This is a genomic window from Cupriavidus sp. a3, from assembly GCF_051015765.1.
Classification (GTDB): Bacteria; Pseudomonadota; Gammaproteobacteria; order Burkholderiales; family Burkholderiaceae; genus Cupriavidus; species Cupriavidus oxalaticus_A.
In genome coordinates this window covers 334,309-391,979 of sequence record NZ_CP170644.1, presented here as the reverse complement: position 1 = coordinate 391,979, position 57,671 = coordinate 334,309, and the positions used below count along the sequence as shown (strand labels likewise).

Genomic DNA, 57,671 nt, shown 5'->3' with positions numbered 1-57,671 from the left:
CGTCGTTCAGAAAATCCGCAAGCCTCGCCGTAGCCGCACAGGCCGTGCCGCCGTGCCGGCAACGCTGCCGACACGGCCATATTTTGCTAAGCCAATTTGGAGTCCACTTTGTTTCAGCACCGTGGCAATGGCCTGGCAAGCCGTGTCGGCCCGCACGTCGTCTTGAGCCGGCAGCGGCTGTCCCGCCGGTATTGCGAACCGGATAAGGGCGATAAAAGCAGGATTAGAAGCCTGTCATCAAATCAAGTTTCTAGGACTTTTGCAGACCATGTATTAAGATTCCTCGGCACAACTAAATTTCGCACGCTTTCGCAATGCGCCACGCGGCGCTCGCAGGAAGCGGCCCGGCAGCCCGCAGCCACCGTGAAGAGAACCGGTGTGCGGTCCCTACACTGCCGGCAAATATCAGGCCTGAAGGATCGAGGAGTCACTGCGCCAATTTGTCGACGCAAGTCGGAAATGTGGAGTCGTGCATGGCCATCCAAAGAGTCCTGTCCGGACGGCGCGGACCGATCCGGTCTGCCGCGCCGAGTGTGACGGGCGCCATTTTCCAAGCTGGCTTTGCAGTATGGGCGTCAGATTGCCGCCCCGTCGGATAAGCACGTTTCATGCTTTGCCGCGCGCTCCATTGCGCGCGGTGCTGTACGCATCGGACAGACAAGAAATCAAAAAAAAGAATCATGCATCGGGAGAAGTCAGAATGCGTCACGTCAGCACCAAGCTATTACATGTCTTCGTCCTGGTGATGGAGTATCGCGACCTCAACGCGGTCGCCGCCTGTACCCAGGGACGCGTGCCCACCGTCGCTTATAGCCTGACGCGCTTGCGCGAAATCACGGGCGATCCGCTGTTCGTCAAGCGCAATGGCATGCTCGAACCGACGCCCCACGCCTTGCGCCTGGAGCAGACCGCGCGCCAGATCCTGGCCAAGTGGAACCAGCTGGTGCGCCCGGGCGAAGCGGGCATAAGCCAGCGCCGCGCGGACGGCAGGCGGATTTCCATTGGCTTCTCGTCTTCGATCGGCGACCCGGTCATTACGGAAATCCTGACCACGCTGTGCGAGCAGTTCCCGCAGGACAGCTTCATCACGCGCCCCGTGATCGCCGATGCCGCGCTGGCCAGCCATCTCGATAGCGGCCAACTGGATTGCGCGTTTGTCGTAGACGGCGGCCACGACCCCGAGCGCGTGCAGCAACAGAACATCATGGCCACGCCGCGCCGCCTCGTCAGTGCCGCCCGCGAAGGCAGCCACGACGAGGGTGAAACGGACTGGATCCTGCTGCAGGAAGATTGCGAAGCCGGCAGCCCGCTGCGCGCCTTCCTGAGCCGGCAGGCCGGCACGCCCGGGCATCGCGAGACCGTGGTGCCTTCCTGGCACACGCAGATCACGCTGCTGCATGCCGCGGGAGGCATCTGCCCGGTGCTGGACTTCAACGTGCCGCTGGTCACGCGCGAGCGCAAGACACGGCTGCTGGCACCGCCGAGCAGTTTTCCCGAATGGGCCGCCCTGCATTTCTGGGCGCCGGAGCGCAGCCACGACAAGGCGGTGCTGCGCGACATCATGGAAGTCGGCAGCGCGGTGCTGCGCGATCCGCTCAAGGCCATCGACGGCCGCCGCAGCGGGCGGCCCGCGATGGCACAGGCCGAGGCGCTCGCCTGACTCGCGCAATGGCGCCGGCGCGCTAGTCGCCGATCCGTCAACGCATTCGATGCGCCGCGAGGCGCTGGCCCCTGCCGGGGCCAGCGCTTTTTTTTTTGCTGCGACACGGTGGCGACAGCGCTTTGCGAATTCTCCTACTTTCGCGCCGGGGCATAGCCAGTATCCTGCCCATGCATCGCAGCGCGCCGGCCGTCTCCCGTTTGGCCCGTCCTGCGGCGATGCATGCAGTTGTCTGGCGTCACTTGTCTGGCGCCGCCATTTCGCCGCACGTCGGCCGACGTGCGGCGTTTTCTTGAGCGCGGCGCGGCATGACGGCCGGCACGAATCTGGACCGAGGAGACCCGATGGCATTGAGGATCCTGCTTGCCGATGACCATCCGGTGGTCAGCGCGGCCGTTGCCGACCGCCTGCACACCCAGACCGGATGGGAAATCTGCGGCACAGTGACCAGCGCAACGGCACTGCTGAACAGCGTCGCGACCCTGCGGCCCGATGTCGTCGTCACCGACTATCACATGCCCTCGCAGCAGGAAGGCAGCGGGGACGGTTTGCGCATGTTGGGCGCACTGCGCCGGCGCCATCCGTCGCTGGCCGTGACCGTTCTGACCATGATCACCAACCCTCTGGTGCTGCGCTCCATCCTCGATACGCAGGTGCATGGCCTGCTGCTGAAAGACGCCCCGCTGTCGGAGCTGGTCACCATGATCAGCCGCATCCAGCGCGGCTTCCGCTACATCGGCAAGTCGGCCATGGAGATCCTGTCACAGGCCGATCCCGGCAACCCGGCGGCAAGCCATGGTGGCGCCGAGCGGCTGTCGGCGCGTGAAATGGAAGTGCTGCGGATGTACCTGGCCGGGCGCTCCGTCAGCGAGATTGCGGCCCTGCTATGCCGCAGCGTCAAGACCATCAGCCGCCAGAAGAACTGTGCCATGCACAAGCTCGGTGTCACCAACGACCGCGAGCTGTTCGAATTCGCCGCCCTCAACGGCATGCTGCTTTCCGGCTGCTGAATGGCGGGCGCCGGCACCGGCCCAGCACTCAGGCCACGGCGTCAGGCTGCTCCAGCCGCGCCAGCGCATGCGCAATGCCGGTCTCCAGCTGCGCCAGCCCGCGCGACAGGTCTTGCATGGTCGAGGCCGAAACCTCGGTCAGCACATCCTCCAGGAAGGCGGAGCGCAGCGGCATCAGGCGCGCCACCAGTTGCTGCCCGGCGTGCGACAGCGTGACATGGGTCACGCGGTTGTCGCGCTCCGATGTGGTCCGCTCGACCCAGCCAAGCTCCTGCATGGCCTTGAGCTGGCGCGTCAGCGCGCCCGGATCCATGCCGACGCGGTCGGCCAGTGCCCGCTGCGCAATGGCATCCTCCTGCAGGTGCAGTACATGCAGGATCCGCCAGCGCGCCAGCGGCAGGCCGATGCACTGCTCGAATGCGGCCGCATACGCGCGGTAGGTGCGTCCGAACTGCTGCAGTACGGCTACGCTTTGTCGCTCCAGTTCCATCCGTTCTCCTCAGGGGTACACAAGCGCCATCACAGGCGCCGCAGGCGCTCACTCCGCCGCCATCGCAGGCCCCGCGGTGCGCACCAGTCTGACCGGCGGCACCCGGTGCGCGCACCAGACGCCCACCGCAGCGGCAATCCCGGCGGCCAGCAGGCCCAGGTGGATCGCGCTGACCAGCGACATGCGCGCCTGCTCCAGCAGCAAGGCGCCATTGTGCCCGGCCTGGCCCAGCTCGCCGAGCAGCGCCAGTTGCGAGGCCTTGTCGATCAGCACCTGCGGGTCTCCCATGCGCGCTGCCCACTGGCTGGCGCCGGCGGCAGCCATGGCGTGGTCGACGCCGCCGGTATAGCTGCGCGTGACCAGCGTGCCGACGATCGCCGTACCGACCATGCCGCCCACCATGCGCAGCGATTGCAGCATCGCCGTGGCAATGCCAAGGTGCTCGCGCCCGGCGGTCTGCTGCGCGAACACCGTCAGGTTGGGCATGATGAAGCCCAGCCCGAGTCCGCCCACCAGCATGATGGCGAGCAGCATCCCGTGCGGCATGGCGCGCGTGGCCTGCGACAGGGCCAGCGTGGCCAGCGCCAGCATGCCAAACCCGGCATAGAGCATCGCGTTGGGCCGGCGGATGCGGGTGATGACGCGGCCGTTGACGATGCTGCCAACCGTGATGCAGACCACCAGCGGCGTGATCAGCAAGCCCGCTTCCTTCGGCGACAGGCCAAAGCCGCCCTGGAACAGCAACGGCGCATACAGCAGCAGCGCGAACATCGTGAAGCCGGCGAACACCGACAGCTGGAACAGCGGCGCCAGTCCGGGATTGCGGAACATCTCCACCGGCAGGATCGGGTTGGCGCAGCGCCGCTCCCAGTGCCACAGCGCCACCATCGCGAGGGCCGACAGCAACAGCAAGCCACCGGTATAGGCATCGAAGCCGCGCCCGGGCAGCAGTTCGACGCTCATCTGCATGGCGCCCAGGCCAAGGGCGATCAGCAAGGCCCCGACCCAGTCCACGCGCACCGGCCCGCTGTGCGCCTGCTGGCGCAGGTGCGGCAGGTAGCGCCAGGCAAACCACAGGCCCAGCACGCCGACCGGCAGGTTGACATAGAACACCGCGCGCCAGCCGTACCACTCGGTCAGCACGCCGCCCAGCGACGGTCCGATGGCATTGGCGATACCGAATGCCGCACTCAGCATCACCTGCCAGCGCAGCCGCACATGCGAGTCGGGAAACAGGTCGGCAATGCAGGCGAAAGCCGTGCCCACCAGCATGCCGCCGCCGATGCCCTGCAGCGCTCGCGCCAGCACCAGGAACGGCATGCTGCTCGCGAGCCCGCACAATGCCGACGCGACGGTGAACACCACGATCGACGCCAGCACGAAGGGCTTGCGTCCGTAATAGTCGCCCAGCCGGCCGAAGATCGGCACGGTGATGACGGACGTCAGCAGGTACGCCGTCGCCACCCAGGCGTAGTACTCGAAGCCTTGCAGTTCCGCCACGACGGTCGGCAGCGCGGTGCCGACCACGGTCTGGTCCAGCGCCACCAGCATCACCACGAAGGACACGCCCAGCATGGCCAGCAAAGACTTGCGGAATGGCAGGACCTGGCCGGTGGCCTCACCGCTTTGTGGCTGGGGCGTCATGTGATTGCTCAATCAATCGTTGCGATGTCAATGATTATAGGACACACATCGGAGTCCGCCAGCCCTCAATACGATTATTCCGCGCCGAGATACCAGTGGCGGAACATCTCCCGTGCCGGCGCCAGGTAACTGCCGATAGGCTCCTGCCGGCCATTGGCATACCAGTGGCAGTAACAGCCATGGAATACCGCCAGCAGCGCGCGCGCCATTTCCGGTGGCAGCGGGCGCTCCGGCGTGCCAAGGGCCTCCACCAGAACCCGCACATGGCCGTTCCACCCTTCACGGATATGCTCGCGCACGCTTTGCGGCGCATTGCCTGAAAACAACAGCGCCAGCACGATCCCCTTGGTTTCCGGGTTGCGCGTGAAGTAATCGGCTACCCGCTCGAACAACTCATCCACCCGCTGCGACACGGTCAGGCCTTGCAGGTCAGCCGGGTCGAACTGCACCTCGATTTCCTGGAACAGGCTGATCGCGGCTTCCGCCAGCAGCATTTCCTTGCTGCCGAAATGCCACAGCAAGCTGCTTTTTGCCACGCCGGCGTGTGTGGAGACCTGGTCCAGCGTGACTTCGCCATAGCCGTGCTCGGCGATCAATCCCTTGGTCAGGTCAATGACGCGCTGGCGCGTTTCCAGGCCGCGGCGGTATTTGGTCGCGCCGGTTCCGCGTGCCGGCGGTGCTTTCGGTGCGGTGTCGTGGGGGCGGTCGGTGCCTGGGGCACCTTCTTCTGATGAATGCATGGCTGCGTCGGCACTGGGCCGGGGAAATGTTGAGCGCCGGCCATTTTCCCTCTCGGGATTTGCCCTAGAGGCGGCATGCTGTCCTTGACAGGCTACCACCGCCTTCACCAAACTTGAAATTGTACCGACTGTTCAGAATAAATTTAGGGGATTATGATTATGGTGAATGCAGCACAACCAACACGCCTGGAGGCGCTGCTGGCAATGCAGCAGTCAGCCTTCATGGCGTCGCCCTTCCCCTCGCTGGCGCAACGCAGAAGCGCACTGCAGCGGCTGCGCCGGGCGATTCGCGGCCATGCCCACCGGCTCGCCGCCGCCGCGGCGCGCGACTTCAGCGCGCGCGCCGACGCCGAGACTCTGATGGTCGACGTACTACCGTCGGTGCTGCATATCAACCACCTGCTGCGCGGCCTGCGGCGCTGGATGAAGCCGTCGCGCCGGCACACCGAGCTGCTATTCCTCGGCAACGGCGCGCGCGTGATGGTCCAGCCCAAGGGCGTGGTCGGCATCGTGGTGCCGTGGAATTTCCCGGTCTACCTCGCGCTGGGCCCGCTGGCGACCGCGCTGGCCGCCGGCAACCGCTGCATGGTGAAGACCTCCGAATACGCGCCGCACACCTCGGCCGCGCTGCGCGCGCTGCTGGCCGAAGCCTTCGATGAAGACGAGGTGGCCGTGGTCGAGGGCGATGCCGCGGTGGCACGCGCCTTCACCAGCCTGCCGTTCGACCATATCGTCTTCACCGGCTCGCCCGAGGTGGGCCGCCACGTCATGCGAGCCGCCGCCGACAACCTGACCCCCGTGACGCTGGAACTGGGCGGCAAGTCGCCGGCAATCGTTTCCCGCAGCGCGGCGCTGGCGACGGCGGCCACGCGCATCGCCCATGGCAAGACCCTGAACGGCGGCCAGATCTGCGTCGCGCCCGACTACGCGCTGGTGCCGGAAGAGCTTGCCGGCGCTTTCGCCGAAGCAGTGCTCGCCGCCGCGGCCCGCATGCATCCACAGGGCAGCGACGACTACACCGCCGTCATCCACGACGACGCGCTGGCCCGCCAGCGGGCGCTGCTCGACGATGCCCGCGCGCACGGCGCGCGGATCCTCGCCGCGGCGATGCCGGCGGACGGACGGCGCCTGCCCCTGCACGTGGTGCTTGGGGTCACGCCGCAGATGCGCCTGGCGCGAGAGGAAATCTTCGGGCCGATCCTGCCGGTCATGACCTACCGCACCTTCGACGAGGCCATCGTCTGCGTGCAGCGCGGCACGCGGCCACTGGCGCTGTACTACTTCGGCCATGACAAGGCCGAGACCGGTCCGCTGCTGGAGCGCACCCACGCCGGCGGCGTCACGCTCAACGACTGGGGCTGGCATGTGGTCAACCACGACCTGCCCTTCGGCGGCACCGGCACCTCCGGCATGGGCAACTACCACGGCGCCGAAGGCTTCCGCGAGCTGTCGCACGCCAAGGCGGTGTTCAGCGAGCGCCGCTGGTTCCCGATCACGCTGTTCCACCCGCCATACGGCGGCCGGATCCAGCGGCTCGCTCTGCGCCTGTTTCTCGGCAAGCCGCATTCGTCCGCCGCGGATGCTCCCCTGCCTTCCGGCACGAAGGCGGTTCCGCCGGCCACGCCCCGCTGAGCCACACGCCCGCCGGCCATCATCGATACGCCGGCGACGGCTGCCTGCTTCCCCGACAACGACCCTACCAAGCAACACTGGAGACTTTATGCTTCGCAAGTCCGCCGCTTCCGCGATCTCCATCGCGTGCGCCCTGCTGCTGCCGCTGCCCGCCGTCGCCGGCGAAGCGCCGGTAGCTCCGGGCGATGCCACCGCGGCCACGCGCCAGGCCAACGCCGAGGTGCTGAAGCACCTGCCCTTCGCCAACCGGCAGGATTTCGAGGACGCGCGCCGCGGCTTTATCGGCACTATCGAGCGCGGCGAGATCCGCGACGCCAGCGGCCGCGTCGTCTGGAACCTAGACGCCTACGCCTTCCTGAAGGACGACGCCGCGCCGGCCTCGGTCAATCCGAGCCTGTGGCGCCAGGCGCAGCTCAACCTGCACCATGGCCTGTACCGCGTGACCGAGCGCATCTACCAGGTGCGCGGCTTCGACCTGTCCAACATGACCGTGGTGGAAGGCGACACCGGCCTCATCATCATCGACCCGCTGCTCACCGCCGAAACCGCGCGCGCCGCGCTCGACCTGTACTACAAGCACCGCCCGAAGACGCCGGTCGTCGCGGTGATCTATACCCACAGCCACGCCGACCACTTCGGCGGCGTCAAGGGCGTGGTCAGCGAAGACGACGTCAAGGCCGGCCGCGTCAGGATTATTGCCCCCGAAGGCTTCATGGAAGAAGCCGTCAGCGAGAACATCTACGCCGGCAACGCCATGAGCCGGCGCGCGCAGTACATGTATGGGCCGCTGCTGCCTAAGGGGCCGCGCGGGCAGGTCGACGCGGGGCTGGGCAAGACGGTGTCGCTCGGCACCGTCACGCTGATCCCGCCCACCGACCTGGTCGGCAAGACCGGCGAGACCCGCACCATCGACGGCGTGCAGATCGAATTCCAGATGGCTCCCGGCACCGAGGCGCCGGCCGAGATGCTGATGTACTTCCCGCAGTTGAAGGCCCTGTGCGCTGCAGAGGACGCCACCCACACGCTGCATAACCTCTACACCATCCGCGGCGCGCAGGTGCGCGACGCCAACCAGTGGTGGCGCGCGCTGGACGAGACCGCAGACCGCTACGGGCATCGCACCGAAGTGGTCTTTGCCCAGCATCACTGGCCGATGTGGGGCCAGCAGAACATCCTCGCGTACCTGGGCAAGCAGCGCGACGGCTACAAGTACATCCATGACCAGTCGCTGCGGCTGGCCAACCAGGGCTACACCATGACCGAGATCGCGGAAATGGTGAAGCTGCCGCCGTCGCTGGCCAGCCAGTGGGACCTGCGCGACTACTACGGCACCGTGAACCACAATGCCAAGGCCATCTACCAGCGCTATCTCGGCTGGTACAGCGGCAATCCGGCCGACCTGCACCCGCTGCCGCCCGAGCAGTCCGCGCAGCGCTACGTGCGATTCATGGGCGGCGCCGACAAGGCGCTGGAGCAGGCGCGCGCCTCGTACGCGCAAGGCGACTACCGCTGGGTGGCCGAGGTGGTCAAGCATGTGGTCTTCGCCGATCCGAAGAACCAGGCGGCACGCAAGCTGCTGGCCGACGCGCTCGAGCAGATGGGCTACCAGGCCGAATCCGCAGCCTGGCGCAGCGCCTACCTGGTGGGCGCCTACGAGCTGCGCAACGGCGTGCCGAAGACGCAGTCCACGCAGACCGCCAGTCCCGACATGGTCCGCGCGATGACCGACACCATGTTCCTGGACTTCCTCGCCGTGCGCCTGAACAGCGAACGCGCGGCCGGCAAGCTGGTGAAGATCAACTGGGTCCAGCCCGACACCGGCAAGCGATACGCCCTGTCCGTCGACAACTCGGTCTTCATGTATCGCGCGGAACGCCAGCACGCCGACGCACAGGTCACGCTGACCGCGCCGCGCGCAGTGCTGGTCGGCGCGCTGCTTGGCCAGACCACGCTGCAGGCGGCAACGGCTGCCGGGCAAGCAAAGCTTGACGGCGATCCCGCCGCGCTGCAGACGCTGTTCGGCATGCTCGACAAGTTCGACCCGCAATTCGAGATCGTGGCGCCGTGATACCCGCCGACGGCGCGCGACTTTCTCCGCTTTCAAACCCTGCTTGACCAAGGCACCATGACCACGAAACCCTGGCTCGCCAGCTATGGCGACATCCCCGCCGAGATCGATGCGGACACGCCCCGTTCTCTGACAGCACTGCTGGATACCGCGCTGCGCCAGCATGCCGACCGGCCCGCCTTCACCTGCCTCGGGCAGACCGTCAGCTACGCCGGTCTCGACGCGCAGTCGCGCGACTTCGCCGCCTATCTGCAGTCCGAACTCGGCGTGCGCAAGGGGGACCGCATCGGCGTGATGCTGCCCAACCTCATCGCCTTCCCGATCGCCCTGATCGCGATCGCGCGCATCGGTGCGGTGCAGGTCAACATCAACCCGATGTACACGGCGCGCGAGCTCGAGCATCAGCTCAACGACGCGGGGGTCGAGATCCTGGTGGCCTACAGCGGCATCAGTGCCACCGTCGCAGAAGTGATGGCGCGGACCCCGCTCAGGACCATCGTCACCGCCGGACCCGGCGACGGCACCGGGGCGGCGTTGCCGTCGCCGCCGGTCGATCCCCGGCTGGCGCAGGCAATCGCCTTCGACGCAGCCGTCGCCCAGGGTCGTGCGCTGCCGCTGCAGGCCGTGGAAATCGAAGGCAACGACCTGATCTTCCTGCAATACACCGGCGGCACCACCGGCGTGTCAAAGGGCGCGGCGCTGTCGCACCGCAACCTCGTCGCCAACGTGGCGCAGTTCAAGGCGATGGTGACGGACAACCTGGTCGACGGCAAGGAAGTGGTCGTGACCGCGATCCCGCTGTATCACATCTTCGCGCTGATGGTGAACTTCATCACCTTCTTCACGGTCGGGGCGCGCAACTGGCTGGTGCCGAACCCGCGCGACATGGATGCCTTCATCGACGTGCTCAAGGCCTCGCGCTGCACCGTGCTGACCGGGGTCAACACGCTCTACGCCGGCCTGGTTGCGCACCCGCGCATCGGCGAGGTCGACTTCTCGTCGCTGCGCCTGGCCGCGGGCGGCGGCGCGGCCATCGTGCCGGCCACCTCGCAGCGGTGGAAGGCGCTGACGGGTGTCTTCATCCGCGAGGGCTATGGCCTGTCAGAGACTAGCCCGATCGTCAGCTTCAATCCACCGACGGCCGAAGCCTTCAACGGCACCACCGGCCTGCCGCTGCCGTCCACCGATATCCGGCTGCTGGGCGACGACGACCGTGACGTGCCGCCCGGCGCGGCGGGCGAAGTCTGCGTCAAGGGGCCGCAGGTCATGCGCGGCTACTGGAACAAGCCAGGCGCCAACGCCGATGCGTTCACCGCCGATGGCTACTTCCGTACCGGCGACATCGGCATGCTGACCGAACAGGGCTACCTGAAGATCGTCGACCGCAAGAAGGACATGGTGATCGTCTCCGGATTCAACGTGTTCCCCAACGAGATCGAGGCCGTGGTCAGCGACTGTCCCGGCGTGATCGAATGCGCGTGCGTGGGTATCAGCGACGGCCACTCCGGCGAAGCACTGAAAGTCTACGTGGTGATGGCCGCCGGCGCGACGCTGGATGCAGCGGCATTGCAGGCGCATTGCCGCGGGCAACTGACCGGATACAAGGTGCCGAAATCCTTCGAATTCGTCGAGGCACTGCCGAAGTCGACAGTAGGCAAGGTGTTGCGACGGGAGCTGCGGCCCCGGGCGTGAAGCCAGTTTGCAAGCAACGCCAACCGCGTCAGGTACCAGAACCCTTCCACCGCCGGCTCGCCTCCGGGAAAGGACGGCCCGCCCAACCTCGGGCGGGCCGTCCATGACCACGCGCTGTCGACGGGATCGAGCCAGGCTAGACGTTCAGGCACATCGCCGGCAGATCGCCATACAACGCCATCAACGCACTGGCAACGCCGTTGGTCCAGCCGAACCCGTCCTGCAGCGGATACTCGCCGCCTCCGCCACCCCTGGCACGCTCGCCGGTGGCCTCGATCCGGTATTTCTCCACCAGCTTGCATTCCCGGGCATAGACACCGGCGATCGTGGCGAGCCAGCGCTGCGCGATGTCGCGCGCCAAGCCTTCATGGCCGTAGCGCGTCAGTCCGCGCACCGCGAGCCATTGCAATGGCGCCCAGCCGTTGGGATGGTCCCACTGCTGGCCGGAGGTGAGTTCGGTGGTGGCCAGTCCTCCTGAATCCATCAGGCGTGCAGCCACAGCACTGGCAACGCCGCCGGCTTCTTCCGTCCGTGCAAGGCCGAGGTATAGCGGCATCATCGTCGCCGCTGTCAGGCATGGTCGCGGCGATCCGCAGCACCAGTCGTAGTCGACGAAGATGCCGGCTGCGTCGTCCCACATGTATTGGCGGATGGCGGCTTCGCGCCGGCGCGCGGCGGCAAGGAAGCGGTCGGCATCGGCATCGCCGGCCTGGTCGCACAATTCGGCCAGGCGCGTTTCTAGGTGCCACAACAACGCGTTGAGGTCGACCGGCAGGACCGCTGTAGTGCGAATAGTGGCGAGATCGGCGGGTTGCCCCGCAAGCGGCAGCTCGAGCCAGCGGGAGCTGAAATCCCAGCCCGATTCGGCGGCGGCGCGCAGGTCGCGAAACACCAGGTGGTGCGGCCGGCCGCTGCGCTCGGCGGTCTGCACGTCTTCCAGGAAAGCTTCCTCGCGCGGGCAAGGCCGGTCGTCCCAGTAGCGGTTAAGCACGGCGCCGTCGGGCAGGCACAGCGCGCGCCGGTGTGCGCAGCCCGGACGCAGGGCCTGGGCGCCGTCCATCCAGAAGTCGTACTCGCGCCGAAGCTGCGGCACGAAGTCGCGCGCGCTGGCGACCTGTTCGCGCTCGAGCAGGTCGACCATCAGCGCGAATACGGGCGGCTGCGAGCGGCTCAGATAATAGTTGCGCGTACCGTTTGGCACCAGCCCGTAGGTGTCGATCAGGTAGGCGAAATTGCGCGCCATTTCCAGCAGCAGGTCGCCGCGCCCGCTTGCCGACAGCCCCACCATGGTGAAATAGGAATCCCAGTAGTACAGCTCGCCGAAGCGCCCGCCAGGCACCACGTAGCGATGCGGCAGCGGCAGCAGCGACGACAGCGGCGGATGCGCGCCCGGCTCGCGCGTCAGCACCGGCCACAGGCCGTCGATATGTTCGCGCAGCGTATTGGCGGGATCGGAGACATAGTGGCTGTCCGGCACGATCGCGCGGGTGAAGTGGGCCTGCACGAAGTCGGCCAGGCAGAAGCCAGGCTCGACGCGTGTCTGGCGATAGCGCGCGACGATCCACTCGGGGTCGCAGCCGGGAATGCAATCAGGAAAGGTCTTGCTGTCGGCGAACAGGCCGCTGTGCTGGACATCGACGAACAGTTCGCCGTAGCGCACCGCCGGCGACAGCGTGTCGGCCTGCGGACAGCTCGCCAGGGCATGTGGCTGCGGGCATTCGCGATGCGCGGCCAGCGGCGGATGAGCCACCGCGTGGACCTTGGCCGGCGCGGCGACGGCGCCGGAGACCGCCCCGGCGCCATCGGGCGTGGCCGGGTCAGTGCGCGGCACCGTGTAGGCGCCCGCGCTTGCGGCGCGGCGGTCGTCATTGTTGTGCATAGGTCCAGTGCAGGCTGCCGGTCACTGACGTATTCATGACGGCCGAAGCCTTGGCGCCTTCTCGCGTTGATGCCGGCATCCTGTACGCCGCCGGCGCATGATGGCAGGAGCGGCCAGGCGCAGCGAAGTTCGCCCGTCAAGGTGTGGATTCAGTGTAGTGCGGCGAGGTCGGCAACTGCGTCTTCCGGTGCCTGCACGACATGGCACGGCAGACAGATCCGCACCGCGAGGCCATGCGGTGCAGCATTGTGCGCGGTGACGGCACCGCCATGCGCGGCGATCGCCGCCTGCGCGATGCTCAACCCCAGTCCCGCGCCAGCCGGATGCCCGGCGCCGCTGCGTACGCGGAAAAAGGGCTCGAACAGGCTCGGCAGTGCATCGTCAGGCACGCCGCGGCCGCCGTTGAACCACTCCACCGCGGCGGTCAGCGCCATGCCGATGCCGACAATGGCAGCCACGCCCAGCCAGAACGTCAGAAAATTGCGCCAGAACAGCGGCAGCGGGAACAGCGCACGCACGCGGCGCCACGGAGTCATGGCGACTGCACCAGCATGTAGCCGCGGCCGCGCAGGTTGCGGATCAGCAGCGGCGGGGCCGTGCCGTCGATCGCCAGCTTGCGCCTCAGTGCGCTGATATGGGTGTCGATGCTGCGGTCGAAGCGCTCGGGCGCGCGGCCCAGCGCAAACTGGCCAATCTCTGCGCGCTCGACCACGCGGCCCGCGGAGCGCAGCAGGATTTCGAGCACGCGCTGTTCTGCTCCGGTCAGCATCGCCTGGATGTTGCCGTGCATGGCAACGCCCGTAGCCAGATTCAGACGCAGCGTGCCGGCCTGCAGCCAGGTGTCCTGCTCCGGCTGCGCAGCCTCCACGCCCGTGCGGAAACGGCGCAGCACGGCGTGGATGCGCGCCTTCAGCTCGCGCGGGCTGAATGGCTTGCTTAGGTAGTCGTCGGCGCCGAGCTCCAGGCCCAGCACGCGGTCGGTTTCATCGCCATGCGCGGTGAACATGATCACCGGCCGCTGCGAGCGGCTGCGGTGCTGCCTGAGCAGGTCCAGCCCGTTGCCGTCCGGCAGCATCAGGTCGAGCAGCGCCACGTCATGGTCGTTGCGCGCGAGCAGGACTTCGCCCTGCTCGCGGGTGTGCGCCAGCGTGACCGTGCAGTGATCGGGTTCGAGGTATTCGCGCAGCATCTGCGCAAGCTCGATGTCGTCGTCGATCAGCAGCACGCGCGCGGCGCCCATGTTGAAGCACATCTGTATCCAGCCTTCCCGGTGACGGCGTTTGATGCTGCCGCGCGCCCGGGTTCCGTCAAGAAACGTCAAGAAAACAAAACCTATCCAAAGTGGCTGGTAAGCACTTTGTATCGCGAATTCTAATATGAGAATGATTGTTATTCACATTGCGCAGGGAAAATAATGAAGGACAGGCAAGCCATGGGGCACACCGTGGCGGCAAACACGGCGGCCGGTACGTCGGCAGGTTCGACGGCAATGAGCGCAGGATCGTGGGGCCGGATCGTGGCGGCGCTTTGCGCGGCTTCCGGCATGACGGGAATGACAGGAGCCTGGGCGCAGTCAGGCCAGCCGGACGCCGAAGCGAAGAACCTGCCCACGGTGGTGGTCACCGCCGCCGGCAGCGCGCAGGACATCCGCGACGCACCCGCGTCGATCAGCGTGGTCACGCGCGATGAGCTTGAAAACAAGGCCTATCGCGACCTCAACGACGCGCTCGTGGAAGTGCCCGGCGTCATCATCAGCGGCGGCGGCGACACCACCGACATCAGCCTGCGCGGCATGGGTCCCAAGTACACCCAGATCCTGATCGACGGCAAGCGCCAGAGCTCGCGCGAGACGCGCACCAACTCCGACTCGTCCGGGGTTGAAAGCAGCTGGACGCCACCGCTGTCGGCGATCGAACGCGTCGAGGTGGTGCGCGGGCCGATGTCGTCGCTGTATGGCTCGGATGCCATGGGCGGCGTAGTCAACATCATCACGCGCAAGGTACCCAGGACATGGACCGGCGAACTGCGCGGCGACGCCACGCTGCAGCAGAACAGCGACTCCGGCGACATCTACCAGGGCAATTTCTACCTCGCCGGCCCGCTCAAGAACGACCTGCTCGGCCTGCAACTGTACGGCCAGAGCTACCATCGCCAGGAAGACGATATTGACAACGGCTTTCGCGGCCGCCGCGCCGAGAGCCTGACCGCCAAGCTGGCGCTCACGCCCACGCGCGACCACGACATCGTGCTGGAAGCCACCACCATGCGCCAGCTGCGCAACGAGACCGTCGGCAAGACCGTGCCGCCGCTCGCGCCCGGCGCCAGCTGTCCGCGCACCGGCTGCCCGACCTCGTCCGAGGCCGACTACCGCAGCGAGAAGTTCGCGCTGTCGCATACCGGCCGCTGGGGCTTCGGCGTCTCCAACAGCTATATCCAGCAGGAGGAGTTCGACAACCGCAGCCGCCAGATGAAGATCAGGAACCTGGACCTGCGCACCAGCTGGGCCATGCCGCTGGGCAACCACATGCTGTCGGTCGGCGCCGAGTACCTGAGCCAGCGCCTGCACGACCAGACCGGCAACCAGATCGCCAACGGCCCGGAAAAGGTTGACCGCTACCAGTGGGCGCTTTTCGCCGAGGACGAATGGCGCCTGTCGCAAAGCTTCGCGCTGACCGGCGGCGCGCGCATGGACTATGACGAGAACTTCGGCCAGCACTACAGCCCGCGCCTGTACGGCGTGTGGCAGCCGGCCGAGCGCTGGACCGTCAAGGGCGGCGTTTCCACCGGCTTCCGCGCGCCGGACCTGCGCCAGACCGTGGCCGGCTGGGGCCAGACCAGCCGCGGCGGCAATATGTATGGCAATCCGGACCTGAAGCCCGAGACCATGCTGTCGCAGGAACTCGGCCTGCTGTATGACCAGGGCAATGGCCTGCAGGCCGGCGTGACACTGTTCAACAATGACTTCAAGGACAAGATCACGCGCGTCGCCTGCCCGAACACGCAGTGCACCGATGGCGCGAACCGGTTCGGCGCCAACCCGACCACGTACATGAACGTGGACAGCGCCTACTCGCGCGGCGTGGAAGCCAGCCTGCGCTGGCCGATCGCGCGCACCTTGTCGCTGACCGGCAGCTACACGTACACCAAGTCGGAACAGAAGAGCGGACAGTACGCCGGCCAGCCGCTGAACCAGCTGCCGATGCACCTGTTCGTCGCCACGCTGAACTGGCGCCCGACCGGGAAGCTCAACGGCTGGGCGCGCGTCAACTATCGCGGCAAGGAAAGCCAGCCGATCACCGGGCCGTCGTCCAGCACCGTGGTGGCGCCGTCGTACACGTTCGTCGACCTTGGGGCGACTTACGCGGTGACCAAGCACGTGTCGGTGTTCGCCGGCATCTACAACCTTTTCGACAAGCAGGTGAACTACACCGATTACGGCTATGTCGAGGATGGCCGGCGCTACTGGATGAGCGTATCGGTCAAGTTCTGATCTTTCGGCTTGTCAACGGCCCGGTGGTCCTGGTTGCAGGATCCCGGGCGTTGCTGTGCATTCAACCAGGGACTCTGATGAACCGATTCCAACCGGGCAGGCGCCGCCTGCTCGCCGCCGGTGCCGCGGCCCTGCTCGCCCCCGCCTTGCCTGCGCTGGCAATGACGGTGAAGCATGCTAAAGGCACCACTGAAGTACCCGACCATCCCGCGCGCATTGCCGTCTTCGACATGGCCACGCTCGACACGCTGCGTGTGCTGCAGGTCCCGGTCGCCGGCGTGCCCGAAGGCCAGTTCCCCGGCAAGCTCACGATGTACCAGGATGCGCGCTACGCCCGGCTGGGCCCGGTGAGTGAGCCCGACCTGGCGGCGATCCGCGCCCTGGCCCCGCAGCTGATCGTGGTCGGTGGCCGCTCCGCCGCCAGGTACGACGCGCTGGCGCAGCTGGCACCGACGCTCGACCTGTCGCCGGGCCGCGACGACCTCGTCGGCAGCGTCCCAGCACATGCAGAACTGCTGGCCCGCCTGACCCGAGGCCGGCTCCCAACGCCGGTCCTCCAACTGCCCTCACACCTCCTTCTCCCCATGCCTGACCGGCAACGCCGGCGCCGCCTCCTGCCTCCCCAGCTGCATGAAGATCCACGCCGACGCACAAGTGATCAGCCCCATGCAGACAAAGGTGGCATGAAACGCCGGCAACACCGCAGCCGTGTCCCCGCCAAACCGATTCTGGAACGTCGCCAGCAACGCGCCCGCCGACGTCACCGCCAGGCTCATCGACAGCATCTGCACCATCGACAGCATGCTGTTGCCGCTGCTGGCGCCGGCGCCGCTCAGGTCCTTGAGCGTCACGGTATTCATCGCCGTGAACTGGATCGAATTGACCATGCCGAACACGGCCAGCAAGGGGATCAGCAGCCATAGCGGCAGTTGCGGCGTGATCAGCGCGAAGGCGGCCATCACCAGGCCGACCACGAAAGTATTGGAGACCAGCACGCGGCGATAGCCGTGGCGCTGGATCAGCCGCGTGGCGAGCCGCTTGGAGGCCATGCCGGCGGCGGTGACGGGCAGCATCATCAGGCCTGCGTCGAAAGGGGAATAGCCCAGGCTGACCTGAAGCGTCAGGGGGATCAGGAACGGCATCGAGCCATTGCCGATGCGGGCGAACAGGTTGCCCAGCAGGCCGACGCTGAAGCTGTGGATGCGGAACAGGCGCAGCGGGAACAGCGGCTGCTTGCGGCGGTTGGCATGCAGGCCGTAGGCGGTCAGCGCGGCCATGCTGGCGATCAGCAGCAACAGCACGGTGGCGTGCTGGAAGCCGAGGCCGGCCAGGCCGTCGAGGGAAAATGACAGCGCCAGCATGGCGATGGCCAGCAGCAGGTAGCCAGCGATGTCGAAGCGGCCGATGCCGGACAGCTTTGCGTTCGGCATATACCGGATCGTGGCGATCGCGCCGAGCAGGCCGACGGGCACGTTGATCAGGAAGATCCAGTGCCACGACAGCGCCTGCGTCAGCCAGCCGCCCAGCGTGGGTCCGATCAGCGGACCGATCATGCCCGGGATGGCAACGAAGCTCAGCGCCTGCAGGTACTGTTCGCGCGGGAAGGTGCGCAGCACCGAGAGCCGTCCGACCGGCAGCAGCATGGCGCCCCCCACGCCCTGTACCACGCGTGCGCCGACCAGGAAGTTGAGCGTGGGCGCGTACGCGCACAGCAGCGAGCCGGCCACGAACAGGCCGATCGCGGTCTGGAAGATGGTGCGCGTGCCGAAGCGGTCGGCGAGCCAGCCCGAGGCCGGGATGATCACCGCCATGGTCAGCGAGTAGGCGATCACCACGGACTGCATCCGCAGCGGGCTCTCGCCGAGGCTGCGCGCCATCGACGGCAAGGCGGTGTTGACGATGGTCGAGTCCAGCGTCTGCATGAAGAAGCCGACCGCCACGACCCACAGCATGATGCGGCGGGTACGGTCGTCCGGCGACGGCACGACGGGAAGGTCTGGCATGGGCGCGGTCATTACGCAAACTCCGTTCTGGCGCGCGCTGCCGCCGGCAATGACTGGTTGGGCATGCAGGCGGACGCAGCCAAAGCCAACACCTTAAAGGGCAATGGCGCAACAGGCAATCAACAGGCAATCAACAGGCAGTCAGCGAAACCGGGGCGCGACCGCCCGAAGCGTGCCGAGCCTACAAGGCCGCGCGCAGCCCGATGAAGAAGCGCCGGCCCGGTGCCGGCTCGAAGTAACGCCCGTTGGCCTCGTTGACGATCACCGAGCCGATATAGCGCCGGTCGGTCACGTTGTCGATGCGGCCGAACAGGTAGGCGCGAGTCGGGCCGATGCGGAACTCATAGCCCGCGCGCAGGTTGAAGACCGCGTAGCCGGGCGCGGCCTGCGTGTTGAGATCGTCGGCATAGACGCGGCTGTCGACGCGCATCTCGGCGCCGAGCGTGAGCGGCGCCAGCGGCCGCCAGGCCACCTCTGCGCTGAGGCTGTGGCGCGCGATGCCGGGCAGCCGGTTGCCCGCGGCCACGGTCTGGCCCTGCGCGTTGACGAAGGCATCGCCGAAATAGGCATCGAGCCAGGTATAGGCCAGCCCGGCCTCGACGCGGCTGCCGCCGCCCTGCCCCGGCGTGCCGACCTGCCCCAGGAAGCCGCCGCGCCAGCCCAGCTCGAAGCCGCGCCGGCGCACACCGTTGACGTTCTGGTAGACGGTGCGGCCCGCGTTGTTCGATTGCGGCACCACTTCGTCGTGGCTGTCGGCATCGAACAGCGCGGCCTCCAGCCGCTGCCCGTCAGCCTGCCACTTGATGCCGATCTCGCCCTGGCGGCTGGTCGAGGCGCGCAGGCCAAGGTTGCTGCCGACCCCGCCGGGGCCATAGGCGATCTCGGTCAGCGTCGGCGTCTCGAAACCGCGCCCGAGGTTGGCGTAGACGTTCAGGGTATCGAGCGCATGCCACACCAGTCCCAGCACCGGGCTGACGTTGCTGTAGGTGGCGGTGCCGCTGTCGTCCGGGCTGGCCGCGGTGATGAACTGGTCGTCGATGCCGAGCCGCACGCGGCTGGCACGCACGCCGCCGACCACCTGCCAGGCGGGGTGGAAGGTCCAGTCGACCTGCGCGAAGGCGCCCAGGTCGGTCGCGGTATTGGTCTCGTCGCGCCGCAGCGCGCCCTGGCTGCCATCCTGGTTGACATAGCCGTTGCGGCCGTCGCGCATGCCGTTGGCTTCCACCCCGGCAGTCCACCGCAGCGGCAGGCCGTTGGCGGTAGTGCGCCGGCTCCAGGACAGCGCACCGCCGCCAAAGATGCGATCCAGGTCGACGATGCCGCCAGACGACGTCGGCGCGGCGCCGCTGAAGCCGAGCCGCTGGTACAGGTTGCGGGTGCCGCCGTAGAGACGCCCGGAGAGGCTGTCGAGGTCGGTCAGCTGGTGCTCCGCCACCACGCCCGCCTGCGCCTGCTCGACGTTCTTGCCGGTGTCAAACTGGGTCGCCGCCGGCACCGCCTGGCGCGGGTTGGCATCGGCCTGCGCGCGCGTCAGCCCGAGCGGATCCTGCGCCAGCGGCTGGTTGAAGTAGTTGAACTGGCCGGTCACGCGCGTGCCGCTGGCCGGCTGCGCCACCACGCGTGCATTGAGCTGGTAGCGGCGCGCCGCCGAATGGTCGCGGTAGCCGTCGGTCTGGTAGGTCCAGGCATCGAGCGAGCCGCCCAGGCGCTCGTTGCCGCCGGCCAGCGCCACCCCGGCCTGCCACTGGCCGTCCGAGCCGAAGCCGGTCGACGCGCGCGCGGTAAAGCCGTCCTTGGGCGGGTCGGGCGTAAACACCTGCACCACGCCGCCCGAGGCATTGCCGTACATCTGCGCAAACGGGCCGCGCAGCACCTCGACCCGGCCGGCGTTGGGCAGGTCGGCGGTGGAGGCCTGGCCCTGCCCGTCCGGCATGGTCGCGGGGATGCCGTCGACATAGAGCCGAACGCCGCGCACGCCGAATGTGGAACGCGTGCCGAAGCCGCGCACCGCCAGTTGCAGGTCCTGCGAATAGTTCTGCCGGTCGCGCACGGCCACGCCCGGCACACCCGCCAGCACTTCGGACAGATTGACCAGCGGCGTGGCGCTGCGCAGCGGATCGACCGGCACGCTGTCTACCGCGGCGGGCGCGTCGAAGCGGCGCTGCTCGCTGCGGGTGGCGGTGACCACGATGTCGGAGAGGGTTTCGCCGGTGGCGGCGGCCACCGCGCTGTCCGGCGGATCTGCGGCGCGCACGCCGGCGCATGTGAGCAGCAAGGCTGCCAGCGCCAATGCCCTGGGCACCAGCACGCGGAGGCAGGGACGGCGCTGATGCAAGACCGACGAAGGCTGCGTGCCGCCTGGTCTCATGATGGTCGGGGGCGTGGGCCACAAGTGGTGGTGCCGCAACTTTATCGCGTCCCGGGGCGCTTTTCCATGGCCGCCGCTGCGGGGAAAACCCGGGATAGCGCTGCGTGGACGATCGTCCAGCGCGGCACGATCGAAACTTCAAAATATTTCAATAATTTGTTTAATGAATGGCCTCACGCAGGGGTAACCGCGTGCCTAAACTCTCTTCACCGGCCGACACAACGCGCGATACTAAAAGGCAGACACGCCACAGCGCAGCGCAGCAAACGGTCATTCAGATTTTTAAAATCAAGGGACTAGACACCATGCATACCCAACCTACCCGCGTCGCCATCGTCTACCACAGCGGCTACGGCCACACCGCCAAGCAGGCCCAGGCCGTCGCCCGCGGCGCCGGCAGCGTGGCGGGTGCCGAAAGCCTGCTGATTCCGGTGGAAGACATCGACCAGCACTGGGACACGCTGGAGCAGGTCGACGCCATCATCTTCGGTGCGCCGACCTACATGGGCAGCGCCTCGGCGCAGTTCAAGGGCTTCATGGACGCCACCTCGCGCAACGTCTTCGCCAAGGGCGGCAAGTGGGCCAACAAGGTCGCGGCCGGCTTCACCAACGCCGCCTCGCGTTCGGGCGACAAGCTGGCAACGCTGCAGCAGATCGCCATTTTCGCGGCACAGCACGGCATGCACTGGGTCAACCTGGGCCTGCCCCCGGGCCACAACAACTCCAAGTCGACCGAGGACTCGCTGAACCGCCATGGCTTCTTCCTCGGCGCCGCCGCGCAGTCCAACGCCGATGAAAGCGCCGACGTGGTGCCGCCGCTGGCGGACCTGCGCACCGCCGAGCACCTCGGTGCGCGCGTCGCTGAAGTGGCGCAACAACTGGTGGCAGGCCGGCGCGCGCTGGCGGAACTGAAGCAGGCCGCCTGACCCCTCACCACGCCTCGCGCGTGAACTGCCTGCCGGCCCTTCGGGGCCGGTTTGCGTTTTGGGAGACGTGCGTTGCACCGCAGCGGGAATGCCCCGCCCGGAAATATGGCTTTGCGCGCGCGCAAGCGCTGCCCCAGCCAGCCAGGCGCCGGTTATGTCGGTTGACAGCCGTCAACCTAGACGCAGAACACATGACTCCGGCAGCTCATGACCACTATATGTAGTGCTAACCTGTGCGTCACACACTACATAAAGGGGTAAACATGCGCGACGCACAGCAAGCCGGCACGCTGCCGCCGGCCCAGCCCGGCGGCCAGGTCGACGTGGCCAGCGCCATGGAGGAATACCTGGCCCAGCGCGACTGGCGCGTGCGCGCCAACGCCAACCAGGGCTATAGCCTGGGCGGACTGATCCTCAACGTCGCCGGCAAGGTCACGGCCAACTACTGGCTGTCGCAAATCTTCAGCCCTGAATCCGGGCAGGCGCACCGCGACGGCGACCTGCATATCCATGACCTCGACATGCTGTCCGGCTACTGCGCCGGCTGGTCGCTGCGCCAGTTGCTGGCGGAAGGCTTCAACGGCGTGCCGGGCAAGGTCGAGGCCAACCCGCCCAGGCATATGTCGGCCGCCGTCGGCCAGATCGTCAACTTCCTCGGCACGCTGCAGAACGAGTGGGCCGGCGCGCAGGCATTTTCCAGCTTCGATACCTACATGGCGCCGTTCGTGCGGCACGACCGCATGGACTACCGCGCGGTACGCCAGGCGATGCAGGAGCTTGTATTCAACCTGAACGTGCCAAGCCGCTGGGGCACGCAGACGCCGTTCACCAACCTCACCTTCGACTGGACCTGCCCGCAGGACCTGGCCGGCCAGGTGCCGTATATCGCCGGCGAGGAAATGCCGTTCACCTACGGCGACCTGCAGCCGGAGATGGACATGATCAACCGCGCCTACATCGAGGTGATGATGCAGGGCGATGCGCGCGGGCGCGCCTTCACTTTCCCGATCCCCACCTACAACATCACGCCGGACTTCGATTGGGACCATGCCAATGCCGAGCCGCTGTTCGAGATGACGGCGCGCTACGGGCTGCCCTACTTCCAGAATTTCATCAATTCCGACCTGGAGCCGCACATGGTCCGCTCCATGTGCTGCCGCCTGCAGCTGGACCTGCGCGAACTGCTCAAGCGCGGCAACGGCCTGTTCGGCTCGGCCGAGCAGACCGGCTCGGTCGGCGTGGTCACCGTCAACTGCGCGCGCCTGGGCTACCTGCACGCGGGCGACGAGGCCGGGCTGACGGCAGCACTGGACCGCCTGCTGGCGCTGGGCCGAGACGTGCTCGAAGACAAGCGCCGCGTGGTGCAGCACTACATCGACGCGGGGCTGTATCCCTATACGCGCCGCTACCTCGGCACGCTGCGCAACCACTTCAGCACGCTCGGCGTCAACGGCATCAACGAAATGATCCGGAATTTCTCCGGCGACGCCGACGACATCACGACGCCGGGCGGGCATGCCATGGCATTGCGGCTGCTCGATCATGTGCGCGCGCGCATCGGCGAGTTCCAGGAGGCGACCGGCCACCTTTACAACCTGGAGGCAACGCCGGCCGAAGGCACCACCTACCGCTTTGCGCGTGAAGACCGCAAGCGCTGGCCCGACATCCTGCAGGCCGGCACCGCCGAGCAGCCCTACTACACCAATTCCAGCCAGTTGCCGGCCGGCTATACCGACGATCCGTTCACCGCGCTGTCGATGCAGGAGGCGCTGCAAGGCAAGTACACCGGCGGCACCGTGCTGCACCTGTACATGAACGAAGCCCTGTCCGGCGCACAGGCCTGCAAGGCGCTGGTCCGGCGCGCGCTGTCGCGCTTCCGCGTGCCGTACCTCACCGTCACGCCCACGTTCTCGATCTGCCCGAAGCACGGCTACCTGAGCGGGCGCCACGAGTTCTGTCCCCGGTGCGATGCCGAGTTGCTGGCACGCGCCCCAGCCGCGGCGAGCGCGCCGCAAACCCAACCTGAAGAGGAGCTCTCATGAATACCGAATCGCGCCAGCCAGCCACGCCGGCCCTCGATCCCGCCCTGCGTACCCGCTGCGAGGTCTGGACCCGGGTGATGGGCTATCACCGGCCCGTGACGTCCTTCAACACCGGCAAGCAGGGGGAGTTCAATGAGCGGCTTTTCTTCACCGAAAGCGCCTGTCGCTGACAGCCCCTGCCTCACGGCCATACCGGTGCCCGCGCCGGCGGCCACCGCGTCATTGCGGGGCGGGCCGGCGCTCGCCGGCCTGGTGCCATTCTCCAGCGTGGACTGGCCCGGCCAGCTGGCGGCGGTGCTGTTTATCGCCGGCTGCCCGTGGCGCTGCGGCTATTGCCACAACGCCCACCTGCAGCGGCGCCATGCGGCCTATGCCTGGCCTGCAGTGCTGGACTGGCTGAAGACCCGCGCCGGGCTGCTCGACGGCGTAGTGTTTTCCGGCGGCGAGCCGCTCAGCGAAGCGCGCCTGCCGGACCTGGCCGCGGCGGTGCGCGCGCTCGGTTTCAAGGTGGGGCTACATACCGCCGGCATCTACCCGCGCCGTCTCGCCGCACTGTTGCCACTGCTGGACTGGGTCGGGCTGGATATCAAGGCGGACGCCGCCGGCCACGATGCGCTGGTTGGACGGCCCGGCGGCCTGGCGCGCGTGCAGGCCAGCCTGGCGCTGCTGATCGGCGCCGGCGTCCCGTTCGAATGCCGGACAACGTGGGATCCCGCCTGCCTCAGCGAGCCGCGCTTGCTGGCGCTGGCACGCTCGCTGGCCGCGCATGGCGTGCGCCACTATGCCGTGCAGGCCTGCCGGACGGGCACGGTGGCGGTGCCTGGCGCATCGTTGAGCGCGCCGGGGCGCGCGGCGCTGGCGTCGTCGTTCGAGACGTTCTGCTACCGCGAAGGGTGAGCCGTGCCGCCCGGCGGTGCCTTTGGCCCCCGTCCGCAAAAAATTCCCTAAAGCCCCGCCTTCCGCCGTCGATAACAGTAGGTTGAGGCGTCAAGCGTGCGTGCCGGCGAACCGGCACCGGCGAGGCGCCATGACAGCCGACTTGGACAGCGGGGGAACGGAGGAGACATGCAGAACCTGGGAATACGGATGAAGCTCGGCGCGGCGTTCGGCGCCATGTGGGCACTGGCGGCGGTCGGCATCGCGATCGCACTGCCGCGCATGCAGGGCGCCGCCGACGGCAACGCGCGCAACCTGCTGGTGGCGCTTGGCGTGGCCGGATTGGGCGTGGCGGTGGCGGCCACCTGGGCCCTGGCGCGCAGCATCGAGGCGCCGCTGGCCGAAGCGGTCTACATCGCCGAGACAGTGGCCGCCGGCGACCTGAGCCAGGACTTCGAGACCGAGCGCGGCGGCGAATTCGGCCGGCTGCTGGGCGGGCTGGGCGAGATGGAAGACATGCTCACCGACCTGGTGACGCGCATCAAGGCCGCCACCGATTCCATCGGCGCGGCCTCGCACCAGATCGCCGCCGGCAATACCGACCTGTCGCAGCGCACCGAGGAACAGGCCGCCTCGCTGCAGCAGACCGCGGCCAGCATGGGCGAGCTGACGGCGATGGTGCGCCAGAACACCGAACGCGCACGCGCGGCCAACGGCCTCGCGGAAGCCGCATCCGGCATCGCCGAGCGCGGCGGCGAGGTGGTCGGCCACGTGGTCCAGACCATGTCGGCGATCAGCGCCAGTTCGCGCAAGGTCACCGACATCATCGAAGTGATCGAAGGCATTGCCTTCCAGACCAACATCCTCGCGCTAAACGCCGCGGTGGAAGCCGCGCGCGCCGGCGAGCAGGGCCGCGGCTTCGCCGTGGTGGCGGGCGAGGTGCGCACGCTGGCGCAACGCAGCGCCGCGGCGGCCAAGGAGATCAAGCAGCTGATCGACGCCTCGGTGCAGCAGGTGGACAGCGGCTCGGCGCTGGTCGGGCAGGCGGGCGAGACCATGCATGAAATCGTGCAGTCAGTCAGCCGCGTCACGGCGCTGCTGGGCGAGATCACCGTGGCGTCGGAACAGCAGAGCGCGGGGATCGCGCAGGTGAATGAAGCGGTGGCGCAGATGGACAGCGTGACGCAGCAGAACGCCGCACTGGTGGAGCAGGCGGCCAGTGCTTCGAGTGCGCTGGCGGGGCAGGCTACGGAGTTGCAGCAGGTGGTGGGGGAGTTCAAGCTGGAGGCTTGAGCGGGGCTGCGACAACGCATCCCTACCGATGGTTTGCTCCCCTCTCCCACTTCGCGGGAGAGGGGAGCCTTCGCCAGCGGTGGAGGCTTGCGTATTAGCGCGCCGGCGCACCACCGCACTTGATGGCGAGGCAGCGCTCGCGCGCCCACGCCCTACACTGCAGCAACCACCCCCGCCGGCAGCACAGCCCGCACCGCCGCTGCAAAGCGCCCCACGATATTGTCGATATCCTGCTCCGTACTGATAAACGGCGGCGCAAACAACACGTGGTCGCCACGCACGCCGTCCACCGTGCCACCCATCGGATAGACCAGCAACCCGTTCTGCATCGCCGCAGACTTGAGTCGCGCATGCGTCTTCAGCGCGGGATCGAGCGTCGCCTTGCTGTCGCGGTCCGCGACAAACTCCACGCCGACAAATAGCCCGCGTCCGCGCACGTCGCCCAGGTTGGGATGGTCGCCCAGTGCTTCGCGCAGCCGCGCGCGCAATTGCTCGCCGCGGGCCAGCACATTGGCCAGCAGCCTGTCTTCGGCAATCGTGCGCTGCACCGCCAGCGCCGCTGCACAGGCAGTGGCATGCCCGATGTAGGTATGGCCGTGCTGGAAGAAGCCGCTGCCGCCGACGATGGCGTCATAGATGCGGCGCGTCGACAGCATCGCCCCGATCGGCTGGTAGCCGGCCCCGAGGCCCTTGGCAATGGTGACGATATCCGGCACCACGCCATCCTCTTCGCACGCGAACAGGTGGCCGGTGCGGCCCATGCCGGACATCACTTCGTCCAGGATCAGCAGCACGCCGTACTTGTCGCACACGGCGCGGATGCGCTTCAGGTAGTCGCCCACCGGCGGCACCGCGCCGGCGGTGGCGCCGACCACCGTCTCGGCGACGAAAGCGGCGACGGTGTCCGGCCCCAGTTCCAGGATCTTCGCTTCGAGCTCGTCGGCGAGCCGCTGTGCGTACTGCGCGTCGGTCTCGCCAGCCTGCTGGTCGCGATAGGCGTAGCACGGCGAGACGTGATGCGCCGGCACCAGCAGCGGCAAGAACGGCTCGCGCCGCCAGGCATTGCCGCCGATCGCCAGCGCGCCGAGCGTGTTGCCGTGGTAGCTCTGACGGCGCGCGATGAAATGGCGGCGGCCCGGTTGGCCCACCTCGACGAAATACTGGCGCGCCAGCTTCAGCGCCGATTCCACGGCTTCGGAGCCGCCCGAGACGAAATACACATGGTCGAGATCTCCGGGCGCGGCGTGCGCCAGCGTTTCGGCCAGCGTTTCCGACACCTCGGTGGTGAAGAACGAGGTATGCGCGTAGGCAATGGTGTCGAGCTGCGACTTGATCGCCTCGATCACACGCGGGTGCGCGTGCCCGAGGCACGATACGGCGGCGCCGCCGGAGGCATCGAGGTAGCGCTTGCCTTCGCTGTCGATCAGTTCGATCCCCTGCCCGGCAACGGCGACGGGCAGTTTCTGACGCGGATTGCGATGGAATACGTGGGTCATGATGGCGTGGTGGTGGCAATGGCCGGACGCTACGGCTGCGCGGCACGGGCGACACGCATCGTGGCGCGGTGCGAAACAGTATAAGGACTTGGCGGGGATTTGCGCAACATTTGTTGCATTTACGATTTCCCATGCAATCAAGACGTTTTCACCGAAAAGTACGCCGGCATCACCCGAAAGCCACCCGGTGCGAAACGATTGTTTCACCACAGCGCGTAGCGTCGCACCTGACGGATGCCCCTCAACGCCTGCTCTTCGCCGCTTTCGGCCCCTCCGTGCCACCCTCCCCCTCTGCCAACGCCTCCACCAACGCGGCCTTGACGCGCTTCTGCTCGGTCACGTCCTGCGACGCGCCCACCATGGTCAGCGCATTGCCGTGCTCGTCCAGCGTGACCTCGCCTTCCTCGTGGATGTCGCGGAGGCTGCCGTCGGGCAGCGTGATGCGGTAGTCCACGCGGTACGGCGCCTTGTCGACGGTGGCCGCGCGGATGGCGGCCTGCACGCGCGGGCGATCCTCCTCGACGATCGAGGCCAGGTAGCGGTCCATCGTCACCTTGAACGCCTGCGGCGCCCACCCGAAGATGCGATAGGCCTCGTCGGTCCAGGCGCAGTCGTCGGTCTGGATGTTCCAGTACCAGCCGCCCAGGTGCGCGATCTCCTGCGCCTTGGCCAGCAGCGCCTCGTTCTGGCGCAGCGCGGCCTCGGCGCGGCGGCGTTCGGTGATGTCCAGGCTGACGCCGATCATCTTCACCGGGCGCTGGTCGAAATCGCGCACCAGCGTGGCCCGCGACGAGATCCAGCGCGTGGTGCCCTCGTGCACCACGCGGAATTCCCACTCGTGCATTTCCTGCGCGCCCAGCGTGCGCGCCAGCACTTCCTTGAGCCGCGCCACGTCGGCCGGATGCACGCAGGCCCAGAAGTCGTCCATGTTGCGGATATGCCGGCCGAACAGCGTGACGTCGTTGGATGAGTACGTCAGGCCGTCGGTCAGCACGTTCCATTCCCACGTGACGATGCCCGAGACCTCCTGCGCGAACTTCATACGCGCCTCGCTTTCCATGATCTCGGCCAGGTGCTTCTGGCGCAGTTCCTTGATGTGCGGATCGGACGCGCTGCTTGCCTCCAGGTCGGCGATGGCCTGCTCGCCATATCGCAGCCACAGCCAGTTCACGCCCAGGAAGCGCGCCAGCGCCAGCAGGCGCTCATATTCGATCTCGCCGCCGCGGGTCCACTTGTGTACCGCCGATGGCGAGACCGACAGGGCCTCGGCCACCTGCTTGAGCATGATCCTTTTGCCCTCCAGCACGCCTTTCAGGCGGGTGGCAAAAGTGTCTTCGGTCATGGCATCCCCTCTACTTTTTTTCAACCGATGGTGAATTGAGTAACTCGAACCTTACACCATCGGGGTAAATCGCGTGACTTGATAGCTTGGATCAATTGTGTATGTGTTATCGATCGCTTTTACCATATTGCGCCGCTCCCGCTCTCGTCACTAGACTTCATTCCACATCACTGGTGGTAATTTAATTTACTTTCAGTGAATCGACAAGTCACCGCACAGACCGAGACAAACGAGGAGACACCCCCATGCAAGAGACCACCGCCGCCGCCTGCAGCACCACCCCGCTGGCCTACACGCTGCCGGCCCACTACTACACCTCGCCGGAGATCTTCGAGCACGAAAAGAAGACGATCTTCGCGCGCAGCTGGGTCTGCGTGATGCACAAGAGCCAGGTCGCCGAGAACAACCAGTACGCCACCGCCAAGGTGGCGGGCGAGAACGTGTTCGTGGTGCGCGGCCGCGACGGCGTGCTGCGCGCGTTCTACAACGTGTGCCCGCACCGCGCGCACGAGCTGTTCGCCGATGGCGCCGGCAAGGCAAAGAACGTGATCACCTGCCCGTACCACGCGTGGTCGTTCGGCCTGGACGGCAAGCTGATCCATGTGCGCAACGCCGAAAACGTGCCGGGCTTCTGCAAGGACAACGCCGGGCTGACGCCGGTGCGCGTGGAAGAGTTCTGCGGCCTGATTTTCGTCAACCTGGACATGGATGCGAAGCCGCTGTCGGAACTGGCCGCCGGCCTGAACGACGAGATCCGCGCGCGCTGCCCTGACGTCGACAAGCTGGTACCGGCGCACAAGCTCACCTACGAAATGAAGGCCAACTGGAAGGTGGTGGTCGACAACTACCTGGAGTGCCTGCACTGCCAGACCGCGCACCCGGCGCTGGTCGAGTCGATCAGGATGGAGACCTACAAGCACGAAGTGCGCGGCCTCTACACCAGCCAGGTCGGACAGACCCGCTCCGGCAGCGACGCCTTCACGTATGACAGCGATGCGCCCAATACCGACTTCGCCGCGTACTGGCTGTGGCCCAACGTCACGCTGAACGTGCTGCCGGGCGACGGCAACTATGGCGTGTTCTACATGTTCCCGGTGGATGCCGACACCACCATCCAGCACTTCGAGTTCTACTTCCGCGACAGCACGCCCACGGCCGAGCAGGAACAGCTGATCGAGTACTACAAGAACGTGCTCAAGCCGGAAGACCTCAGCATCGTCGAATCGGTGCAGCGCGGCCTGAAGTCGCGCGGCTACCGCAACGGGCAAGGTCCGCTGCTGGTCACCGACGACAAGACCTCCGCCATCGGCGAGCACGGCGTGCAGCACTTCCAGCAGATGGTGCTCGACGCGCTGGCCGCCTGAACCAACAAGATAACGAGGAACCGCAGCAATGATCCAGACCCAGCTCTATATCGACGGCCAGTGGCAGTCGCCCGTCGACCACGGCACGCGCGCCATCGTGAGCCCGGCCGACGAATCCGTGATCGCCCAGGCCGCCGAAGCCACCCGCGCCGACGCGCGCCTGGCCATCGCAGCTGCGCGCAAGGCCTTCGACGGCCCGTGGCGCCAGACGACGATCCGTGACCGCGCCAGACTGCTGAACAAGATCGCCGGATTGATCGACCGCGATGCCGAGAAGCTCGCCCACCTGGAGTCGCTCAACACCGGCAAGACGCTGGCCGAGAGCCGCACCGACATGGGCGATATCGCCGCCACCTTCCGCTACTTTGCCGGGCTGGTGGCGTCGGAATCGGGCGCCGTCAACGAAGCGCCGCACCACGTCATCAGCCGCACGCTGCGCGAGCCGGTCGGCGTGTGCGGCCTGATCACGCCGTGGAACTACCCGCTGCTGCAGGCCGCATGGAAGATCGCGCCGGCGCTGGGTGCGGGCAACACCGTGGTGATCAAGCCCAGCAACCTGACGCCGCTGACCACGCACCACTTCACGCAGCTGGTGGCCGAGCTGGACCTGCCGCCAGGCGTGTTCAACCTGGTGACCGGCGGCGCCGAAGTCGGGGCCGAACTGGCCGAGAGCCTGGATGTGGACCTGGTGTCCTTCACCGGCGGCGCCTTTGCCGGCGAGAGCATCATGAAGGCCGCCACCGGCAACTTCAAGCGCATCGGTCTGGAGCTGGGCGGCAAGAACCCCAACATCGTCTTTGCCGATGCCGACCTGGATGCCGCGGTGGACTACGCGCTCAACGCCGCGTTCTTCCACGCCGGCCAGGTCTGCTCCGCCGGCTCGCGCCTGATGATCGAGGACAGCATCTATGATGCATTCATCAGCCGGCTGGCCGAACGCCTGCCGCGCATCGTGATCGGCAACGGCTTTCATGGCGAAACGCAAATGGGCCCGGTGCAGTCGGCGCAACAGCACGAGAAGATCCTTGGCATGGTGCAGGCCGGCATTGCGGAAGGCGCGCGCCTGGTCCACGGCGGCAAGCGGCCGGCCGGCGACGTGTACAAGAAGGGCTACTGGCTGGAGCCGACGCTGCTGGCCGACGTGACGGCAGACATGAAGATTGCGAAGGAGGAGATTTTTGGGCCGGTGATCACGGCCGAGCGTTTCCGCTCCGAAGAAGAAGCACTGCGTGCCGCCAACGACACGCCGTACGGCCTGGCCGCCGCGGTCTGGACCCGCGACCTGGACAAGGCCAACCGCATGTCGCGCGCGCTGCGCTTCGGCACGGTGTGGGTCAACGACTACCACCCGTACTTCCCGGAAGCGCCGTGGGGCGGCTACAAGGCGAGCGGCATCGGCCGCGAGCTGGCCCGCATCGGCCTGGACGAGTACACCGAGCTCAAGCACAGCTATATCAACCTGGCCCCCAAGGCGATGGGCTGGTTTGGCGCCTGAGCGCAGCTGACTTCGCAATCGCGTGCGCGGCGGTACCGTCCCCGGGCTGCCACGCACGGCGTCAAGCACACAAGGAGATTGCACCATGCAGGCAATCCAAGAGTACGACTACATCATCGTCGGCGCAGGTTCCGCGGGCTGCGTGCTGGCGGCGCGGCTGACCGAGGACGCCGGTGTCTCGGTGCTGCTGCTGGAAGCCGGCGGCCCAGACTGGCGCCTGGACTGGCGCACGCAGATGCCTGCGGCGCTGGCGTATCCGCTGCAGGGCACCACCTATAACTGGGCCTATGTGACCGAGCCCGAGCCGCACATGAACAACCGCCGCATGACGCAGGGCCGCGGCAAGGGACTGGGCGGGTCGTCGCTGATCAACGGCATGGTCTATATCCGCGGCAACGCGATGGACTATGACGGCTGGGCGGAGAACCGGTCGCTGGAGGACTGGAGCTACGCCGACTGCCTGCCCTACTTCCGCAAGGCCGAGACCTACGACAAGGGCGCCAACGACTACCACGGCGGCAACGGCCCGCTGCATGTGACCACCCCGAAGGCGAACATCAGCCCGCTGTTCGACGCCTTTATCAAGGCCGGCGAGCAGGCTGGCTATGGCAAGACCGACGACCTGAACGGCTACAGGCAGGAAGGCTTCGGTCCGATGGACCGCACCACCACCGCGCGCGGCCGCCGCTGCAGCACGTCGCTGGCCTACCTCGACCAGGCGAAGGACCGGCCCAACCTGACCGTGCACACCCGTGCGCTCGCGGACCGCGTCCTGTTCTCCGGGCAGCGCGCCATCGGCGTGTCATACATCCAGGGCGATCACGTGCGTGAAGCGCGCGCGCGCCGCGAAGTGATCGTCAGCAATGGCGCGGTGGCCTCGCCGCAACTGCTGCTGCGCTCCGGCGTGGGCAATGCCGATGAGCTGCGCGCGTTCGGCATCGATCCCGTCGCGGACCTGAAAGGCGTCGGCGAAAACCTGCAGGACCACCTGGAGATGTACCTGCAGTACGAATGCATTAAGCCCGTGTCGCTGTACCCCGCGCTGAAGTGGTGGAACAAGCCGGCCATCGGCATCGAGTGGTACCTGCGCGGCACGGGCATCGCGTCGTCGAACCACTTCGAAGCGGGCGGCTTTATCCGCAGCAGCGACGAGTTTGCGTGGCCCAACCTGCAGTACCACTTCATCCCGCTGGCGATGAACTACGACGGCAGCAACCCGGTGCAGTCGCACGGCTTCCAGTGCCATGTGGGCTCGATGCGCTCGCCCAGCACCGGCTTCGTCAAGCTGGCCAGCCGCGACCCGCGCGTCAAGCCGCGCCTGCTGTTCAACTACATGGCGCATGACGTGGACTGGCGCGAGTTCCGCGCCGCGGTGCGCCTGACGCGCGAGATCATCGGCCAGCAGGCGATGGGCCAGTTCCGCGGCCGCGAGATCAAGCCCGGCATGATGATACAGAGCGATGCCGAGATCGATGCCTTCGTACGCGAGCATGCCGAGACCGCCCTGCACCCGTCGTGCACGTGCAAGATGGGCGACGCGTCCGACCCGATGGCCGTGGTCGACAACCAGGGCCGCGTGCATGGCCTGTCTGGCCTGCGCGTGGTCGATGCCTCGATCATGCCGAGGATCGTCACCGGCAACCTGAACGCGCCCACGATCATGATGGCCGAGAAGCTGGCCGACGTGATCCGCGGTCGCGCCCCGCTGCAGCGCTCGACGGCGCCTTACTACAAGGCGGCGCCGGCGCGCAGGCAGGCGAGTGCGGAGCGAGCGCAGCCACCCACCGCGCGCGTCCCCGTGCCGATGCCTGCCTGACCCGAGCGGCGCGACTCGCGGGCCTACCGCCCGAACCCCAGACTGCGGCACATGTGCTGCCGGGACCAAGGTCCCGGTGGGCAGCGTGCGCCCGGTCGGACGCGTCGCGCCTCCCACACCACCAAAAGCCGGCGACCCATCAACAAACCCAGACCGGCTGCAAGGAGGAGACAACTTCCATGCTGCGCAAATGCTTTCCCGCAAGACGGGCCCTGCAAGGCGCCCTGCCCCTGTTGCTGTGCCAGGCGCTGCCGGCGCTGGCTCAAGCCGACGGCGACACCACGCTGGCGGTCGCGCCGGTGCCGCAGGTCACCGCGACCGTGCCGCCGGCAGAAGCCGCTGCGGTAGCGTCGCCGTGGAGCGCCAACATGACGCTGACCTCGCAGTACGTCTCGCGCGGCTTCCGCCAGACCTGGGGCAAGCCTGCCGTACAGGGCGGCATCGACTACGCCCATCCGAGCGGCTTTTCCGCGGGCACCTGGATGTCGAGCATCAGCGACAAGTTCATCGAGGGCGGCACGGTCGAATGGGACTTGTATGCCGGCTACACCGGCACAGTCGGCGACTTCGTCTACGCCGGACAGGTTTACTACTACCTGTATCCGGGCGCGAAACTGCAGTACGCACAGACCAGATACAACTATGGCGAGGCAGTCGCCTCGCTGACCTACAAGTGGTTCAACGTCAAGTACTGGCTGACCTATACGCCCGACTACTTCGGCTATAACAGCGCCTCGCTGTTGACCGGCAACAACCTGCACAGCCGCGGCTCGGGCTACCTCGACATCAACGGCACCTTCGACCTCGGCCACGGCGTTTCGCTACTGCTGCACTACGGTCAGGAGCGCGTGCGCAATTTTGCCGCCTACAGCTTCCGCGACGTGCGCGTCGCGGTTTCCAAGGCGTTCGAAGGCGGCTGGACCCTGACGGGCGCCTACACCCGCGGCTGGGGCCGCACCAACGTCTACGACAACTACACCACCGGCGCGCTGGATTCCTCCGGCAACCCGGCGGTGTCCAACCCGCTGAAAAGCACGTTCCTGGTCTCGCTGACCAAGACGTTCTGACGGCATTCACCAACCGCTGTACCACTGCCTTACGAAGCACACCACCATGGCCTCCCTGGGTCTTACCGATGCGACCGGACTTGTCGGCGTAGCCGCCTACGTCGCCGCGCACTTTGCCGTGCAGGTCCTGCACAAATCCCCGACCGGCCGGCTGGCGGTCGTCCTCAACGTGATCGGGCCGAGCTGCATCCTGATCTCGCTGACCGGCGCCTTCAACCTGGCCTCGTTCCTGACCCAGTGCTTCTGGCTGGGGCTGACGCTGTTGGGATGGTGGCGCAACCGGCGGACCGGGCGCGCGGTGGTTGAAACGTTGGGTGGCCCGCGTCCGGGGCAGCCCGTGCAGCAGTAACCCACGGCGCGGCCGGTGCCGATTGCAACGCGATACAAAACTTCCGTTGCCATGGCACAGCGCCGTTCCTATACTCATTCGAAACACCATTAGTGCTGTAATTTACTTTTGGTGAATTGATAAGACACCGGAAGTCGCGAGACCTGCATTCGGGGATCGCGGCAACCCCGGGATGACAACAGGAGACAAGGATGAGAAACGCCCCCAAAATTCCCGCCACAGATTCCCGACCGTCGTAACGACCGGCAGGCAGTACCCAAGTACCTACCCACCGCAGACGGCAGACCGTGACGGAGCTAGCGCTCCAGACAAACGGCACCGGGAAGCAAGGAGACATTTCGTGTATTCGCAAAAAGACGTGCTGTCGATCGGCGCGCAGGCGCCGCTCGCCCCTGCGCAGCAACAGACCCAGCCAACCCAATCCCATGAACTGCAGCGCACCCTGACCTGGAAGGACGCCTTCTGGGTCACCAGCGGCGTGCCCGCCGGCGTGCTCTTCACCATCGGCGGCGTGTCCGCCACCATCGGCAACCCGGCGTGGGTGATCTGGATCCTGGCCATCCTGATCGGCTTTGCGCAGTGCTTCGTCTACGCCGAGATCTCGGGCCTGTATCCGCACAAGTCGGGCGGCGCCTCGGTGTACGGCGCGCTCGGCTGGGTGCGCTACAGCAAGTTCGTCGCGCCGGTCTCGGTGTGGTGCAACTGGGTGGCGTGGTCGCCGATGCTGGCGCTGGGCACCAGCCTGGCCGCCGGCTACATGCTGAGCGCGCTGTTCCCGCCCGATTCGGTCATCAACACGTGGCAGCTGACGCTGGTCGACCTGGGCTTCGTCAGCAAAGGCCTGACGCTGCGGGTGAACTCCACCTTCCTGCTGGCGACGGCATTCCTGCTGATCACCTTCAAGCTGCAGCACAGCGGCGCCTCGGCCGCGGCTACCACGCAGCGCATCCTGGGCATCGCTTCGCTGACGCCGCTGGTGGTGATCGCGCTGGTGCCGCTGTTCACCGGCGACATGCCCTCGACCAACTTCCTGCCGCTGCTGCCGCTGACGCATGACGCCACCGGCGCCGCGGTGCTGGGCGGCTGGAACGCGGCCGGCATCAGCACGGCGATGGGCGCGATGTTCCTGGCCTGCTGGTCGACCTTCGGCTTCGAGACCGCGGTCTGCTACACCCGCGAGTTCAAGGACCCGCAGAAGGACACCTTCAAGGCGATCTTCTGGTCCGGCGTGCTGTGCCTGTTCATGTTCATCGCGGTGCCGATCGCCTTCCAGGGCTCGCTCGGGCTGCAGGGCATGCTGGCGCCCGACATCGTCGACGGCTCCGGCGTGGGCGCGGCAATGGCCAAGTTCGTCGGCGGCGGCGCGGTGGTGTTCAACGTGATCGTGGTGATGCTGGTGCTGGCGATCCTGCTGATCGTGATGACCTCGATGATGGGTTCGTCGCGCACGCTGTACCAGGCCTCGCTCGACGGCTGGCTGCCGCGCTACCTTTCGCACGTCAACGAGCACGGCTCCCCGACGCGCGCGATGTGGACGGACCTGCTGTTCAACCTGTTCCTGCTGCTGATGTCGAACTACATGGCGGTGCTGTCGATCAGCAATGTCTGCTACATGATCTTCGTGTTCCTGAACCTGCAGGCCGGCTGGATCCACCGCATGGACCGCGCGGACTGGGCCCGCCCGTACAAGTGCAAGAACTGGCTGCTGGCACTGGGCGCGTTCTGCGGCTTCTTCGACCTGGCTTTTGTCGGCGCCGGCGCCAACTTCCAGGGCGAGAACACGCTGCGCAATGGCCTGATCGCCGCGCTGCTGATCGTGCCGGTCTTCGTCTACCGCCACTACGTCCAGGACAAGGGCCAGTTCCCCGAGTCGATGCGCCGCGACATGGAACTGCCGCATGCGCGTGCCGGCAAGCTGCCCTACGTGGCGCTGATCGCCGGCGCGGCGGTGGTGTGGATCGCCGCGCGGCTGACCGTGATCTCCTGATCTGGCGAGGCAGGCGGCGCCTGGCTCGCCTGCCCTCTCTCTTCCCGACATTCCCTGCATTCCGAGGTATTGCCATGACTGACACGCTCCGCGTACGCGTCGGCCGCGTCGAGCCGCTGGCCGCCGGCATCAAGCGCTTCACCCTGCAACCCTGCGACGGCGGCGCGCTGCCCGCTTTCTCCAGCGGCAGCCACGTCGTGGTCCATATGGACAGCGGCCGGCTGCGCAACGCTTACTCGCTGACCAGCGCGCTGGACAACCCGGCCCACTACCAGATCGCAGTGCGGCTGGAAGAAGCCTCGCGCGGCGGCTCGCGCTACATGCATGAGCAGGTGCAAGAGGGTGATGAACTGCACATCGGCGCGCCGGGCAACCTGTTCGGCCTGGACCACGGCGCCGGCCGCCACCTGCTGATCGCCGGCGGCATCGGCATCACGCCGTTCATGACGCATATCCAGGCGCTGCGGGCGCGCCACGCCGCGTTCGAGCTGCACTACTGCTTCCGCAACGCGCAGTCCGCGGCGTTCCTCGACGTACTGCCGGCCACGCTGCAGCCGGGCCAGTTGCACCTGTACGAGAGCGATACCGGCACCATGCTCGACATCGCCGCGCTGCTCGCCGCGCAGCCCGCCGATACCCATGTCTATGTGTGCGGCCCCGGCCCGCTGAACGATGCCGTGGTCAACGCCGCGCGCGCCGCCGGCTGGGATGCCGGCCGTATCCACTTCGAGCAGTTCCGCAACGAGGTCGACACCACCGGCGGCGCCTTCGAGGCCGTGCTGCAAAAGAGCGGGCTGACGCTGCAGGTGGGCGCAGAGGAATCGCTGCTGCGCGCGATCGAGAAAGCCGGCGTCCAGGTGGATTGCATGTGCCGCGAGGGAATCTGCGGCTCGTGCGAAACCGCGATCCTGGAGGGCGAAGCGGACCATCGTGACCAGTACCTGTCCGATGCGGAGAAGACGGCGCAGAAGACGATGATGCTGTGCGTGTCGCGGTGCAAGGGGCAGCGGCTGGTACTGGATCTCTGATCGCCATTCGCAACTTTTTGGTTGCATTTCCCTCCCCGGTCTCCTAACATGCAACCACACCGTTGCATATCAACCCCCCGAACCAGGAGACCGGACATGCCCTCAGAAACCGACCGCATCGAGCGCAGCATCCTGATAGAAGCCCCCGTGGCGCGCGTGTGGCACGCGCTGGCCGATGCCGATACCTTCGGCAGCTGGTTCGGCGTCAAGTTCGACGGCGCCACCTTCACGCCCGGCCGGCGCGCCATCGGCAGCATCACCCACCCCGGCTACGAGTACCTGAGATTCGATGTGCAGGTGGAACGCATCGAGCCCGAAAGGCTGCTGTCCTGGCGCTGGCACCCCGCTCCGGTGGAACGCGGGCGCGACTATTCCGGCGAACCCAGCACGCTGGTGGAATTCACCCTGCGCGAAGTCGACGGCGGCACCATGCTGACGGTGGTCGAGTCTGGCTTCGACCAGATCCCGCCCGAACGACGCATGGAAGCGTTCCGCCTCAACAGCGGCGGCTGGGACGCACAGATGAACAATGTCCGCAAGCATGTCACCGGCGCCTGAAGCGCTGGATCTGAAACAGTCGGCCGCGGTCTTTGCCGCGCTGGGCGACGAGACCCGGCTGCGGCTGGTGGCGGCGCTGTGCGCGGGCGGCGCGATGTCGATCGCGCAGCTGACCGCCGGCAGCGCGATGACGCGGCAGGCGGTGACCAAGCACCTGCAGGTGTTGTCGCAGGCCGGGCTGGTGCGCGACAGCAAGGCCGGGCGCGAGCGGCTGTGGATGTTCGAGCCCGGGCAGGTCGAGGCGGCGCGGCACTCGCTGGAGGCGATTGGAAGGCAGTGGGAGTTTGCGCTGGGCAAGCTGAAGCTGGCGGTAGAGACGAATCACTAGCCAAACCGACGTCTCGCACGTCACCTGTTTGCTCCCCTACCCCGCAAGCGGGAGAGGGAGCACACATTTGTAGACGACACCGCAACATGTAATCCCCCGCGCACCCCGCTATACTGGGAAGCCCCCCGCCTCACCACCACGGCAACGCAGGCCGCGCCCGCGCCAGGCCTGCCGGAGGAAGCGCGCAATTGGCTGACCACGACCTGTCCAGGCTGAAAATCGACCGCAGCGCCACCGCCGCGACCGGCGCCCGCGTCCGCCCCCGGCGCAGATGGCTGCGCTATGCGGTCATCGCGCTGATCCTGCTGGCCGTGCTCGGCATCGCTGTCAGGCTCGCCGGCCCGAAGTCGGTGCAGACCACAACGGTTACCTCGGCCTACCCCACGCAGAATTTCACGCTGCTCAACGCCACCGGCTATGTCGTGCCGCAGCGCAAGGCGGCGGTCGCATCCAAGGCGCAGGGCCGGCTCGAATGGCTGGGCGTGCTGGAAGGCTCGCGCGTGAAGAAGGACGAGGTCATCGCGCGGCTGGAAAGCAAGGACGTGTCCGCGTCCTTCGCCCAGGCGCAGGCGCAGGTCAAGGTGGCACAGGCCAACCTGGCCCTGCAGCAGGCGGAGCTGAAGGACGCAGAAGTCAACCTGCGCCGCTCGCAGATCCTGATCGGGCCGAACGCGATCTCGCGCACCCAGTACGACGCCGATGTTGCGCGCTACAACAAGGCCAGGGCCTCGGTCAGCAGCTCGCAGGCGTCGATCGCGTCGGCGCAGGCCAATGCGCGCGCGGCCGAGGTGGCGGTGGAACAGACCGTGGTGCGCGCGCCGTTCGACGGCGTGGTACTGGTCAAGCATGCCAACGTCGGCGACAACATCACGCCGTTCTCGGCCGCCGCCGACACCAAGGGCGCGATCGTGACCATTGCCGACATGGAGACGCTGGAGGTCGAGGCCGACGTCGCCGAATCCAATATCGCCAGGATCCGCGCCGGCCAGCCGTGCGAATTGCTGCTCGATGCGTTGCCGGGCGTGCGCCTGGCCGGACAGGTGTCGCGCATCGTGCCGACGGTGGACCGCTCCAAGGCCACGGTGCTGGTCAAGGTGCGCTTTGTCGACCGCGACGCGCGCGTGCTGCCGGACATGAGCGCCAAGATCGCCTTTTTGTCGCGCGCGGCCACGGCGCGCGACCGCCAGCCGATGGTGGCGGTGCAGCCCGCCGCGGTGGTCATGCGCGATGGCCGGCAGGTGGTCTACGTGGTGCGGGACGGCAAGGCGCACGAGACCCAGGTCAAGACCGGCGACAAGCTCGGCGAGCTGGTCGCGGTACAGGGCGTCAAGACCGGCGACGTGCTGGTGCTGTCCCCCGGCGACAAACTCGGCGACGGCGACCGCGTCACGCCGGCCAAGCCTTGAAGTAACCACATGAGGGTGAGCGCATGAGCACCGCGCCGCTGGTCCGCATCAGCCACGTCGCCAAGTCCTACCGGCGCGGCATGCAGACCGTGCCCGTGCTGACCGATATCTCGCTCGATATCGGCGAGGGCGACTTCGTCGCGCTGATGGGCCCGTCCGGCTCCGGCAAGAGCACGCTGCTGAACCTGATCGCCGGCATCGACCGCCCCGACAGCGGCACGCTGCAGGTGGGCGGGCTCGATATCACGCAGCTGCCCGAGGCCGCGCTGGCGGACTGGCGCGCGGCCAACGTCGGCTTTATCTTCCAGTTCTACAACCTGATGCCGGTGCTGACCGCGTTCGAGAACGTGGAGCTGCCGCTGATGCTGACCAGCCTGCCGCGCGCGGAACGGCGCGCGCGCGTGGAGCTGGTGCTGGACATGGTCAACCTGGCCGACCGCATGAGCCACTACCCGTCCGAGCTGTCGGGCGGGCAGCAGCAGCGCGTGGCGATCGCGCGGGCGCTGATCACCGACCCGTCGCTGATCGTCGCCGACGAGCCCACCGGAGACCTCGACCGCACCTCTGCCGCGGAAATCCTGGCGATGATGCAGCGCCTGAACGCGGAACTCGGCAAGACCATCATCATGGTCACGCACGATGCCCATGCCGCGGCCGCGGCGGGCTCGCTGGTGCACCTCGATAAGGGCGAGCTGATCCGCGGCGAGGTGGCCTGATCCGTCATGTACGCGCTCAAGCTGATCACTCGCAACGCACTGCGGCACAAGCTGCGCACCGCGCTGACCGTGCTGGGGCTGGTGATCGCGGTGCTGGCGTTCGGGCTGCTGCAGACCGTGATCGATGCGTGGTACGCCGGCGCGTCGGCCGCGTCCAGCGCGCGGCTGGTGACGCGCAATGCGATCTCGCTGGTGTTCCCGCTGCCGCTCAGCTACGAGGGCCGCATCCGCGGCGTTGACGGCGTGACCGCGGTGGCGCGCTCCAACTGGTTCGGCGGCGTCTATCGCGACCGCAAGAATTTCTTCGCGCAGTTCGCAGTGTCGGACAACTATCTCGATCTCTACCCGGAATTCATCGTTCCCGAACAGCAGCGTGCCGAATACCAGCGCGACCGCAAAGGGGCGCTGGTCGGCCGCCAGCTGGCCGACCAGTTCGGCTTCAGGATCGGCGACGTGATCCCGATCAAGGGCACCATCTACCCCGGCACCTGGGAGTTCGTGGTGCGCGGCATCATGGACGGCCGCGACGAAAGCATCATCACGAAGCAGATGGTGTTCCACTGGGAATACCTGAACGAGACCATCCGCAAGAAGTCGCCGCGGCAGGCCGACCAGGTCGGGGTCTATGTGCTGGGCGTCGACAATCCCGACAACACCGCGGCGATCTCGCGCAATGTCGATGCCGTGTTCCGCAACTCGCTGGCCGAGACGCTGACCGAGACCGAGCAGGCGTTCCAGCTCGGCTTCGTCGCCATGTCGAACCAGATCATCGCGGCGATCCGCGTGGTCTCCTACGTGGTGATCGTGATCATCATGGCGGTGATGGCCAATGCGATGGCGATGAGTGCGCGCGAGCGCACCGCGGAATACGCCACGCTCAAGGCGCTGGGCTTCGGACCAGGATTCCTGGCGCTGCTGGTGTTCGGCGAGTCGCTAGCGATCTGCGTGGCGGGCGGCGCGCTCGGCATGCTGGCTACGCCGCCGATGGCGGCGGCGTTCAAGCAGGCGGTGGGCGGCGTATTCCCGGTGTTCACAGTGTCGCAGGAAACGATGCGCGCGCAGGCCGCGTGCGCGCTGGCGGTCGGCATCGCCGCCGGCATCGTGCCTGCGGTACAGGCCGCGCGGGTGCGCATCGTCGAAGGCCTGCGGGCAATCGGCTGACGCGTTCGACCATGGCGATCCCGCTCACCTATATCGCGCGCAACCTGTGGGCCCGGCGGCTGACCACCGCGCTGACCGCGGGCGGGCTGGCTTTGGTGGTCTTTGTCTTCGCCACCATGCTGATGCTGGATGCCGGCCTGAAGAAGACGCTGGTCACCACCGGCGAGCGCGACAACGTGGTAGTGATCCGCAAAGGCGCCGAGACCGAAATCCAGAGCGCCGTCGAGCGCGGCCAGGCCGGCATCATGGAAATGCACCCGGCGGTGGCCATGACCGGCGCCGGCCAGCCGATGGCCTCGCGCGAGGCCGTGGTGCTGATCTCGCTGACCAAGTCCAGCACCGGGCAGCCCTCCAACGTGGTGATCCGCGGCATCTCGCCGCTGGGCATGGACCTGCGTCCGCAGGTCAGGCTCGTGGCGGGGCGCATGTTCCGTCCGGGCTCGGCTGAAATCATTGTCGGCAGCAGCATTGCCGACGGCTTTGCCGGCGTGCAGATCGGCGAACACCTGCGCTTCGCCCAGCGCGAGTGGACTGTGGTGGGCCACTTCGACGCCGGCGGCAGCGGTTTCGACTCGGAGATCTGGGGCGATGTCGACCAGCTGATGCAGTCGTTCCGGCGCAATGCGTATTCGTCGATGGTGGTGCGGCTGGCCAACCCCACGCTGTTCGAGCGCTTCCGCGCCGATATCGACGTGGATCCACGCCTTGCCGACGAGGCCAAGCGCGAGCAGGTCTTCTATAGCGACCAGTCCAGGGCGCTGTCCAAATTTATCAATATCCTGGGCTTTACGCTGTCCACGATTTTTTCGATTGCGGCAATGATCGGCGCCATGATCACCATGTACGCGTCGGTGGCCAACCGCGTGGCCGAGATCGGCACGCTGCGCGCGCTGGGATTCAAGCGTGCCAACGTGCTGGTGGCTTTCCTGATCGAGGCGGCGTTGCTCGGACTGGTGGGTGGCGTGGCCGGGCTGGCGTTTGCGGCGCTGATGCAATTCGCGTCGTTCTCGACGACCAATTTCCAGACGTTTGCCGATCTGTCGTTCCGCTTCATCCTGACGCCTGGCATTGCGCTGCAGACGCTCGGGTTCGCGATGGCGATGGGGCTGGTGGGCGGCTTCCTGCCGGCGGTGCGGGCGGCGAGGATGAATATCGTGGATGCGCTGCGGGCGCGTTGAGCGGCTCGCTCGCTGCCGGTTTGCTCCCCTCTCCCAATGAGGGGAGAGGGAGAACACCTTGCTTAGCCCGGCTCGGGCGGCTTGGGTGCACCCAACGCCGTTGGCTTCGCTACAGGTCTCCAAGAGCCCCGATCCTTTCCTTGCCTTCTCCCCACTGTCCGTCTACAACCCGTAGTGATGCATGCTACTCGCCAGGCCTCGCTGGCGGCCAGTGCGCACCGGCACGGCCAGCGGCGCCCCACCGCAGGACTTACCGCCAGGACGCCCCCGATGAATCTCGACCTGCTGGCTTCATTGCTGACTGCCGTGGTGGTGCTGCTGATCGGCACCCTGGTCAACCGCAGCGTCGGCATCCTGTCGCGCTACAACATCCCCGACCCCGTCACCGGCGGGCTGCTGTTCGCCATCGTCGCGTCGGTGGCAGCGGCGGCGGCGAATTTCCGCGTGGTCATCGATCCCGGCATGAAGCCGGTGCTGCTGCTGATGTTCTTCGGCGGCGTCGGCCTTGGCGCCGACCTGCGCATGCTCAAGCGGGGCGGCAGGGCGCTGGTGATCTTCCTGATCATCCTGCTGCCCTATATCGTGGTGCAGAACGCCGTCGGCGTGGCCATGGCCAGGACACTCGACCTGCACCCGATCTTCGGGCTGGTGAGCGGCTCCATCACGCTGGTGGGCGGCCATGGCACCGGGGCCGCCTATGCCGAGCGCTTCGCCGAGGTCAACAACCTGCAGGCGGTGATGGACCTGTCGATGACGGTGGCGACCATCGGCCTGGTCGTCGGCGGCATCATCGGCGGTCCCGTGGCGCAGTACCTGATCTCGCGCTACAAGCTGCGCTCGACCGCGCGCGAGGTCGGCGACACCGAGGAGGAAGCCGCCGCCGCGTCGCCGATCACCACGGTCGGCGCGCTCGCCGCGCTGGCCGGCATGCTGGCCGCCGTGATCGGCGGGCGCTGGATCGCGGCGCAGATGCCGGCGGGCCCGATCACCATCCCCGGCTTCCTGTGGTGCATGATGCTCGGCATCGCGATCCGCAACCTGCTGCCATTCATCGGCCTGCGCTTCGACGACCGCGCCACCGACCTGATCACCAACGTCTGCCTGTCGCTGTTCCTGGTGATGACCATGATGGCGCTGGACCTGGCCGAGGTGGCGCTGTCGGCCGGCCCGTTCCTGCTGATCATCGCGATGCAGGTCGTGTTCATCATCCTCTACGTGGTGTTCGTCTGCTTCCGCTTCATGGGCGGCGACTACGAGGCGGCGGTCACCTCGGCCGCGTTCATCGGCTTCAACATGGGTTCCACGGCGACCGCCATGGCCAACATGCGCGCGATCACCGCGCGCTACGGGCCGGCGCCCACCAGCTACCTGATCACGCCGCTGGCCGGCGCGTTCTTTGTCGACCTGATGAACGCGTTCGTGCTGACCATGTTGCTGGCCTTGCCGCTGATCGGAGGCTGACATGCGCCGCGCCTGCCTTGCCTTCCTCTTTGCGCTGCTGGCCAGCCTGTGGCTGGGCGGCTGCGGCGGCGGCCCGAACGCCGACGGCATCCGCGCCAATCTCAACGAGCGCCTGGCGCAGGCGCTGCCGCCGGGCACCGTGCAGCTGGTCGACGTCGACCGGCGCGGCTCGCAGTCCGATACCAAGGCACCGGCCGGCGAAACCCGGCGCGTGGTGTACTTCGATGCGGAACTGAAGCTGCTGCGCGACTACGACTTCGGCGCGTGGGATTCGCCCGGCGTGGCCGGGCTGATCTCGGCGCTGGGCGCGGGGCCGCGCGGGATCACCGGGATCACCAGCGGCGGCAACAAGGCGGGCGACGTGCTGCGCGCGCACGGCACCGCACTGTACCGGCGCGACGGCGAGCGCTGGGTCAGCGTGCAGCCCGCCGGCTATCGCCCCGCCGAGGCGCCGGCCGTGGCCACCAACGCGCCCACTGGTCCGGCGGCGATCCTGGATGCGATGCGCAAGGTGGTCGAGGCGGTGCAGAAGGACGCCTCGCCGGCGCAGCGCGCGGTGATCGAGCAGGAACTGACCACCGCGCACGCCAATATCCGCGCCCGGCTGGCACGCGTGGACGAGGGCTACGCCATTGCCGCCGGCGCCGAGCATGGCCAGTACCTGCGCTTCGTGCGCGCGCTGGTGGACGGCGCGCGTGTGCGCGCCATCGCGCTGGTCACTCGCGGCGGCGAAGAGAACCTGCGCCTGCTGCGCGCCGGCAAGGTCTCGGCGGCCATGGCGCAGGGCGATGCCGCGCTCGATGCCTACGAGGGCAAGGGCGCCTTTGCCGAAGACGGGCCGCACGCGTCGCTGCGCGCCGTCGGCAGCCTGTACCCGGAACCGGTGCACGTGCTGGTGCGCGATGGCGATCCGGCACGCTCGGTGTCCGACCTGCGCGGCAAGCGCATTGCGGTGGGCGAAAGCGGCTCGGCCTCGCGCGGCACGGTGCTGCGCGTGCTGGCCGCACACGGGCTGGCCGAGAAGGATTTCAAGGCCGAGGAAGTGGGCCTGGGCGCGGCGCTGGTGGCACTGCGCCAGAACCAGGTGGATGCCGTGATGCAGGTGATCGGCGTGCCGTCCGACAGCATCCGCGATGCGCTGAGCGAACTGCCGTTGCGACTGCTGCCACTGGACGAGCGCGCTATCGCGGCGATGGTCGGGCAGAAGGCGGGGTATTTCCGCGCCAGCATCGCACCCGGCACGTACCCCGGCCTGCGCGAGCCGGTGCGCACCATCGCCACCGCGGCGATCCTGGTGACCGGACCCGACCTGTCGGATACCGAGGTGGCCGACCTGACGCGGCTGGTGTACCGGCATGGCCGCGACTTCGTCGCGCGCGGCAGCGCCCAGGGCGGGCAGATCAACGTGGCCACGGCGCGCGAAGGGCTGGTGATTCCGCAGCACCTGGCGGCAGCAAAGGTGCTGGACGGCCTGGCGGCGGGCACGCCAGCGCAGCGGTCCGGAGGACCGGCCACTCAGGCACCGGCACCCGCGTCGGCACCGGCTGCCACCGCATCCAGGCCGGCCGCCCGCTAACCCCGGAAGCCGCCGCTCGCGCTACCCTGCCGCCGGCAACTCCGCCGCCAGCCGGCAGCGCCGGTCGAGAAAATCGCTCGCATGGCCATTGCTGCCACCCGCCGCGTGGACCGGCTGGTCCACCAGGAAGAAGCCAGGGCGGCCCTGCCGGTCCTGGCCATAGGTCAGGAATATGCCCCGGTCGGGCGGCGGCACCGCGGCGGCGCTGGCGCCGGGATCGTCAGCCCTGCCCCCGACCAGCGCGAACGGGTCGGCCGACAGGACCGGCGTGGCAGCCGGGATAAACCTGGCCCGCACCGGCTTGCCGTCGAACCGCAGCGAAGTCCACTCGGTGCCGATCGGCCCGCTCGCGCCATTGACGAAGGCGCGCGCCGCGGCGCTGATGCAATCGAGATGGATATGGAGCTGGTCCTGGCTGCGCGAGGTGCGGGAATTGACCGCCAGCCCCAGCATGTCGTCCGGCACGGGCTTGCCCAGCGCCTGCCCGACCATGCCGCGCTCGTCCCAGCCGAAGGCCCAGGCGTTGGCACCGGTGCCGTCCCACGCCTTGCGATCCTCCACGCCCGTCACTGTCCGTGCCGGGATCACCAGGTAGTGCGACACGCCGATCGCGTCCTTGTACAGCACCAGCCCGCGGGCTCGGTCGACGCTGGCGCAATCGGCATGCTGCGGCTGCGGCGGCGCCAGGCAGCGCTGCTGCACGTTGCGCCACAGGCCATCGCGCCCGCCGGACAGGACGCCGACCACGTTCTCGGCGGTGCAGCCCGCCAGCATCATTGCCGCCGCCAACGCCAGCGCGCCGCGCCGGCGTGCCGGGGTCAGCGCCGGCATGGAATGCCGTAGTACGTCCCTACCCGCGGGTTGGACACGATATAGGCGTGGCGCTGGGCCCAGAACTGGGCGTCGCGGAAGACCTCGGCCTCGCGTTCGCTCCAGGGTGTGGCCAGCAGCGGCAGGGCTTCGGCGTCGGTGGTCGGGTAGACCTGGGCCTGGTAGCGGGCCGTCTGCAGCGCGCCCGTACGGATGGTACGGATCGTGACGTGGCGTGTCATAGGCAGCTTCTCGTCATGAGGACGCCAAATCATAACCACATTCCTGTGTTGCTTTGATGACTGCGGCTGTAACTTGCTGTCAGGAAGCCGCACCGGCCACGACCAACCGATGTCCCCTCGCCGGAAACCGGAGCCAGACATGACGATCAAGTCACCTCGCAAGATCGCAATCCTCGCGCTGACGCATCTCGCCATGCTGGCGGCCGGCTTCGCGGCCGGGATCTATGTGCTGCCGATCCTGACCGAGCAGGCGGGGGCGAGTATCGGGCAGTTACAGGAGGTGTCGCGGCAGGCGGCCTTTTCCGGCGCCTTCCGCAAGGACCTGGCCGGCAGTGACGCATTCCACTGGGCCAGCGGACGGCTGCATGTGTCGGACCGCGCCATTGCCTTCGAAGGCAGCGTGGCGCCGGGACCGGACTACCGGATCTACCTGGTGCCGGAGTTCGTCGACACCAAGGCCGCTTTCCTTGCGATCAAGGACCGCGCGGTGCAGGTTGCGCCGTTGAAGACCTTCGGCAATTTCACCGTCGCGTTGCCGGATGGCGTCGATCCCGGCCAGCACCGTGCGGTAGTGATCTGGTGCGAGCGGTTCGGGCAATTCATCAGTGCCGCGGCCTACCGGTAGGCCACGCAAGAAAAAAAGGGCCGATCGAGGAACCGGCCCAACGAACCCCGCACAGGCGAGGTGTCGATATGAACATCACGCGCCCGCCCGTGCGCGGCGCCGCAGCGCCATCGCGGGCGGGCATCAGGCGGCGGTGATCAGAAGCGATGACGCATGCCGATGGTGGCGCCGGTCTGGTTCTCGCCCGCGACCACGGTGCCCACGCCATTCAGGCCCAGGGCCGAGCCGTTCTTGTTCTTGGCGTAGCCCACGTTCAGGTACACGTCGGTGCGCCTGGACAGCGAATAGTCGGCCGACAGCACGAACATCCACGGATCGGCATCGCTGCTGCGGGTGTCGTTGTAATAGGCGGCGCCGGTCACCAGGAAGGCGGGCGTGAAGCGGTACTGCGCGCCAGCCCAGTAGACGTTGCTGCGGGTCGCGGCGGCGGTGGCGCTGGAGACGCCATCGTCCTTCAGCCAGCGGTAGCCGGCGAACACCTTGGCGTCGCCGAAGGCATAGGCGGTGCCCACCGCGGCGCGCTTGGCGCTGCGGTCCTGCAGCGCCACGGTGGCGCCCTGGTACTGGTCGTAGGCGGCACCGACCGAGAAGCCGCCGGCGGCATACGACAGCCCGCCGCCGAAGTTGCGCGCCACCTTGGGTTCGCCCGGCACTTCGCCGTTGTTGTCGCGGCCGAAGCTGTAGAAGCCGGTGGCGGTCAGGCCGCCGAACTTGCCGGTGTACTTGATGGCGTTGTCGGCGCGGCCGTTAAAGGCCGAGTCGACGCTGTTGAGCGAGTAGCGCGGGCCCACGCCCATCGGGTCGAAGGCGCCGAACAGGTCGTACAGCGAGTTCTGCTGGCGGCCCAGCGTGACGGCGCCGAAGCCGCCCTGCAGGCCCACGTAGGCCTGGCGGCCGAACAGGCGGTTGCCCTGCCCGGAGGTGCCGGTATCGATATCGAAACCGCTTTCCAGCACGAAGATGCCCTTCAGGCCGTCGCCCAGGTCTTCGGTGCCGCGCACGCCCCAGCGCGAGCCGGACAGGTTGCCCGAGTTCAGGCGGGTGGTCGTGCCCTGGGCACCGTTGGTGCCAGGCACGTGGCTGATGACTTCGAGGCCGGCATCGGCGATGCCGTACAGCGTTACGTTCGATGCGGACTGGGCCGAGGCCACCCCGGATACCGCGGTAGCGGCCACTGCTGCCGCCATTGCAAGGAGAGCTTTCTTCACTGTGATTTCTCTGTTTTATGGTGATTCCATGACACCGCGCCGGACCGACCGGGGCCGGTCGGCCATCCCGGCCTGAGCTGGCTGGCCGCGCAAGACCCGGCGGCGACGCACGTCCGCACATGTGCGGCCGGCGCATTGTGCTGGCGCAATATGAAAGCGTTGTGACGAGTAGTACTCAGCACAATGTGCCGAATAGCACCCGAATGGGGGTTTTCCCTGTAAGCAAGGGGATCGTTTTGGTAGGATGCAGGCTTTTCCGACGACGGTAATGCCAGTGCCCCGTGCCGCCATGTGCCTTTGCCTCGACAGCTTCGCGTCATGAAGCTGGCAGAGATCAAGACCCGGCTTGCCTCGCTGCAGGCTCCGCTCCCCGCCTCGATCCAGCAACGCCTGTCCGGCCTGTGCGCGCGCAGCGCGCGCCTGGGCCTGACCCGGCCCGGCTCGCTGCGACCCACGCGCCGCGGCGTGCTGGTCGGCATGGCCGCGGCGCCGGCAGCCTTGCTGCTGTACATGCTGGTGCTGGTGCCATTCACACCGGGCATCAGCGACATCCGCAAGGCCAAGTCCGAGCAGCCGGCGCAGGTGCTGTCGGCCGACGGCAAGGAGCTGGCGCTCTTCAAGTGGGCCAACCGCGACTGGGTGCCGCTGAAGCAGATCTCGCCCAACGTGGTGGCGGCGCTGATCTCGACCGAAGACCACCGCTTCTATGAGCACCACGGGCTCGACTGGCGCCGCCTTGCCTCGGCCGCGGTGCATACCTTCTCGGGCGACCGCCAGGGCGGCTCGACCATCACTCAGCAGCTGGCGCGCAACCTCTATCCCGACGAGATCGGCCGCGCGCCCACGCTGACGCGCAAGCTCAAGGAAGCGATCACCGCGTTCAAGATCGAGGCCCTGTACACCAAGGACGAAATCCTCGAGACCTACCTGAACACGGTGCCGTTCCTGTACAACGCGTTCGGCATCGAGATGGCCGCGCGCACGTACTTCGACAAGCCGGCGCGCTCGCTCGATGTGCTGCAGAGCGCCACGCTGATCGGCATGCTCAAGGGCAACAGCTACTACAACCCGGTGCTGAACCCCGAGCGCGCGCTGGACCGGCGCAATATCGTGCTGGGGCAGATGGTCAAGCGCGGCAAGCTCGACGCGGCCCGCTATGAGCAGCTCAAACGCCGTCCGCTGCGTATCGACTTCGAGCGCCAGACCGAGCCGCCCGGCCCCGCGCCGCATTTCGCGCAGCAGCTGCGCAAGTGGCTGATCGGCTGGGCCGACCGCAACGGCTACGACATCTACGCCGACGGCCTGGTGGTGCGCACCACCATCGACGCGCGCCTGCAGGCCATGGCCACGCAGGCGGTGGCGCAGCAAGGCAACCGCCTGCAGGCGATCGCCAACGCGGCCTGGGCGCCGCGCGCGGGCTGGGCCGCGGACCGCGCGCTGGTGCAGGCCTTCGTGCTCGAGTCGCCGGAATACCGTGCCGCCACCGCCGCCGGCACGCCGTCCGAAGACGCGATGAAGCAGCTGCTGGCCAATGGCGCCTTCATGCGCGCGCTGCACCAGCAGAAGACGCGGATCCAGGCGGGCTTCCTCGCCATCGATCCGCGCAACGGCGAGATCCGCGCCTGGGTCGGCAGCCGCGACTACACGCAGGACGCCTTCGACCACGTGCAGCAGGCGCGCCGCCAGCCGGGCTCGACCTTCAAGCCCTTCGTCTACGGCGCGGCGTTCGAGGAAGGCAAGTCGCCCGACGACACGCTGATGGACCAGCCGGTCGAGATCGAGCTGGCCGGCGGCGAGATCTGGCGCCCGTCCGACGAGGGCCGCCCCACCGGGCGCGCGATGAGCCTGCGCGACGGCCTGGTCTACTCGCGCAACACCATCACCGCGCAGCTGATGCAGCAGGTCGGCCCGGCGCGCGTGGCGCGGCTGGCGCGCGAGATGGGCGTGCGCGAAAGCCGGCTCGACGAGGTGCCGTCGCTGGCGCTGGGCACCAGCCCGGTCACGCTCAAGGAGATGGTGGCCGCCTACGGCACCATCGCCAACGCCGGCAACTACATCGCGCCGACCATGGTCACGCGGATCGAAGACCGCAACGGCAATGTGCTGCAGGTATTCCGCCCGGCGCGCGCCGAGCACGCCCTGCCCCACGCCACCACGCAGACCCTGCTCGACGTGATGCGCGACGTGATCGACCGCGGCACCGGCGCCGGCATCCGCTCGCGCTTCGGCATCCGCGCCGACGTGGCCGGCAAGACCGGCACCACGCAGGACAACGCCGACGGCTGGTTCATCATGATGCACCCGGAGCTGGTCGCCGGCGCCTGGGTCGGCTTCAACGACAGCCGCGTCACGCTGCGCAGCGACTACTGGGGCCAGGGCGCGCACAGCGCGCTGCCGATGGTCGGCGACTTCTACCAGCGCGCCCTGCGCGGCCGCATCATCGACGGTAGCGCCCGCTTTGCCGAGTACGAGGAAACCCATGTGTTCGCCTCGCTCGGCAACCAGGTGCGCGGCTGGTGGGCCCAGTTGTTCAGCCGCGACAAGGCCAACGACGCCACCGCGCCGCGCCCGGCGCCGCGCCGTCCGGCGCTGCCGGCGCCCGAGGCGGATGTGGCGCCGCCGGCGAGCACGCCGATGGCGTCGGCCTCAGCGCCGGGGAGCGGTGGGGGCAGTGGCGGGGAAGAGTCCAGCCTGGCGCTGGATCAGGGGGAAACAGTGATGGCGGTGCCGCCGGGTTTTGAGGCAAGTCCAGCGCAGGCACCAGCGGCATCGCAGGCACCGGTCACGCCCGCGACGCCGCCTGCCCCGCCGCCCGATCCAGCAGGCTCCAATGCGCCTGCGGCGCCTGCGTATCCGGCCGGGCGGCCGGCGCCGGCTGCGCCCGTACCCGCAGCGCCAATACCGCCGGCACCGGTGACGCCGGAAAGCAATAACCAGAGCAGCGTCGCGCCCGGCTAAAGCAGGCACTGGCGGGCTTACGCCATCCAGTTCTCGCAGCGCAGTCCGTTCACGCGGGAAAATTCACCCATGTTGTCGGTGACCAAAACAGCCCCAAGCGAGAGCGCATGCGCGGCAATCAGCATGTCATTGGCTCCGATGACTGTGCCCTTGCGCTCCAGTGCTGCACGCAACTCGCCGTAGCAGTGATCCGCGTCACCGCCGAGGGGCAGGACGCGCAGGCCGGCCAGTGCCTGGCCGACACGCTGGCTGAGCGCCGATGAGCCCTTCTTTGCTGCGCCGAAGCGCAATTCGGCCGCGACGATGATCGATGTGCAGAGACTATCGGGGTCGGTCGCTTCGATCCGGGCCGCGCAAGCCCCACGAGTATTGCGAATGGCGTCGGAAATGATATTGGTGTCGAGCAGGAACAAGGCCATCAGAGATTGACGTCCTCGGCTGGCAAGTCGTCGATCGTCGGCCAATCGTCGTCGATCGGCTCCCATTGCGACAGCAGCGCCCGCAACGGCGTGGCCGCGACCGGCTCAATGATGAGGTGGTTGCCTTCGCGGCGAAGAATGGCCTCGTCCCCGGGCAGCTCGAACTCGCGCGGGATGCGGATTGCCTGGTTGCGACCGTTGCGGAACAGCCTGACATGGCGGATTTCGTCGGTTGTCGTCATCGAACCTCCTTCGCATATGCCAAAGCATATGCCAAATGCCGGGGTACTGCAATGAGAGCCGGCTCAAATCGCCGCAGTGCCTCGTCGACGACTCAAATCAGTCCCAGATCACCGGCCCGCCCCCCTGGAAACACCTGTTCCAGCCGCCCCGCATCCAAGCCGTACAACCGCTGGAGCAGCCCGCCCAGCACCGCCCGATACTCATTGCGCACCGGCCAGTCCCGGTCCTGGTTCAGCGCCGCGCGCTCCACCGCGACCTGCTCGCCCGCGATGCGCCCGCCGCGCACCGCGCCGCCGGCCACCCAATAGACGGTGCCATGGCCATGGTCGGTGCCGCGGGTGCCGTTCTCGCGGAACGTGCGGCCGAACTCCGACAGCACCACCACCGTGGTATTGCCCCACGCCGGCCCCATACCGTCGGCGAAGGCCGACAGGCCGCGGCCGAGGTTGTCGAGCAGGCCGGCGAGCTGGCCCTGCGCCGCGCCCTGGTTGACGTGGGTATCCCAGCCGCCGACGTCGATAAAGCCGAGGTTGAAGCGCTCGCGCATCAGCCCCGCCATGCGCCGCGCCTCGATTTCGAAGCCGCGCGCGCTGAGCGAGCGGCGGTTGGCGGCCTGCATCTCCTGCTGGCGCGCGGCCATGTTGCTGCCACCTGCCATGTCCCCTGCGGCCGCCTCGGCCTGGCGTGCGACCGCCTGGCGCAGCTCGAAGCCTTCGTCGATCAGCGACTCGAAGCGCGTGCCGCGGTACATCTGCGCCAGCATCTGTTCCTGGCGCGCGTCGAACGGGGTGCGGCCGCTGCCCTTGAGCGAGACGTTGGGCACGCCGCGCGGCCCCGCCAGCACCAGTGGCAGGCCATCGGTGAAGGCCACCGGCGCGGCCTGGCCGCCCATCGCCTGCGCCAGGCGGTTGAGAAAGCCGCTGCCGCGCAGCGCGGCGAGCTGGCTGCGGTTGTGGTCGCGTGGATCGTCGCCCGCGCCCGGCAGCCCTGCCTCGATGGTGTCCTGCGTCTCGAAGTGGCTGCGCGACAAGTCATGCGTGCCGGCAAACGGCACGAAGGCCAGCTGCCCGCGCTGCCACAGCGGCAGCATGGCCGGCGCCAGTGCCGGGTGCATCGCCCAGCCGCCGATGCCGCGCGCGGCGCTGTCGGCGGCAAAGGCCGGCGCCAGCGCGACGGCGGCGCCGGGGTCGGGGTCCGCTCCGGCGGCGGGCGGTCGCCGGATCGCGATATTGGGGCGCGCCGCGTAATAGAAGTCGCTGCCGGCCGGCACCAGCACGCTGGCGGCGTCATAGCCGCCGCGCAGGAACACCAGCAGGAAGCGGGCGTCGGCCTGCGCCGGCAGCGCGTAGACGCGCGACACCGTGGCGGGCAGCGCCCACGCCAGCGCGGTGGCGCCCATCGTGCCGAGCCATTGTCTGCGTCGCATGGCGAGCTCCTTCCTTTCCCGTGCGCGTCAGCGCTGCATCCATTCGGGCGAGCTGAGCAGCACGGTATTCCACTCCGCCTGCGAGGCCGCCTGCGCCAGCCCCGCGCGCGTTGCCGGGCCAAGCGTGGCTTCGATGCCGTCGTAGTAGAGCTTGTTGCCGATCACCGGGAAGCGCGCGCCGCGCGGCGTGCCCGCATCGCCGGCGAACAATCCGGCCGGTCCCGAGCCGATTGCGCGCGCAATCTCGAAGCGCCGCACCATCTGCCCGGAACTGGCCCAGGCGCTCTCCGCCGCGGGATAGCCGTCGGGTGTCACGTGGCCATACAGCGGCTCGCCCAGCTGGTTCAGCCAGTTCAGCACCGGGCGCAGGTTGGCGACCGGCCGGCCTTCGTAGGCCAGCCGCAGCGACGACACCACGTAGACCACCGGATCCTTGAACTTGCGCGGGGAAGAAGCCGGCAGCCGGTCCAGCTCGGGCGCCAGCAGCATGGTGCGCAGCACCGCGGCGATATTGCCATCGGTGCGCGCGAAGGTCTGGGCCATGCGGTCGACCAGTGCGGGCGGCGGGTTGTCGGCGATGAAATAAGCGGCCAGCCTGGCACTGATAAATCGCGCCGTGGCCGGCTCGCGCGACAGGATCGCCACCGCGCGCTCGACCTCGGCAAACCCGGCCGGCTCGATGCGCTGGCCCAGCAGCGTCTTGGCGCCGAAGTCATGCCGCGCCGGATTGAACTCGAACGCGCCGTCGCTGCGGTACAGCGCCGCGCGCGCGGGCGGCAGCCGCGGCGGCGTGCCGCGCAGGTTGACGCCGACGCCGGTCAGCACGCGCGCCAGTTCCTGCACGTCTTGCTGGGTGTAGCGCGAGCCGCTGGGGCCGCCCGCCACGCCCAGCGTATGCAACTCCATCAGCTCGCGCGCGTAGTTCTCGTTGATGCGGTTGGCGCTGCTTTGCGCGTTGTCGAGGTAGAGCAGCATCGCCGGCGCGGTGACGGTGGCCATCAGCAGGTCCCGGAAGCGGCCCAGGGCATGGGGGCGGATCGCGCGTTCCTCATAGTCGGGCAGCAGCCAGCGCACCTGCCCCTTGCCCGAATAGACATTGAAGTGGTTCATCCAGAACCACGTCATCTGCTCGCGCAGTTGCGCCGGCGAGTACAGCGCCCGCAGCAGGTGGCGCCGCGCGGTATCGGCCACCAGCTCGCGGCCTTTTTCGTTCAGGGCCTGGCGGGCCTGCTGCTTGCTGTCTGCGTCGGCCAGCGCGTCGATGCGCTCGCGCGCCTGCCGCGCAGCCAGCAGCGGCGTGCCGGGGTCGCCTTGCAGGGCCGGCAGCGCGGCGATGGCGGCCCCAAGTTCGGGCGGATCCGCCAGCGGCATGGCGAGCTGGCGCTCCAGATAGGCTGTGCGTCCCAGTCGGCGCAGCTCGGCCAGGCTGGCCTGGTCGGCGCCGAAGCTGACGGTATTGAGCCAGCGCAGGTCGGTCGCGCTGTCGCTGCCGGCGTCCGGCATCTGGGCACAGGCGCCTGCGCAGGCGGCCAGCACCACCGCTGCGCCGGCGCGCCAGGCGGCCAGCCGCCGCGGCATCCTGCCATGTCCCGCCTGTTGCGCCGCATCCATGCCCGCCTCCTTGTCATGCCCACTGTCAATGTTACGGGGCAAGCGCGTTTCCGTTGACATGGGCGCTTGGCGGGCGGCTGCCTTGCACGATCGGCAGCGCTGATCGGTACGTGCGCGCGGTAAGGTCGCGGCGACCAGCCCTATTGCCCGCTCATCTTCCTGCGGAATTCTTCGGCCGTGCCGATCTGCCGAAACAGGGGTCCGCCTGGCGCGAACCTGTCCGCGCTGGCCAGCGGCCCCACCACCACCGGCTCGAACCCCGCGTCGCGCACCAGCCGCGCCGCCACCTGCAGCGCCGCCTCGTCGTCACCGGCGATCGGCACGGCGATCAGGCCGCCGGGCCGGTGATGTTCATTGGCAAAGTTGGTCGCGCCCATGAAGTTGAACGCCCTCACCACGCGCGCGCCGCGCAGGTATTTCGCCGTGGTGATGCCAATGCCGTTGCGCTGCGCTTCGTCGGCAATCGCGCCGTCGCGCTGGGCGAAGGCATTGGTGGCATCCAGCACGATCTTGCCCGACCATGCCCCGGCATTCTCCTGGCTTAGCTGCGGCAAGGCGTTGTACGGGGTGGCGAGAAACAGCACGTCGGCAAAGGCGATTGCCTCGGCGACCGTTCCCGCCCGCGCCAGCGGGCCAAGGCCGTCGACCAGCGGCTTGAGCGCTTCAGGATGCCGCGACGAGAACAGGACCGGGTGCCCCGCCTTGACCCAGAGGCCGCCGATGGTGCCGCCAATGCGCCCGGAGCCGATCACGCCGATGCGCCCCGGACCCGCGTCGCTGGCGGCAGCCGGCTTCCGGGCACAGGCGCTCAACGGCGGCAAGCTCAGCGCCACCATGGCCATTGCCCCCGTTCGCAGCATGCGGCGACGTTCGGGATTGAAGACATTGGCCGGCTCTTGCATCGCGCGCTCCCAGGATGATTGCTTGCCCGCGCGGCCACCATGCGCATCTCCTGCCGCACACCGGCCGCCCAACGAACTCTAGGCGAAAAAATGGCTTGCCGGGCCATCGCGCTTGGCACTGCCTGCGCGCTGGACTAGATTAGGTAGCATTTGCGCCACGCCACGAAGTCTGCGTTACAGCCGCCCGCGCGATGCGGCGCGAGAGGGGAAAGGGGAACCCCATGGCCCACGCCCGACCCCGTTGCCAGGCTTGCATCGAGCCACAGGCTTTTCCCGCCAATCCAGACAGTCACCGACGGCGAGGAGGAATCGCCATGCTCTCGAATCTGTTACGCCGTACGCCATGCAGCTTCGCGGCCGCCTTGCTTGCGCTGGCGTGCCCGCTCGTAGCCCACGCGGCGCAGGCCTACGTATCGACCGAAGGCGGCGGTATCGCAGTCATCGACCTGGAGCGGCTCGAAGCCGTCGCCAGTCTGCCGGCGGGTGGCAAGGGCCCGCGCGGGCTGGGCGTGACCGCCGATGGCAAATACCTGCTGGCGGCCAACAAGGACACCGGCGACGTGTCGGTGATCGAACTGGCCACCGGCCAGCCGGTCCGGCGCGTGCCGATCGGTCAGAACCCGGAGTTCGTGCGCATGGCGGGCGACCAGGCCTTCGTCACGTTCGAACCGGGCGAGCGCTCCGGCCCGCCCGGCGCCGCGCCGACGCCGCCCGCAAAGGGCAAGGGCACTGACGACAAGCCGCTGCCGGCTAAAATCGCCGTGATCGACCTGAAAGACTGGCGTGTGAGCCGGACCATCCGCAGCGGGCTGGAAACCGAAGGGATCGAGTTCTCGCGCGATGGCAAGCTGCTGCTGGTCACCAACGAAGGCGACGACACCGTCACGGTCTACGAAAAAGCCAGCGGCAGGCAAGTGAAGCTGCTGCCGATGCCGGCCGGCTCGCGCCCGCGCGGGATCAAGGCAAGCCCCGACGGCGCCCGCTACGTGGTGACGCTGGAAAACACCAACGCCTTCGTGGTGCTCGACGCCACGGACTTCCGCGTGCAGCGCACCGTGCCGACGCGCACCGGTCCCTACGGCGTGG

47 protein-coding genes and 1 pseudogene (1 of these 48 running past the window's edge) are annotated in these 57,671 nt (G+C 67.8%); 29 read left to right on the top strand and 19 right to left on the bottom strand.

Annotation, left to right across the window (positions count from 1 at the left end; translation table 11 throughout):
* Positions 1–700: 700 nt before the first annotated feature.
* Complete coding sequence (locus ACAD63_RS23775) at positions 701–1,660, top strand: LysR family transcriptional regulator (RefSeq protein WP_135703121.1); 960 nt, start codon at positions 701–703, stop codon at positions 1,658–1,660.
* Positions 1,661–2,004: 344 nt separating this feature from the next.
* Positions 2,005–2,670: a response regulator gene (locus ACAD63_RS23770; protein ID WP_434034440.1), complete on the top strand. Its 666-nt coding sequence runs from the start codon at positions 2,005–2,007 to the stop codon at positions 2,668–2,670.
* A gap of 28 nt (positions 2,671–2,698) precedes the next feature.
* On the opposite strand, the gene ACAD63_RS23765 is transcribed toward ACAD63_RS23770, so the two are convergent.
* The 3 genes from ACAD63_RS23765 to ACAD63_RS23755 all read right to left on the bottom strand — a co-directional run bounded on the left by ACAD63_RS23765 (position 2,699) and on the right by ACAD63_RS23755 (position 5,544).
* The gene (locus tag ACAD63_RS23765) at positions 2,699–3,160 is read right to left on the bottom strand and encodes a MarR family winged helix-turn-helix transcriptional regulator (RefSeq protein WP_133095819.1); all 462 of its coding nucleotides are present in this window, start codon (positions 3,158–3,160) and stop codon (positions 2,699–2,701) included.
* Between the two features lie 48 nt (positions 3,161–3,208).
* A complete protein-coding gene (locus tag ACAD63_RS23760; protein ID WP_135703123.1) occupies positions 3,209–4,804 on the bottom strand; it encodes an MFS transporter in 1,596 nt (531 codons plus the stop codon).
* Positions 4,805–4,878: 74 nt separating this feature from the next.
* Positions 4,879–5,544 carry a TetR/AcrR family transcriptional regulator gene (locus ACAD63_RS23755; RefSeq protein WP_135703124.1) on the bottom strand — a complete coding sequence of 222 codons (666 nt, stop codon included), beginning with the start codon at positions 5,542–5,544 and terminating at the stop codon, positions 4,879–4,881.
* Positions 5,545–5,697: 153 nt separating this feature from the next.
* On the opposite strand from ACAD63_RS23755, the gene ACAD63_RS23750 reads away from it, so the two are divergent.
* The 3 genes from ACAD63_RS23750 (at position 5,698) to ACAD63_RS23740 (ending at position 10,936) form a co-directional block, all read left to right on the top strand.
* Positions 5,698–7,176 (top strand): coniferyl aldehyde dehydrogenase, encoded by a 1,479-nt coding sequence (locus ACAD63_RS23750; RefSeq protein WP_135703125.1) that lies wholly within the window; start codon positions 5,698–5,700, stop codon positions 7,174–7,176.
* A gap of 88 nt (positions 7,177–7,264) precedes the next feature.
* The gene (locus tag ACAD63_RS23745) at positions 7,265–9,244 is read left to right on the top strand and encodes an alkyl/aryl-sulfatase (RefSeq protein WP_135703126.1); all 1,980 of its coding nucleotides are present in this window, start codon (positions 7,265–7,267) and stop codon (positions 9,242–9,244) included.
* A gap of 57 nt (positions 9,245–9,301) precedes the next feature.
* The gene (locus ACAD63_RS23740; protein WP_135703127.1) at positions 9,302–10,936 is read left to right on the top strand and encodes an AMP-binding protein; all 1,635 of its coding nucleotides are present in this window, start codon (positions 9,302–9,304) and stop codon (positions 10,934–10,936) included.
* Between the two features lie 136 nt (positions 10,937–11,072).
* On the opposite strand, the gene treF is transcribed toward ACAD63_RS23740, so the two are convergent.
* The 3 genes from treF to ACAD63_RS23725 all read right to left on the bottom strand — a co-directional run bounded on the left by treF (position 11,073) and on the right by ACAD63_RS23725 (position 14,067).
* On the bottom strand, positions 11,073–12,815 hold the full coding sequence (gene treF / locus ACAD63_RS23735; protein WP_135703128.1) for an alpha,alpha-trehalase TreF: 1,743 nt from the start codon (positions 12,813–12,815) through the stop codon (positions 11,073–11,075).
* 149 nt (positions 12,816–12,964) lie between these two features.
* Positions 12,965–13,351, bottom strand: a complete 387-nt coding sequence (locus tag ACAD63_RS23730; protein ID WP_135703129.1) for an ATP-binding protein — start codon at positions 13,349–13,351, stop codon at positions 12,965–12,967.
* Positions 13,348–14,067: a response regulator transcription factor gene (locus ACAD63_RS23725; protein ID WP_240745833.1), complete on the bottom strand. Its 720-nt coding sequence runs from the start codon at positions 14,065–14,067 to the stop codon at positions 13,348–13,350. The genes ACAD63_RS23730 and ACAD63_RS23725 overlap by 4 nt, the downstream gene beginning before the upstream one ends.
* Positions 14,068–14,304: 237 nt before the next feature.
* Between ACAD63_RS23725 and ACAD63_RS23720 the strand changes: the two genes are divergently transcribed.
* A complete protein-coding gene (locus tag ACAD63_RS23720; protein ID WP_434034439.1) occupies positions 14,305–16,305 on the top strand; it encodes a ligand-gated channel protein in 2,001 nt (666 codons plus the stop codon).
* On the opposite strand, the gene ACAD63_RS23715 is transcribed toward ACAD63_RS23720, so the two are convergent.
* From ACAD63_RS23715 to ACAD63_RS23705, 3 genes are all read right to left on the bottom strand, one after another.
* On the bottom strand, positions 16,275–16,811 hold the full coding sequence (locus tag ACAD63_RS23715) for a hypothetical protein (RefSeq protein ID WP_135703131.1): 537 nt from the start codon (positions 16,809–16,811) through the stop codon (positions 16,275–16,277). The genes ACAD63_RS23720 and ACAD63_RS23715 overlap by 31 nt on opposite strands.
* Before the next feature lie 60 nt (positions 16,812–16,871).
* Positions 16,872–18,308, bottom strand: a complete 1,437-nt coding sequence (gene mdtD, locus ACAD63_RS23710; RefSeq protein ID WP_135703132.1) for a multidrug transporter subunit MdtD — start codon at positions 18,306–18,308, stop codon at positions 16,872–16,874.
* Positions 18,309–18,489: 181 nt separating this feature from the next.
* Entirely contained in the window at positions 18,490–20,676 is a 2,187-nt protein-coding gene (locus ACAD63_RS23705; RefSeq protein WP_434034438.1) for a TonB-dependent receptor family protein, read from the bottom strand.
* A gap of 305 nt (positions 20,677–20,981) precedes the next feature.
* Here ACAD63_RS23705 and ACAD63_RS23700 point away from each other — a divergent pair, with 305 nt between their 5' ends.
* The 5 genes and pseudogenes from ACAD63_RS23700 (at position 20,982) to ACAD63_RS23680 (ending at position 25,813) form a co-directional block, all read left to right on the top strand.
* Positions 20,982–21,602: a flavodoxin family protein gene (locus ACAD63_RS23700; protein ID WP_133095830.1), complete on the top strand. Its 621-nt coding sequence runs from the start codon at positions 20,982–20,984 to the stop codon at positions 21,600–21,602.
* Positions 21,603–21,919: 317 nt separating this feature from the next.
* Positions 21,920–23,644: pseudogene (locus tag ACAD63_RS23695) on the top strand (ribonucleoside triphosphate reductase); the annotation flags it as partial.
* Positions 23,641–23,814 carry an anaerobic ribonucleoside-triphosphate reductase gene (gene nrdD / locus ACAD63_RS23690; protein WP_135703134.1) on the top strand — a complete coding sequence of 58 codons (174 nt, stop codon included), beginning with the start codon at positions 23,641–23,643 and terminating at the stop codon, positions 23,812–23,814. The pseudogene ACAD63_RS23695 and the gene nrdD, both read left to right, overlap by 4 nt.
* Complete coding sequence (locus ACAD63_RS23685; protein ID WP_434034437.1) at positions 23,777–24,541, top strand: anaerobic ribonucleoside-triphosphate reductase activating protein; 765 nt, start codon at positions 23,777–23,779, stop codon at positions 24,539–24,541. Before nrdD ends, ACAD63_RS23685 begins: the two co-directional genes overlap by 38 nt.
* Positions 24,542–24,709: 168 nt before the next feature.
* Positions 24,710–25,813 (top strand): methyl-accepting chemotaxis protein, encoded by a 1,104-nt coding sequence (locus tag ACAD63_RS23680; RefSeq protein WP_434034436.1) that lies wholly within the window; start codon positions 24,710–24,712, stop codon positions 25,811–25,813.
* A gap of 152 nt (positions 25,814–25,965) precedes the next feature.
* Here ACAD63_RS23680 and ACAD63_RS23675 read toward each other — a convergent pair whose 3' ends face one another.
* Together ACAD63_RS23675 and ACAD63_RS23670 are read right to left on the bottom strand one after the other, a co-directional pair.
* On the bottom strand, positions 25,966–27,309 hold the full coding sequence (locus ACAD63_RS23675; protein WP_434034435.1) for an aspartate aminotransferase family protein: 1,344 nt from the start codon (positions 27,307–27,309) through the stop codon (positions 25,966–25,968).
* A gap of 241 nt (positions 27,310–27,550) precedes the next feature.
* Positions 27,551–28,651, bottom strand: coding sequence for a helix-turn-helix domain-containing protein (locus ACAD63_RS23670; RefSeq protein WP_240745835.1), 1,101 nt, complete (start codon positions 28,649–28,651; stop codon positions 27,551–27,553).
* Between the two features lie 245 nt (positions 28,652–28,896).
* On the opposite strand from ACAD63_RS23670, the gene ACAD63_RS23665 reads away from it, so the two are divergent.
* The 15 genes from ACAD63_RS23665 to ACAD63_RS23595 all read left to right on the top strand — a co-directional run bounded on the left by ACAD63_RS23665 (position 28,897) and on the right by ACAD63_RS23595 (position 46,141).
* Complete coding sequence (locus tag ACAD63_RS23665; RefSeq protein WP_135703138.1) at positions 28,897–30,015, top strand: aromatic ring-hydroxylating oxygenase subunit alpha; 1,119 nt, start codon at positions 28,897–28,899, stop codon at positions 30,013–30,015.
* 28 nt (positions 30,016–30,043) lie between these two features.
* Complete coding sequence (locus ACAD63_RS23660; protein ID WP_135703139.1) at positions 30,044–31,510, top strand: aldehyde dehydrogenase family protein; 1,467 nt, start codon at positions 30,044–30,046, stop codon at positions 31,508–31,510.
* Between the two features lie 85 nt (positions 31,511–31,595).
* Positions 31,596–33,326 (top strand): choline dehydrogenase, encoded by a 1,731-nt coding sequence (betA, locus tag ACAD63_RS23655; protein WP_434034434.1) that lies wholly within the window; start codon positions 31,596–31,598, stop codon positions 33,324–33,326.
* A gap of 179 nt (positions 33,327–33,505) precedes the next feature.
* The gene (locus tag ACAD63_RS23650) at positions 33,506–34,393 is read left to right on the top strand and encodes a TorF family putative porin (RefSeq protein ID WP_135703140.1); all 888 of its coding nucleotides are present in this window, start codon (positions 33,506–33,508) and stop codon (positions 34,391–34,393) included.
* A gap of 46 nt (positions 34,394–34,439) precedes the next feature.
* Positions 34,440–34,742 (top strand): CBU_0592 family membrane protein, encoded by a 303-nt coding sequence (locus ACAD63_RS23645; protein WP_133095838.1) that lies wholly within the window; start codon positions 34,440–34,442, stop codon positions 34,740–34,742.
* Between the two features lie 367 nt (positions 34,743–35,109).
* Entirely contained in the window at positions 35,110–36,729 is a 1,620-nt protein-coding gene (locus tag ACAD63_RS23640) for an APC family permease (protein WP_371704656.1), read from the top strand.
* A 74-nt stretch (positions 36,730–36,803) separates the two neighbouring features.
* On the top strand, positions 36,804–37,757 hold the full coding sequence (locus ACAD63_RS23635) for a PDR/VanB family oxidoreductase (protein WP_133095840.1): 954 nt from the start codon (positions 36,804–36,806) through the stop codon (positions 37,755–37,757).
* A gap of 96 nt (positions 37,758–37,853) precedes the next feature.
* On the top strand, positions 37,854–38,315 hold the full coding sequence (locus ACAD63_RS23630; protein ID WP_133095841.1) for an SRPBCC family protein: 462 nt from the start codon (positions 37,854–37,856) through the stop codon (positions 38,313–38,315).
* Positions 38,299–38,643 (top strand): ArsR/SmtB family transcription factor, encoded by a 345-nt coding sequence (locus tag ACAD63_RS23625; RefSeq protein WP_434034433.1) that lies wholly within the window; start codon positions 38,299–38,301, stop codon positions 38,641–38,643. The genes ACAD63_RS23630 and ACAD63_RS23625 overlap by 17 nt, the downstream gene beginning before the upstream one ends.
* A 188-nt stretch (positions 38,644–38,831) precedes the next feature.
* Positions 38,832–40,049, top strand: coding sequence for an efflux RND transporter periplasmic adaptor subunit (locus tag ACAD63_RS23620; protein WP_133095843.1), 1,218 nt, complete (start codon positions 38,832–38,834; stop codon positions 40,047–40,049).
* A gap of 23 nt (positions 40,050–40,072) precedes the next feature.
* Positions 40,073–40,765: an ABC transporter ATP-binding protein gene (locus tag ACAD63_RS23615; protein ID WP_133095844.1), complete on the top strand. Its 693-nt coding sequence runs from the start codon at positions 40,073–40,075 to the stop codon at positions 40,763–40,765.
* 6 nt (positions 40,766–40,771) lie between these two features.
* Positions 40,772–41,926, top strand: coding sequence for an ABC transporter permease (locus ACAD63_RS23610; RefSeq protein WP_133095845.1), 1,155 nt, complete (start codon positions 40,772–40,774; stop codon positions 41,924–41,926).
* Positions 41,927–41,937: 11 nt separating this feature from the next.
* Positions 41,938–43,104: an ABC transporter permease gene (locus ACAD63_RS23605; RefSeq protein ID WP_135703144.1), complete on the top strand. Its 1,167-nt coding sequence runs from the start codon at positions 41,938–41,940 to the stop codon at positions 43,102–43,104.
* 270 nt (positions 43,105–43,374) lie between these two features.
* On the top strand, positions 43,375–44,565 hold the full coding sequence (gltS, locus tag ACAD63_RS23600; protein ID WP_133095847.1) for a sodium/glutamate symporter: 1,191 nt from the start codon (positions 43,375–43,377) through the stop codon (positions 44,563–44,565).
* A gap of 1 nt (position 44,566) precedes the next feature.
* The gene (locus tag ACAD63_RS23595; RefSeq protein ID WP_195429953.1) at positions 44,567–46,141 is read left to right on the top strand and encodes a TAXI family TRAP transporter solute-binding subunit; all 1,575 of its coding nucleotides are present in this window, start codon (positions 44,567–44,569) and stop codon (positions 46,139–46,141) included.
* 21 nt (positions 46,142–46,162) lie between these two features.
* Here ACAD63_RS23595 and ACAD63_RS23590 read toward each other — a convergent pair whose 3' ends face one another.
* A complete protein-coding gene (locus ACAD63_RS23590; protein WP_133095849.1) occupies positions 46,163–46,972 on the bottom strand; it encodes a CDP-diacylglycerol diphosphatase in 810 nt (269 codons plus the stop codon).
* The gene (locus tag ACAD63_RS23585; protein WP_195429955.1) at positions 46,960–47,193 is read right to left on the bottom strand and encodes a CDP-diacylglycerol pyrophosphatase; all 234 of its coding nucleotides are present in this window, start codon (positions 47,191–47,193) and stop codon (positions 46,960–46,962) included. Before ACAD63_RS23585 ends, ACAD63_RS23590 begins: the two co-directional genes overlap by 13 nt.
* A gap of 139 nt (positions 47,194–47,332) precedes the next feature.
* Between ACAD63_RS23585 and ACAD63_RS23580 the strand changes: the two genes are divergently transcribed.
* Entirely contained in the window at positions 47,333–47,818 is a 486-nt protein-coding gene (locus tag ACAD63_RS23580) for a DM13 domain-containing protein (RefSeq protein ID WP_135703146.1), read from the top strand.
* A 137-nt stretch (positions 47,819–47,955) separates the two neighbouring features.
* Here the strand turns inward: ACAD63_RS23580 and ACAD63_RS23575 are convergent, their stop codons facing one another.
* On the bottom strand, positions 47,956–49,026 hold the full coding sequence (locus tag ACAD63_RS23575; protein WP_434034432.1) for a porin: 1,071 nt from the start codon (positions 49,024–49,026) through the stop codon (positions 47,956–47,958).
* 318 nt (positions 49,027–49,344) lie between these two features.
* Between ACAD63_RS23575 and ACAD63_RS23570 the strand changes: the two genes are divergently transcribed.
* A complete protein-coding gene (locus tag ACAD63_RS23570) occupies positions 49,345–51,984 on the top strand; it encodes a penicillin-binding protein 1A (protein ID WP_434034431.1) in 2,640 nt (879 codons plus the stop codon).
* Positions 51,985–52,001: 17 nt separating this feature from the next.
* Here ACAD63_RS23570 and ACAD63_RS23565 read toward each other — a convergent pair whose 3' ends face one another.
* From ACAD63_RS23565 to ACAD63_RS23545, 5 genes are all read right to left on the bottom strand, one after another.
* Positions 52,002–52,403: a type II toxin-antitoxin system VapC family toxin gene (locus tag ACAD63_RS23565; RefSeq protein WP_133095852.1), complete on the bottom strand. Its 402-nt coding sequence runs from the start codon at positions 52,401–52,403 to the stop codon at positions 52,002–52,004.
* Positions 52,403–52,645 (bottom strand): antitoxin, encoded by a 243-nt coding sequence (locus tag ACAD63_RS23560; protein ID WP_133095853.1) that lies wholly within the window; start codon positions 52,643–52,645, stop codon positions 52,403–52,405. The genes ACAD63_RS23565 and ACAD63_RS23560 overlap by 1 nt, the downstream gene beginning before the upstream one ends.
* A gap of 92 nt (positions 52,646–52,737) precedes the next feature.
* A complete protein-coding gene (locus ACAD63_RS23555; protein WP_195429972.1) occupies positions 52,738–54,072 on the bottom strand; it encodes a DUF1501 domain-containing protein in 1,335 nt (444 codons plus the stop codon).
* A gap of 27 nt (positions 54,073–54,099) precedes the next feature.
* Positions 54,100–55,650, bottom strand: coding sequence for a DUF1800 domain-containing protein (locus ACAD63_RS23550; RefSeq protein ID WP_431189877.1), 1,551 nt, complete (start codon positions 55,648–55,650; stop codon positions 54,100–54,102).
* A gap of 173 nt (positions 55,651–55,823) precedes the next feature.
* Entirely contained in the window at positions 55,824–56,585 is a 762-nt protein-coding gene (locus ACAD63_RS23545) for an NADPH-dependent F420 reductase (RefSeq protein WP_133095856.1), read from the bottom strand.
* Between the two features lie 314 nt (positions 56,586–56,899).
* Between ACAD63_RS23545 and ACAD63_RS23540 the strand changes: the two genes are divergently transcribed.
* Positions 56,900–57,671: the 5' portion of a beta-propeller fold lactonase family protein gene (locus ACAD63_RS23540; protein WP_434034430.1), read on the top strand. Its footprint extends 293 nt past the window's final position; 772 of the gene's 1,065 nt are visible here — the first part of the coding sequence; the start codon lies at positions 56,900–56,902; the stop codon falls past the right edge of the window.

Coding starts and splice junctions, on each gene's coding strand:
- ACAD63_RS23705 (WP_434034438.1), bottom strand. CDS start 20,676: ATGAGACCAGGCGGCACGCAGCCTTCGTCGGTCTTGCATCAGCGCCGT.
- ACAD63_RS23605 (WP_135703144.1), top strand. CDS start 41,938: ATGGCGATCCCGCTCACCTATATCGCGCGCAACCTGTGGGCCCGGCGG.
- ACAD63_RS23700 (WP_133095830.1), top strand. CDS start 20,982: ATGCATACCCAACCTACCCGCGTCGCCATCGTCTACCACAGCGGCTAC.
- ACAD63_RS23580 (WP_135703146.1), top strand. CDS start 47,333: ATGACGATCAAGTCACCTCGCAAGATCGCAATCCTCGCGCTGACGCAT.
- ACAD63_RS23745 (WP_135703126.1), top strand. CDS start 7,265: ATGCTTCGCAAGTCCGCCGCTTCCGCGATCTCCATCGCGTGCGCCCTG.
- ACAD63_RS23685 (WP_434034437.1), top strand. CDS start 23,777: ATGAGCGGCTTTTCTTCACCGAAAGCGCCTGTCGCTGACAGCCCCTGC.
- ACAD63_RS23755 (WP_135703124.1), bottom strand. CDS start 5,544: ATGCATTCATCAGAAGAAGGTGCCCCAGGCACCGACCGCCCCCACGAC.
- ACAD63_RS23615 (WP_133095844.1), top strand. CDS start 40,073: ATGAGCACCGCGCCGCTGGTCCGCATCAGCCACGTCGCCAAGTCCTAC.
- nrdD (WP_135703134.1), top strand. CDS start 23,641: ATGAATACCGAATCGCGCCAGCCAGCCACGCCGGCCCTCGATCCCGCC.
- ACAD63_RS23660 (WP_135703139.1), top strand. CDS start 30,044: ATGATCCAGACCCAGCTCTATATCGACGGCCAGTGGCAGTCGCCCGTC.
- ACAD63_RS23550 (WP_431189877.1), bottom strand. CDS start 55,650: ATGCCGCGGCGGCTGGCCGCCTGGCGCGCCGGCGCAGCGGTGGTGCTG.
- mdtD (WP_135703132.1), bottom strand. CDS start 18,308: ATGCCAGACCTTCCCGTCGTGCCGTCGCCGGACGACCGTACCCGCCGC.
- ACAD63_RS23565 (WP_133095852.1), bottom strand. CDS start 52,403: ATGGCCTTGTTCCTGCTCGACACCAATATCATTTCCGACGCCATTCGC.
- treF (WP_135703128.1), bottom strand. CDS start 12,815: ATGCACAACAATGACGACCGCCGCGCCGCAAGCGCGGGCGCCTACACG.
- ACAD63_RS23770 (WP_434034440.1), top strand. CDS start 2,005: ATGGCATTGAGGATCCTGCTTGCCGATGACCATCCGGTGGTCAGCGCG.
- ACAD63_RS23670 (WP_240745835.1), bottom strand. CDS start 28,651: ATGACCGAAGACACTTTTGCCACCCGCCTGAAAGGCGTGCTGGAGGGC.
- gltS (WP_133095847.1), top strand. CDS start 43,375: ATGAATCTCGACCTGCTGGCTTCATTGCTGACTGCCGTGGTGGTGCTG.
- ACAD63_RS23760 (WP_135703123.1), bottom strand. CDS start 4,804: ATGACGCCCCAGCCACAAAGCGGTGAGGCCACCGGCCAGGTCCTGCCA.
- ACAD63_RS23720 (WP_434034439.1), top strand. CDS start 14,305: ATGAGCGCAGGATCGTGGGGCCGGATCGTGGCGGCGCTTTGCGCGGCT.
- ACAD63_RS23610 (WP_133095845.1), top strand. CDS start 40,772: ATGTACGCGCTCAAGCTGATCACTCGCAACGCACTGCGGCACAAGCTG.
- ACAD63_RS23725 (WP_240745833.1), bottom strand. CDS start 14,067: ATGTGCTTCAACATGGGCGCCGCGCGCGTGCTGCTGATCGACGACGAC.
- betA (WP_434034434.1), top strand. CDS start 31,596: ATGCAGGCAATCCAAGAGTACGACTACATCATCGTCGGCGCAGGTTCC.
- ACAD63_RS23730 (WP_135703129.1), bottom strand. CDS start 13,351: ATGACTCCGTGGCGCCGCGTGCGTGCGCTGTTCCCGCTGCCGCTGTTC.
- ACAD63_RS23750 (WP_135703125.1), top strand. CDS start 5,698: ATGATTATGGTGAATGCAGCACAACCAACACGCCTGGAGGCGCTGCTG.
- ACAD63_RS23545 (WP_133095856.1), bottom strand. CDS start 56,585: ATGCAAGAGCCGGCCAATGTCTTCAATCCCGAACGTCGCCGCATGCTG.
- ACAD63_RS23715 (WP_135703131.1), bottom strand. CDS start 16,811: ATGTGCTGGGACGCTGCCGACGAGGTCGTCGCGGCCCGGCGACAGGTC.
- ACAD63_RS23570 (WP_434034431.1), top strand. CDS start 49,345: ATGAAGCTGGCAGAGATCAAGACCCGGCTTGCCTCGCTGCAGGCTCCG.
- ACAD63_RS23650 (WP_135703140.1), top strand. CDS start 33,506: ATGCTGCGCAAATGCTTTCCCGCAAGACGGGCCCTGCAAGGCGCCCTG.
- ACAD63_RS23635 (WP_133095840.1), top strand. CDS start 36,804: ATGACTGACACGCTCCGCGTACGCGTCGGCCGCGTCGAGCCGCTGGCC.
- ACAD63_RS23680 (WP_434034436.1), top strand. CDS start 24,710: ATGCAGAACCTGGGAATACGGATGAAGCTCGGCGCGGCGTTCGGCGCC.
- ACAD63_RS23590 (WP_133095849.1), bottom strand. CDS start 46,972: ATGCCGGCGCTGACCCCGGCACGCCGGCGCGGCGCGCTGGCGTTGGCG.
- ACAD63_RS23775 (WP_135703121.1), top strand. CDS start 701: ATGCGTCACGTCAGCACCAAGCTATTACATGTCTTCGTCCTGGTGATG.
- ACAD63_RS23645 (WP_133095838.1), top strand. CDS start 34,440: ATGGCCTCCCTGGGTCTTACCGATGCGACCGGACTTGTCGGCGTAGCC.
- ACAD63_RS23630 (WP_133095841.1), top strand. CDS start 37,854: ATGCCCTCAGAAACCGACCGCATCGAGCGCAGCATCCTGATAGAAGCC.
- ACAD63_RS23585 (WP_195429955.1), bottom strand. CDS start 47,193: ATGACACGCCACGTCACGATCCGTACCATCCGTACGGGCGCGCTGCAG.
- ACAD63_RS23675 (WP_434034435.1), bottom strand. CDS start 27,309: ATGACCCACGTATTCCATCGCAATCCGCGTCAGAAACTGCCCGTCGCC.
- ACAD63_RS23595 (WP_195429953.1), top strand. CDS start 44,567: ATGCGCCGCGCCTGCCTTGCCTTCCTCTTTGCGCTGCTGGCCAGCCTG.
- ACAD63_RS23555 (WP_195429972.1), bottom strand. CDS start 54,072: ATGCGACGCAGACAATGGCTCGGCACGATGGGCGCCACCGCGCTGGCG.
- ACAD63_RS23765 (WP_133095819.1), bottom strand. CDS start 3,160: ATGGAACTGGAGCGACAAAGCGTAGCCGTACTGCAGCAGTTCGGACGC.
- ACAD63_RS23740 (WP_135703127.1), top strand. CDS start 9,302: ATGACCACGAAACCCTGGCTCGCCAGCTATGGCGACATCCCCGCCGAG.
- ACAD63_RS23625 (WP_434034433.1), top strand. CDS start 38,299: ATGTCACCGGCGCCTGAAGCGCTGGATCTGAAACAGTCGGCCGCGGTC.
- ACAD63_RS23665 (WP_135703138.1), top strand. CDS start 28,897: ATGCAAGAGACCACCGCCGCCGCCTGCAGCACCACCCCGCTGGCCTAC.
- ACAD63_RS23560 (WP_133095853.1), bottom strand. CDS start 52,645: ATGACGACAACCGACGAAATCCGCCATGTCAGGCTGTTCCGCAACGGT.